Genomic DNA, 41,026 nt, shown 5'->3' with positions numbered 1-41,026 from the left:
GTCGTCGATGCCTGCTTGTGAAGAGAGATCAGCATCCTCGCCTCCCGTCCCGAAACTCGGCCAGGATCGATCTTGCCACGAAGAACGCGGTCCGGCGAGGGTCTATGTGATCATCCGGGATGGAACAGCTAACTTAACCTGCTGTCCACAAAACGGGCAGCAGTTCACCGTCACGATCTCCGCGACGCGCGGGCCGGATCTGACCCCGAGGCTATCCAGGTAGCCCGGTGGGCAATCCGCCGGCTGGAAGGGTAGGGGGGCTGACAAAAGGTCCGTCGTGTCTGGGTCTGCACCGACGAATTGTGGCGGGTGAGACGTTCGACATGCGGGTTGCGCGAGGCCGCGGCGCAGGCGCTATCCGGCGAGGACCTCGTCGCCCGTGACGGCGGGGAAGCCCGTCGCAGATGGCTGTCATCCGGTTGGCAATTGGGATGTGTTCAAGGGCCGGATGGTGCGTCCTTCTGCGCCGGAACCGGGGATGAAAGCGCGCGTTCAAGCTGATCTTTTCGAGGCAGACATGAGCAAGCGCATCGCGATCATCGGCACGGGGCCGACCGGTATCTATACCCTGCAACATCTGACAGGACTGGGTCAGCCTCTGGCGGTCACCCTGTTCGAGCGGTCGGACAAGGCAGGGATCGGCATGCCCTATTCGCCCGAGACCGCCAACCGCTGGATGCTGGCCAATATCGCCAGCATCGAGATCCCGCCCGTCGTCACCCCCTATCTGGACTGGCTGGAGACACAGCCGGATGATCGGCTGGCGTTCTATGGGCTGGACCCCGACAATCTCGACGACCGGTTGTTCACCCCGCGGCTGCTTCTGGGCGAATATTTCCGCGATCAGCTGCTGTCGCTGGTAGATCGCGCGCAGGGGGCCGGGCACCGCATCGAGATCCGCGAAGCCACCGAAGTGCTGGATGTCATACCGCGGGACGACGGGATGCTGCTGATGACCCGGGGCGGTGCGGAGGGACCGTTCGACCGGGTCATTCTGGCCACGGGCCATGAGTTTCCCGATGACGATGCCGCCAGCCGCAGTTATTTTCCCAGCCCGTGGTCGGGCCTGATCGAGGCCCAGCTCCCCGCCGTGGCCGTGGGCGTCATGGGAACCTCGCTCAGCTCCATCGACGCGGCCATGGCGGTGGCCAATCAGCATGGCCGGTTTCGCCGGAAGAATGGGCTGTTGCGGTTCGAGTCTGACGCGCCGGGATTGCAGATCACCCTGATGTCGCGGTCGGGCATCCTGCCCGAGGCCGACTTCTATTGCCCGATCCCTTACGAGCCGCTGTCGGTCATGACCCTGCCTGCCGCGACCGCATGCCTGTCCGAAACGAAGCCCCTCGACGCGCTGTTCGATCTGATCCGGGCCGAGATCATGCAGGCCGATCCGGCCTTCGCGTTGCGCATCGGTCTGGGCGGGCTGGATGCCGACAGCTTTGCCGATGCCTATTTCGCCGCGCGCGAGGGGGCTGACCCGTTCCAATGGTCCCGCGACAATCTTGCCGAAGTCGAACATAACAAGGCCAACCGGATCACGGTGGCGTGGCGCTATGCCCTGCTGCGCATGCACGAGGTGGTCGAGGAAATCGTCGCAGACCTGCCCGACGCCGATCGGACACGGTTGGATGGAGGCCTCAAGAAGGTCTTCGTCGACAATTACGCCGCCGTGCCCTCTGAGTCGATCCGCCGCGTCCTGGCGCTGCACGACGCGGGTGTGCTGTCGATCCTGCCTCTGGGGCAGGATTACGACCTGACCCGAGAGGCGTCCCGCAGCGTGGTGACGGCCAATGGCCAGACCCATGTCTTCGAGGTGTTTATCGACGCGCGGGGACAGGTTCCACTGAGCAGTGAGGATCTGCCCTTTCCCACCCTGCGCGCCGCCCTGCTGAAGGCCGGTTTCGAGTTCCCCGAGGTGGCCGGCGACTATAGCCTGATCGGGGCCGGGGATTTCGCCGGTCGGCTGACATTGGCCTCGATACCCTATCTGATGCACGACCGGCCCTTCGTCCAGGGCATCACCGCCTGCGCCGAAATCGCCGCCGCGATTGCCAAGGGCGTTGCAACAGGGCAGCGTAGGCGGCTGGTGTCATAGGATCGCGCCAAGACGCAGGGCCGCCGCTGGATCGGAGCCGCGCATCCGTACGCGGTCACCCCTTGCCGTTGAGCCGTTCCTGAAGTCGCTTCGAGGCTTTGAACCGCGCGATCCGTTTTGCCACGACCGGCACCGATGCTCCGTTTCTGGGGTTCCGGCCCATGCGCGCATCCCGGTCTTTGCTCGCAAAACTGCCGAACCCCCTCAGCTCCACCCGGCTGCCGCGCGCAAGCACGTCCATGATCTCGCTCAGGATCGCGTCGATGGCAGCCTCCACGGCCAACGGCGAAAGATGCGGATTGGCCGCAGTGACTTTCCGGACAAGCTCCGAGCGAACCATGGAAGACCCCTTCGTCTCAAACCCAACTGAACGGGTTGTTGATTTTCACCCAGAACTGAGGTTTGCGACATCCGCGCAGTGGATGCTAGGCGGATCGTGGTGTCGGACCGTCTCCACGGCCCGTTCGGCCGCGTGGTCCTCGCCGTCGGACGCGATTTTGTCTTGGAATTACCGCGTCGAGAACGGAACTTGCACCTCAGCTTCACTGTTTCACGCATGATGCGTCAATGCGCGGCGTTCGTGAAATGCAGTGACCGCGCTAATATGAAGGAAAGTGCCATGAACTCTATTATCTATATCGTTGGTCTTGTCGTCGTCGTTCTGCTTGTCCTGTCCTTCCTCGGCATGCGTTAACGAGAATTGGTCATGAATGAAAACCTTGAGCCCGGCATCGTACAAAGCCATGCTCTGATCTCGTGGCCGGCATCGTCGAAGGGCCGTGCCAGGGTCTGCCCGTAATGATCAGAGGGATCGACCCCGATGAACGGATACCGGACCAGATCATGGATCGAGACGGCCAGCTTTTCCGCAAGCTCATGTCCCTCGGGCATGATCGCCACGATCCGGCCCTCCCCGATCGGAGTGCACTGGGGAGCGGCTGAAGCCTTATTTCCCGAAGAGCCATGGCGTGCCCCGCGTCGATGACCGGCGGGTTCTGAGTGGCATTATCTTCATTAATCGCAACGGGTTGCGCTGGCGTGGCGCGCCGCGTGAAGATGGGCCGCACAAGACGCTCCACAACCGCTGGAAGCGGCGGAGTGATATGGGCGTGTTCGCCAGGATCATGACGGGCCTGGCGGCTGAGGCGCCCGACAACAAGACGATCTCCATCGACGCGACTTACCTCAAAGCACACCGCACGGCTTCGAGCCTGGGGTCAAAAAAAGGGGGCGTGGTCGTCTGATCGGGCGCACGAAGGGCGGTATGAACACCAAGCTGCACGCCGTGACTGACGCACTTGGGCGGCCCATCCGGCTCTTCATGACGGCCGGTCAGGTCAGCGACTACACCGGGGCAAGGGCATTGCTGAACAGTCTTCCGTCCGCGGACTGGCTCTTGGGGGACAGGGGATATGACGCGGATTGGTTCCGCGAAGCCCTTGTCGACAAGAAGATTACGCCATGCATCCCGGGTCGAAGGTCACGCGGCAAGCCTGTCAAATACGACAAGCGCCGCTATCGGAAGCGCAACCGGATCGAGATCATGTTCGGACGATTGAAAGACTGGCGGCGTGTCGCCACACGCTACGACCGAAACCCCAAGGTCTTCCTTTCAACCATCGCTCTCGCCGCAACCGTGATCTTTTGGTTATGAGTCCAGAGCCTAGATGTCGGGGCGTTACGCTAGTCGCCGCGGCGCAGGCTGGCAGCGAGGAGGGCGGCGTCAAGCCGACGTGCCAACTCGCGCAGCCGGGGCGGCACTGCCTCCTTCTCGATCTCGATTAACAGCTCTTTCATGGTCTCCTCCATCGCGTCCTGCGGTGGTGGTGGATCAACTTTACTCATTATGCCCCCAAAAGGCGGGCCGGGAGATTGGCTGGGCCCGCAGTAAGTGCGCATGTGCTACCATGAACCGGCCTCTAGCGCATTTCACATTTTCGCCGCACAACCATTAAGTGTGGAGGTGGAAGTAGGCATTGCGACAAGATCGCAGGCTCAAAAATATAGTGTCATTGGATAAGCAACCACGGCAGTCGCCCGATGTTCCCGACCAAGGAACATGAGCCCGGCGGAGATCCGCCACGTTCGAGCATTTTAGGGAACCCGCAGCAATTTTTGTGTCTTGTGCCGGGAGACGCCATGAACAGAGGGCACGATCATCAATGTCCGACAATGTGCTCGATCATATCCCCGCGCTGCGGGCCTATGCCCGGTCCTTGTGCAAGCATGGGCAAGACGCTGACGATCTAGTGCAGGAAACCCTGCTTCGCGCTATCGAGCACGCAGACAAGTACCAGTCCGGAACCTATATGCGGGCCTGGCTTTTCACGATCATGCGCAACCGCTTTTACACGAATGTTCGCAAGGCTGCTCGCGAACGAACAGGCTCCGAAGATTGCGTGTCGGGCCAACTGGTATCACAGCCGACGCAGGAATGGCATCTGCGCCACCAGGAACTGTGGGATCAGCTTGCCCGGATGCCCCGTCATTACCGGGAAGCCATCATTTTGGTGTCAGTTCTAGGCGAGAGCTATCTTCGCGCAGCGGAGATCCTGGAATGTGACATCGGCACCATCAAAAGCCGCGTAAACCGTGCCCGCGGTCTGCTAAAACACGCGCTCGAGCCCGAATTCTGATCTTTGCACGGTCACCCCCGCGCCATCGGTCGGGAACAATTCCGCCCTCTGCCGGTTCGAAGGCCTTGACAGGCAAACGGAGGCGGATGTGGAAAGCGGTCTGAGGTTCGGGTCCTTGGGCGAAGGGGCGGCTCATATTTATGTTGACATGCAGAACCTGTTCGCCCCCGGCACGCCATGGTTGACACCCACCCTTCCCGCGGTCCTCACGTTAGCCGGAGTGCGTCCTGACCGCAGTTTCTTCACCCGTTTCATCCCGCCCCGGTCGCAGTAAGATGCCCAGGGAAGTTGGGCGCGATATTATGCGGCTTGGCCCGAAGTTCTTCGCGAGGAACTGTCTTCTATCTGGCTGGCCTTGCTGCCAGAGTTGGAGCGACTTGCCTTGCCGGAGCATATTTTTGAGAAGTGCGTTTATTCGCCTTGGGGGCACGGCGATCTGGAGCGGACGCTGCGGGCGCGTGGCGTCAACGCCCTGGTCATTTCGGATGCTGAAACCGACATTTGCGTGATGGCGACGGCCTCGGGCGCAGTGGATCGCGGCTTTCGGATCATTGTGGCCACGGATGGCCTCTGTTCGTCTTCGGACCTTACCCATGATGCCATTCTGACACTGTTGCGCACCCGGCTAGGGCAGCAGATAGAGACCGACAGCGCTGCCTAGATCTTGTGTCGCTGACGCTCAACAACTTAGAAAACTCTACCTTGTATGTGAGATGTGGAAGCGCCCGGCTGCCGAGCTGGCGGCCGGGCGTCGGGATATGGTGATCAGCTGTCGCGGTCGTCCACAATGACAGTCAGACCGTCATCCTCGCGATGCAGGGCAATAACATCTTGGGGAGTGTAACCAGCGTCGTCCAGTGCCTGGATGACGGGTGGGTGATCCGCCAGACTGTTTCGCAGCGTCGTCATGGCATTGCCTGCCTGTTCCAGGGCCGCATCAACGTCATCGGGCATGCCCAATGACACGCCAGAGGTTTGGGTGCCCGGGCCCGTGGTCCCCCCATCCGCCATGGCTGCGGGTGCGTCCGGAGTCATTCCTGCAGAGGTGCCCGAGGGCGTCGGTTCGGGCTGAGCGCTGCCCGCTATCTCGTTGGTCGTCTGCCCGCCGGTCAGGGGCGGATTGCCCGTCTCTGCGGTCGACAGCGCACCGCCGCCCGACTGGTCCAGTTCGCTCAGCCCCTTGATGGATACACGAGCCGTGTCGTCCATCCCTTCCAGTTGATCGCTGAAATCCCGACCTGACAGCAGATCGCCGACAACGCGTTCGTGGGTCAGTTCATCCATATCTACCGAACTGTCGGACTCGGCGGCCGATCCGTCACTTTCGCCGCTGCCCGTGGTCGCACCTGCATCGGACATATTTCCCTCCGCGGGGTCGGCTTCATCAGGGGCCACCCCGGTGGTCTCTCCGTCATCCGAAGCGTCGGCCTCCGGGCCGGTGTCCGCGCTGGCGTCGGCGTCGATCCCGCCGCCGCCCACGACGGCGCCATCTGCCGCAGCCGATCCGCCCGTCGGCGCGTCCTGATCGGTGCCGTCGGTAACGGGGGGCATTGTCTGCGCCGATATCGGCATCGCCAGCGTAAGCGCCGGCAGGGACAGGGCTGCGGCCACAAGGGCGGCACGGCTTGTTTGCGTCAGATTGCCTGTCATGATGTCTCCTCCATCAAAGATTTTGGTTGCGCCTTGCCGAAGGCGGCGCGGCGCTGCAACCGGCAGGGTGGCGGTATGTTCCCGGCAATAGCCGCAGCCGCTGCTGCAGGAGCGGCTCGGTTGGCCTGCTTCCGACGACGAATAAGGACCGGCGCCCGGTGGGCCGGGCGCCGGTCCTGAAAGACGTGACGGGGAGTGTCGTCCTTCACAGCGTCTCGGCGGTCCGGGTCATCCACTCGCGGTGCCGAAGTTCGTCGTCCATTGCTTTCTGAAAGAACAGAAGTGATTTCAGATGCGCATCCGGATGTTCCGTGGCGCGCTGATAGGCAGTGACGGTATCCTCTTCATTGGTGCGCATGGCTTTGAGGATGGCGCTGTCGCCCAGCAACGAGGCCATGGCTACCTTGCCGGTGGTCAACATCTGTTTCATGTCGCCCTCGAGCGGAGCATCAGCGCCCGTCTCTGCGGCGATTTCATTGAGGACATCCAGATGATGCAGATGGTCTTGGCGAAACGCCTCAACCTGTTCGGCAAGGACGGTACCTGACAGGCGCGAAATAGTGGATTCGTAGGCCGCGATGGCATCACGCTCCAGGAAGATCAGGTTTGTGACCAGGTCGCGGATGTTGGTCTCGGTGCCGACTGTGGTGGCCATGGGTCATCCTTTCGGTTGGCAGCGCAGATGCGCGGGGTCGTGCAACTGGCAGGCAGGATGTTTGTTCCCATCCCGCCGAATGCGCTATGTGACTGCGTGCCATCGGTCCCCTTTATAGGATGGGAACATTGAGTGCCTGCCCCGGTTGCCCCTTCGGGATCACGACAGAAAATGCCGCAAACGTCTAAAGGAGATGGCCATGAGCCGCAGAAGCCCCTCTGAACAACGCGATCCCTCCGGATCAAAGCCCTTGCCTGGATCAGTCGATGAAGCATCCGTGGCTGACGACAATCGGATCGACCAATCTGCAGGCGAGGGCGGTCGCCCCGCAGATATGAGCTACTATCGCGTCCAGCCGAAGGCGGGGGCGTTGATGTTGCTCGGTACGATTGGCCTGCCCGTGGCAATCATCCTTCTCGTCGTGATCGTGGCGGTCGTCGTGTTCTGACTCTTCCTTTTTTCTTCCCTCTGGAACATATCCCCGATCGCCCGGTTCAGCCGCTTCAATTGACAAGGAGCGACACCATGGCTGACCAAACACTCGACACGCTGTTCCATGAGACGCTGAAGGACATCTACTACGCCGAACGCAAGATCGCCTCGGCCTTGCGCAAGATGGCCCGGGCCGCGCAAAGCCCCGAGTTGAAGGCGGCGTTCGAAACCCACGAACAGGAAACCCAGGCTCAGTACGACCGGCTGTCCGATGTGTTCGATGCGATCGGTAAGAAGCCCCGGGGCAAGACCTGCGATGCCATTGAGGGCATCATCTCAGAAGCCCAGGAGATCATGGACGAGTTCAAGGGCAGCCCGGCTTTGGACGCGGGTCTGTTGGCTGCCGCGCAGGCTGTCGAGCATTATGAGATCGCTCGCTATGGCACGCTGAAGGCATGGGCAAAGCAACTGGGCCTGACCGATGCGGAACGTCTTCTGGACCAGACCCTGCAAGAGGAAACCGCCACCGACGTGATCCTGACCGGACTTGCAGAAACGATCGTAAACGCGGCTGCCGAGCCTCAGGCTGTCTGAGATCCCGCACGGCATGGCCCGGCGACGGGCCTGCCGATTTTTTGCAAGCAGCCTTGGGAGACATGATGACCGACAGGCAATTGGCCCTGATCACCGGGGCGTCCACAGGCATCGGCCGCAGTCTGGGGGAAATGGCGGCACGAGACGGGTACGACGTGCTGCTGGTGTCGGACGAGCCAGTAATCGAACACCCTATGGACCTTACGGCGACGCGCGTTGACGTGACGACCCTCTGCGCCGATCTATCCACCAGTGGCGGTCGTGACATGGTGATGCAAGCGCTTGGCGGTCGCGTACCAGCGATTTGCGCCGCCAATGCGGGCCGGGGATTGGGCAACGCTTTTGTGGACCAGAGTCCTAAAGACATTCTCGGACTTCTGGATATCAATGTCATCGGCACGACCATGCTGGTGCATCGCATCGCGGGCGACATGGCGCGGCGGGGATCGGGGCGCATCCTGCTCACCGGATCGATCGTGGGAGAGGCGCCCGGCCCCTATCAGGCGGTCTATAACGCCAGCAAGGCCTACGTGAACCAGCTTGCACCCGGCCTGCGGGACGAACTGGGTAGGCGGGGTGTCAGCGTAACCTGCTTGCTTCCTGGCGCCACCAGAACCCGGCTTTTCAAACGCGCCAGGCTTGAAACCAGCTGGCTGGGCCGGGGACCAAAATCCGATCCTGACAAAGTCGCGCGGCTGGCGTGGCGCGCCTTGCTTCGAGGACGCGCCAAAATCGTTCCAAGCCTGCACAACAAAGCTGCGATGACCATTTTTAGCCTTTTGCCGGACACCCTGCTGGCGCGACTTCACCGGGCACTGGCCCGGCCCCGGCCATGACACCGTTCCATACACGGCATGCCACAGGGCCCGCGTCCTCGCATCCCGGCGCCGGGGCGTCGTCGATGCTGGACTGCATCGTCGTCGGCGGCGGCCCGGCGGGCCTGACGGCCGCGATCTATCTGGCGCGGTTCCGCCGCCGCGTGGTGGTGGTCGATGCCGGTGAAAGCCGGACCGGGCTGATCCCTCGTTCCTACAACCATCCGGGCTTTCCCTCGGGGATCGAGGGGCGTGTCCTGCTGCAGCGGATGCACCGCCAGCTTACCGAACTTGATGTCCCGGTTCTTCGTGAGAAAGCCATCCGCATCGACCGCCTGCCAAAGGGTGGCTTTGAGGTTCTGGCGGAAAAATTGTTGCTGGCGCGGCAGGTGATTCTGGCCACCGGGGTCCGAGACCGCATCCCCGCCATCGCGGGGGCATCCGCCGCCGTCACCTCGGGTCGCATTCGGTTGTGCCCCGTCTGCGACGCATTTGAACTGACCGGCGAACCTGTCGGCGTTGTCGGCGCCGACCGCCATGCGGCTGCAGAGGCGCTGTTTGTCAGCCACTATTCCAGACGCACGACGCTGCTGACGCTTGGCCAGCCTCTGGATCTGCAGGATGTTGATCGCGCCACGCTGATCAACGCCGGGATCGAGATCGAGCTCGCTGCCGACTGGACTTGGGACTTTGGCGGCGCGGGCGTCACCCTGCACCGGTTAAATCATCCGTCCCGTAGCTACGCGGCAATCTGTTCAGGGCTGGGCTGTGATCCGCAGACAGGTCTGGCCCGCGATCTGGGCGTCAGTTTGGACGACGACGGCTGCGTTCAGACCGATGCGCACCAGCAAACCGACGTTCCGGGCGGTCTGGCGGCTGGCGATGTGGTGACCGGACTGAACCAGATCGGTGTGGCGATGGGGCAGGCCGAAATAGCGGCCGCGCGCGTCCATAACTTGCTGCGCGAGGCCGAGAACCGTACCCTGGGCCCTGCACCATGCGGAGCGGATGCCGGTCATGCGCCCCCGTCCGTTCCAGTGACTAAAAACCACTCCGAGCCCCCCGCGGGCCCGGCGAGGGCCCCTCAATGAAGATCGCCGCAGCTGGCGCTGTGCTGGGTTTTGGGCTTGGCGGGTTCTTCGATGGCATTCTGCTTCACCAGATTCTGCAATGGCACCATCTTCTCAGCCTTGTGCCGGGGATGCAGGATCTGCGGCTGCAGGTTTTATGGGACGGGTATTTCCACGCGGCTATGTACGTTGTGGCGCTGGCCGGTCTGGCGATGGTCTGGCGCAACCATGACCGGATCGGGCGGGACCCTCGCAGGCTATTATGGGCGCCCGTCCTGATCGGCTTCGGGCTGTGGCATGTGATCGACGCGATCCTGTCGCATTGGGTCCTGGGCATTCACCGCATCAGGATGGACAGCGCTGTTCCGCTGCTGTGGGACATTGGCTGGTTGATCGGGTTCGGAATTCTGCCCGCTGTGGCGGGTCTGTATCTGCGCGGCGGGCGCGGTCCGGGCCACCCGATGGGGGCCACGCTGGCGGGGCTGGTCCTGCTGACCTCCGGCATGGGCGCATGGGCGCAGCGCCCACCCCCCGGCATGGCACTGACCGCTGTGGTCTTTCGCGAAGGCATGAGCGAGGCTCAGGTTCGCGCGCGCCTGTCCGAGGCCGGGGCGGCGATTGTCTGGCAAGACGCGCAACAGGGCATCGCCATCGTGGATCTTGGCGGGGCAGGGGGCTGGGGCCTTTATGCCAAGGGTGCGGTACTGGTGGCAGGTTCTGCACTTCCGGCGGGGTGCTTTTCCTGGAGCCGGGCCTGACACTCGCAGACTCCGAGAAGAACCGCCTTACAAAGGGGTTCAGCGCTCTCACGCGGTCACGGGGGCCCGCCCACTGCTCGAATGACGCCAAATCGAAGAGCATGACTACGGTCTGATCGCAGGATTCAACCACCGGGTAAGAAGCGTGAGGGCTGTCGTGGACAGGATTGTGAGCCACACCAGCGCGCGCTCCCACGCACGAGGCTCTCTCCGAACGCCTGATCGGGCGGTTGCATGTCATGGTCTGCAGCTACGACTTGTCGTTCCGGTCCAGCCGGAAAGGGCCCAGATCGCTGACCTGTTGAAGTGCGAGGTCCGATCCTTCAGCGCCAGAAGCATCTCCGCGATTAAGGGTCTGATGTGCCTCTGAGGCCGCAGCCCGGCACGCAATAGGCAGTGTCCTGCACTCACCTGGCGACCTACGGAGCAAAATTCGGCGCGCTCGGCTACGGCGAGCCACAACACTAAGTCATCTTAGCTGTAGGGGGGCCGTGTTTTGCCTTACTTGGCAGAAGCGGGACGGCGCCAATGTCCAGATGCCGGCCGCAGAAGGCTCTGGAATTTCGCTAATCTGGGGAGACATCGGCTGCAGGCCAGGCGGCGCGGTGGACGTGATTTTTGTATCCAAGAGGTTGCGGGTCGTCTTGTCTTTTCGAGCCGCCGCGGGTCCGGCCCGGACAGGCCATCGACTGCTCTTTGTTCAATAGCCCCCTGGTTCGACATAGGTATGATAGACTGAATGTGCGCTGCTTTTGGAGGAGCCATGCGAATCCTAGTTGTAGAAGACGAATACCTGATCGCCCAACAGATAGCGCAGGATATAAGCAATCTCGGCGATACGGTGATCGGCCCGTTCGCTTGCGCGGCGGATGCGATAGGGCATGTACCCGATGCAGATGCGGCCATTCTGGATGTGCGCTTAGGTGACTACACCTCGTTTTCTATCGCCGACGCGCTTCACACACAGGAACGACCCTTCGTGTTCCTGACCGGCTATACCTCAGCCGAAATCCCGTTGCGGTTTCAGATGCAGCCGATACACAGCAAACCTGGCCTGACCCGATCAATTCTGGTTGATTTGCACGACCGCCATCTGCGATCCGATCATGCTGGCGGAGCACGCGACATTCTGGTGGACATGCTGGCTTATGCGCGGCTGAGGATTAAGGACCGTTCTGCCGCCGAACGCCTGGTCGAAGCTGTCATGCTGGATGCTATCATTGCCGTCGAGAATGACGTGGTGGTGTCCGACCTGCGCGGCCTGCTGATCGACCTGCTGGATCGGGAAATAAGGTCGAATTTGCTCCGCTACCTGAACTGACCGGCCCCGTCTGCCGCATGACAGGCCGTCGCGCCCCCTGATTTTCTGGAACAACGTGGCCCGTGGCCGCTTGCGAGGACCGGGCATGCGCGCTGCGTGCTCGCGTTCAGACAGGAGACTAACCATGGTCGATTACCCGCACCCCCCCTTTCCGAAACAGCAGCAGGACCTGCCCGGCAGCTTTCGCAAGATGGACCCGGTCCCCGACCACGGTGAGGATAGCTGGGAGGGCTCGGGCCGCCTGACGGGGCGGGTTGCGCTGATCACCGGCGGCGACAGCGGCATCGGCCGAGCGGTCGCCATCGCCTATGCCCGCGAGGGTGCCGACCTGGCGCTGATCTGTCTGGATGAGTCCGAGGACATGGACGATACCGCCCGGCTAGTCGAGGCCGAGGGCAGGCATTGCCTTGTCATGGCGCTCGATCTGTCGCATGCGCAAAACTGCCGCGAGGTCGTTGACAGGACCGTCGAGCGGTTCGGGCGCATCGACATACTGGTCAACAATGCCGCTCATCAGCGCAGCTTTGCTCGGATCGAGGATATCAGCGACGAGGAATGGCGCTATACCTTTGCCACGAATATCGACGCGATGTTCTATCTGACCAAGGCCGCCGTGCCGCATATGCCGTATGGCAGCGCGATCATCAACACCGCTTCGGTCAATTCCGACCAGCCGAACCCGCAGCTTCTGGCCTATGCCACCACCAAGGGGGCCATCCAGAATTTTACCGCCGGGCTGGCGCAGATGTTGGCTGAGCGGGGCATCCGCGCCAATGTCGTGGCACCCGGCCCGGTTTGGACCCCACTGATCCCCGCCAGCTTTCCCGCTGACGAAGTCAGTTCATTCGGTGAGAACTATCCGATGGGCCGCCCGGCTCAACCGGCCGAATTGGCCTCGGCCTATGTGATGCTGGCCGAAGCTGCCTCCAGTTATATTTCGGGGGCCACCATCGCCGTAACGGGCGGCAAACCGATCATCTAGCCGTCAGTACTTTGACAGACTGCGTCGTCAGCATTTTCCGCTCAGATCAACCGCCTAGGGGTGGATCGTGCGGAACGCGAAATCTCCAACCTCGGCGTTGTCTGCGTACTCGGTTGGTTTGTCAGGTCGAAGCTGTCGAAGCGGTGTTTCACATGTGCAAATGAAGTCATCCTCGCCGAAACCGCCGCGCCTCGTTCGGGCCGGTGCAGCGCTCTGCCTGGCGGCGGGGCCGGGCGAAAGGACCGTATCGCGGGTTCCGTCCGCGTTAACGTAAGAACACACGCCGCTCGAAAAAACAGGCGGCGCGGTAGTAGCGTCCTCGACAAAGGTGCAGCAGGATCTCCAGTCGTCCTGGCGCAACCGACCGGCCTAAATCCTGTGCCCCGTGATCAGGCAGGCTCGACAGCACTCCCGCCTGCACCGGCGACAGATTGATCAAAACGCTCGCCCTGCGCGGTTTCGACGACGACGACGACGGCAGCGGGATCGAACGATCGCGAGGGTGCCGCAAAGCTCATTGACAGGATCAAAATGGTAAGCCGACACGAGCCGGCCCGAGGCTCGCGCAGCCTCTGTCACCACCACTGCGAGGTCGCGACAGGAACCAAGCGAACGACTTAAAGTTTCAAGCCAAAACTGGGCACGTTAGGTGTTCAGTCCCGGCATCTGGTGGATCGGATTTAGGATGAATCTGTCTGGCTCAGATGTCCAGATCTTGCAGATGTATTCATAGGGTGAGAGCCCGCCGAGGGTCTTGAGCCGGCGCGCGAAATTGTAGGCAGCCATGAAGTCGGCGAGATGAATGCGAAGCTGAATGTGGTCGTCGTAATGGAAGCGTTTGACGGTCGCGTCCTTAATCGTGCGGTTCATCCGCTCGACTTGGCCATTCGTCCAGGGGTGCTTCACTTTCGTCAGCCTGTGCTCGATTTCATGCTCCCTGCACACGCGGTCGAAGATGTGCTCGAAGGCACTTGTGTCGCAGCTTCGATTCGCAAATTGGACGCCGTTGTCGGTCAGTACCGTATGCAGCCGGTAGGGAACGGCAGCGATCAGGTCGCGCAAGAACTGAGCGGCGGCCATCTTCCCCGCCTTTTCGACGAGTTGGGTAAAGGCAAACTTGCTCGTGCGGTCAATGCCGACGAACAGGTAGAGCTTGCCTTCAGCGGTCTGCACCTCTGCGATGTCGATATGGAAGTAGCCGATGGGATACCGTTTGAAGCGCTGCCGCTTCGGCTTGTCGCCCTCCACATCAGGCAGCCGAGAGATACCATGACGCTGCAGGCACCGATGCAGTGCAGAGCGCGTCAGATGAGGGATCGTCGGTTGCAGAGCGTAAAGGCAGTCGTCCAGCGGCAGCAATGTGTGCCGCCTAAAGGCGACGACCATCGCCTCCTCAGCCTCGGCCAAGACCGTTGATCGCGGCTCCTTCGGCCCGGTCTTGAGATCCTCGACAGTCTGGCGCTTGCGCCACTTCGCCACCGTTTTGGGGTTGATCCCAAGCTCCCGGCTCAGCGTTGCGAGCGAAGCTTGCGATCATTGTATTGCAGCTCTGACGGCGTGCGTGGTCGTGGCGCTTCCATGGCGAACTTGGCCCATAATGCTTCCCTCCATTCCTGAGAAAGAATCGCACCATCAAAACCTGGGATCAAACACCTAGGTTACATAAACCCGATCTGGGCTGGTAGCCGACTTACGCATGAAGTTTACGACGGTTGAGGGAGGCGGGCGGAGTGACCGACCGCCTGATATGGGCATGGGCCGCACGGCGGTCCAGCATCTGTTGGGTAATCAAAACGGTGCCCAAGGGGGTGCGGGTGAACCAGCGGGCATCGTCCGCCGGATCCTCGCCCGTGACCAGACCTTGGGGGATCTGCGCGCCGGGGGCAACCAGCGTCTGTTGCAGGCGGGCTGTTGACGGCACCATTGCGCCGGTCAGGGCGACGCTGCCGCGCCCCAGATACCAGTCGGTGACGGGCGTCGCAAAGGGCAAGGGCACGGGTGCGTCATGGAGGAAATCCAGATGCGCGCGACGCAGCGCGTCCAGCGTGCCGACATCGCGCCAATAGGCCCGCCCCGAGGCGCCGGGCGGCAGGCGCCAGACCGTCGCCTGCCCTTGGGCGACGGCAGACGGGATCACGTCATGGCCGAAATCCATCGCCGGAACCTCGCGGTCGAACAGCGCCGCGCGCAGCCAGTCGCGATCAAAGATATAGATGCCCATCGACACCAGCGACCGATCGGGCTGGCCGATCATCGCGGCCGGGTCGGCGGGCTTTTCGCAAAAGGACAGGATCCGCCCCTGCGCATCCGTCTGCATCACGCCGAACTCTGATGCCTCGGCCCGCGACACTGTATCGACCGCCACCGTGACCGCCGCGCCCGAGGCGCGATGGGCGGCCAGCAGGGCGGCATAATCCATGTCATAAAGATGATCAGCGGCCAGAACCAGCACCTGATCGCCGCCCATGGCCTGCAGATCCGGCCAGCAGCGGCGGGCGGCGTCGGCGGTTCCCAGATACAGATCGCGCCCGTCGCGAAGTTGCAGACCTTTCGGTTCGAACCGCTGGCCCCACCGGGTCGGCAGGTAATGGTGCAGGCTGCGGGGCGCGTATTGCGTGGCCACCAGCAGGCGCTGCAACCCCGACCGCACACAGTTCTGCATCGCGAAATCCACGATCCGGTTGGCACCGGCGAATGGCACGGCGGGCTTGCTCTCTTCCTCGGTCAGGTCACACAAGCGTGTTCCCTTTCCCCCAGCCAACAGGATGGTTGCCAGATCCAACGCTGCAGCATGGGCTTTCCCGCCGTGCGGCGCCGACTCGCGCTTGGACGGCGGCGCCAGGGAACGAATATGCATTTCAGGTCCCCTCCCCAAAGGCTGCGTTATGAATGTTGCAGCAAGGTGCAGGAAACCTTGATTACGTCACGATGTTCCCAGCTATTGATTTTTACTTGGAGCTGATGGGATGAGGCTAGATCTTGCTGGCCGCGTGGGGGGTTGGGCATACCGTCGACGATCAGAAATCAACTAAATGGCTTTTGCCTTTTTCGTCGAACACACCATTGCGACGGTAACTGCTGCTGAACCTGACTGCTTACGGCGCGTTTTGGCTGTTTGCGCATTCTATCGGGAAAAGAGCCCGCGGAGCCAGCTGACCGGCCATCCCGATCACGTCATTGTAGCCAGGCTTCGCTCATGCCGCATCCGCGCTACAGACGATGGCAAACCACACCTTGACCCGTGTATGACAACTTAACCATAGTCAGGTCGCAAGGGCGCCTAGGAGGAAACTTGGCTCACATTTGAGGTGGACAGCTCCACAGGATATTTCTCATTCAGGTTCCTGCACCGCCAAACGACCTGCCGTTTGTGTCAACGGAGAGAAGGCAAGTTATGGACAATAATCGGATATCGGATGCGGACCGCGCTGCAGGGCAGGGTGGTGGCTCGAACGAGGAACTGGCATATCGTCTTCAGCAGCAACGGCTGATCGCTGAATACGGGCGCTATGCCTTACGGACCCACGATATTCCCATGCTGCTGCAGGAAGCGACCCGTGTCTGTGCTGTAGGACTGCGCAGCAACCTGTGCAAGATCATGGAATATCTGCCCGAAGAGGGACAATTCATCGTGCGTGCGGGCGTCGGTTGGAAGCCCGGCGTGATCGGCCATGCCCGCACTGGCGCCGATACGGCAAGCCCGGTGGGATACGCCTTCGAGACCGGCGAGCCGGTGATTTCGAACCACCTCGCCAGCGAGACCCGGTTTCGCACCCCGGCGCTTCTTGCGGACCATGGTGTGAGGCGGGCGATCAACGTTCTTATCCAAGGGGATGAGGGGCGCTTTGGTGTCCTCGAAGTCGACAGCACGACCGAGGGCGGGTTCAATGATGCGGATCTGGCCTTTCTGCAAGGTTTCGCAAATCTACTTGGCGTCACGATCGAACGGCAGCAGGGCGAGGAAGCTTTGCTGTCCGCCGAAAACCGGCTCAAAGAGGCCATGGCGCATCAAAAAGTCCTGACCCGAGAGATCAGTCACCGCGTCAAAAACAGCCTTGCCATGGTCGCCGGCCTTCTCAGTATGCAGATGCATGCAACGTCCGAACCGTCCCTCAGGCGGGCCCTGAACGACGCCCGCGCCCGGGTCATGACAATCGCACGCGTGCATGACCGGCTGTGGCGGGCGGAAGAGGTCCAGGTCATCAGCCTGGCAAGCTTCATGGAGGAGCTGTGCGAACAGTTACGTGCATCGGCGGCGCCGGGGCAGACGATCAGTCATGAGTTTGCCCCGGTACGGATCGCGACGGATCAGGCTGTGCCGCTGGCCCTTCTTGCCAATGAGCTGATCACGAACGCACTGAAATATGCTTATCCGGAAGGGGTCGGTGACGTGCGGATCGCGATCCAGCCGACCGGACCGGAACAGCTTCGGCTGACGGTCAGCGACAATGGCCGGGGGCTCCCGCCTAATTTCGATGCGGGGGATTCAGACAGCCTTGGTATGAAATTGATCACCGGGCTTGGTCAGCAGATTGGCGGGCGATCGCAATGGCATGATTCCCAACCCGGAACGCGCTTTGTGCTGGATTTTACTGCCCAGTTGCACCCGACCGAGAATTAAGGTGCCGGAAACAGATATCTGGCGATCATCACCATATCGATCGGTTTCGCGACAAGCGGAATATTTTCGTATTCATTGGGGATCGAGGCCTTGTTCTCGCTGCTGGCAAAAATGATCGGCACGTTCGCGGCGATCAGTTCGTCGGCCAGCGGATAGACAAGCTGGCAACCGATCCGGATGTTGAGAATGCCGCCGTCGGGCTTGGGGCCCGCGTGCAGCAGGGCGCGGCCCTTGGCCAAGGTCGGTGCAGGACCGACGACGACCCCGCCGCAGTATTCGATCTGCGCACAGATATCGAGGCTGAGAAGGATTTCATCCTCCACCACGAGAATACGCCGTCCGGCGAGGTCCGGTTTGTTCATGAATCACCAAGGCTTAATTAATTCCAAACGAACAGCAATGAAGACGGTTTGTTCCCGGATCGCCGTATACCAACCATGCGGTTCCGCCCGGCCAGGATCGCTACATTAACCGACCATTCCAGAGTATCTGATGGCAGGCAGCTAATGTACGGCGCCCGCCCGCAGTAGTTGCGCGGCAATACAACTTCATCACAGGATACGAGCTGCGGCTGCCGGCGGGCAAAGTGGCAGAGATAAGACCACTTCAGATTATACTCTGGCGGGAAACGTGGCGGTAGTTGACGGATCAGCCGGCCTCAGTCAGTCGACCTGCCGGTCCCGTCCGGGGTCGGCAAACTGCGCGGTCTCCTGACCCGGATCGGTCAGATCAAGGGTTCCATCTTCTGACAGCGCAGCTTGTCCATCCGCGTCTTGGGGCAAGTCAAAGGCGTCAAGTCTTTCCTCTTCGCGCAGTTGATCCTCGGCCTGTTGCCAATGGGCTGCCTCCTGACCTGCGGGACACCCGCTGGCCTCCCAGATCTGGTGTGCGCGCTGGCGGATCTGTTCGTTGCGGTCCATGTCACTTTCCTTTTGAAGTTGGTTTTCGAACGGTTTCCCAGACCAGCATGGATCGGGAGAAGGAGCAGCATACCGGAGCGGCCCGGATGTCTTCGGCCGCGCATTTGTGTCGGCTAGTCGAGGTAGGCCGTGCCGTCATGTCTTGATGTCATTCCGTTTGACCGGCGCAGAACCTTGCGGCCCTTCAGTTGTTCCCGGCTCGCACGCTTTTTTTGATCATTTTTTGCACGGGGAGATCGTAGGCGACTACGCTTTCACGCCGGTCGGTGAAGTATCCTGTCGGATGTGGGCCGAGGCGCAGATTGAACCGTCGACGGTGGGCTGGAACAACGGGTCATGTCGCCGGTTGGTGGAGCAGACCCAGATGCGGACATTCCAAGCGTTTTCGGGTCTGAACACAGGAAAGAAGCAATCATGACCACCGATCAAAAGCCCGACACCGGACAGTCCGCCCCCGAACGCGAAAATGGGCAGGGAAACCACGAGGGCGTTCCTCATGCCCCTGAGGAATTCGATGTCCTGAACCCGGCCAAGCTGAAACGTGAACCGGCAAGCGACAAAACTGCGGAATAACTCTGCGCTTTTGTTCAGCCGCTCAGCTTTTCCGAGGGTCCGAAAGCGTGGCGCGGGCCAGCGCCGCGATCATATCAGTCTGCGTCACGATCCCTACGAGGCGCTCACCGGACAGGACTGGCATCGCATCGCATCGACCACTGGCCATATTGATCAACAGGGCGCTAAGCCGCGTGGAAGGCGCTGCAGTGGGTATCGTTCGGGCCATGATATCGCTTGCCCGGGCGGCATGGCCGGGGCTGGCGGGATCATGAGATCCCGTTTTGCCCAGCACATGTCGTTGGTAAACCAGCCCCAGATAACGATCCTCATCGGTGACGACCGGCAGGGATGTGAAACCATGCCGTAAGAACAGATCCGTCAATTGGTTCACCGACGTGGTCGCGCGCACCGTCACCAGATCACGAGACATGATGTCGGCCGCCGTCGCCCCATGTGCGCGGCGGCCAGCCGCCATTATTTCGGCGGCGGCGATCAGGCGCGACAGATCCTCGACGCCAAGGTTCAGCGACTGGCGATAACGGGACAGGATCGCCGTCAGGTCATTTTCCGACAGGCCAAGGCGTTCAAAGGGTGCGCGATCCGCCGTCTGATGCGGACCCTCGGCGGCGAACTGACGGAAGGGATAGTGTCGTCCGGTGGCGCGACCGTAAAGTACGCCTGCAACAACCAGAATGGCGGTGCCCAATGCAACAGGGCTCAGCGCAAACCATAGCCCGGATTGCTGGGCCAGATCGGGGCTCATCGCTACGGTCATGGCGACGGCCCCGCCGGGCGGATGCAGCGCGCGCAGCATGATCATTACGGCAATCGCCATGCCGACCGCGACCGGAATGCGAAGCGAGGGGTCGGACAACACCGCGCAGGTCGCAATGGCCACCAGCGCTGAGACAGTGTTGCCGATGACTGCCGACCATGGCTGGGCCAGCGGGCTGGCGGGGACGGCAAAAATCAGCACGGCGCTGGCGCCGAAAGGTGCGATCAAAAACAGTCCCAGATGCACTTCACCCGATGATGCCAACACGATGACACCGGCGACGATCAGCCCCAGCAGCGCTCCCACCCCGGCACGCAGGCCCTCTTTCAGCGACCCCGATGGGATAGCGGGGCCAAGAGCCTGAATGATCCGGGTGAGAAGGGTCAATGTGCTGCAAATCGCGTCAGTTGTCGCCATGAATGACTAATCGTTACGCAATCGACTGGCAAGGTGATCGCCCTGCCGCCAAACGATGGGCGCGACAGGGCGGTCGGCCGAGGGGGGCTAGTCCCTTGCCCGAGACATCTCGGACAACGCGCGATCCAGCGCCTCGATCACCGGCGCCGTCAGGTGTTGCGGTGGGGGCGGGACGACATCGGCCCAACCCCGGTCCAGAGCCTGTCTGGTCGAGAAGGCCGAGGCCTTGCGGATGCGCGCCAACTCGTCCCAACTGATCGGACAGGCCACCGGGGCGCCGGGGCGGGCGCGGACCGAAAAGGGCGCGATGGCCGTGGCGCCGCGCTCGTTGCGCAGCCAGTCGATGAAGATGCGGCCCTTGCGTTTCACCTTGGACATCTCGGCGGTGAAACGTTCGGGCTGGGAGCCGGCGGCCAGCATCGCCACGCCGCGGCTGAACAGCTTGACCGTATCCCAACTGGCCTGTCTGCGCAGAGGCACAATGATGTGGATGCCCTTGCCCCCCGACAGCATCGCCCACGAGGCCAATCCCAGTCCGGTCAGCCGGTCGCGCAGGTCCAGCGCGGCCCGGCGGGTGGCGGCAAAGCCAAGTCCTTCATCGGGATCCAGATCGAAGACCAGACGGTCGGGTCGGTCCAGCCGGTCGCGGCGCGCGCCCCAGATGTGGAACTCGACGGTGCCCATCTGGACGGCGCCGACGATGCCCGCTGCGTCGGTGACATAGGCATAGGGGGTAGCACTGCCTTCAGCATCCTCGATGTCCTGAACCTTCAGGGCGTCGGGAAAGCCCTTGCCGGGGTGTTTCTGAAAGAACCGCTCGCCCGCCATGCCGTCGGGAAGGCGCAGCAGGGACAGAGGACGGTTCGCGAGTTCGGGCAGCATCAGCGGGGCTGCGGCCAGATAATACTCCGCCAGCCCGGCTTTTGTCAGGCGGGGCGTCTGGAAGATAACCCGGTCGCCGCTGCTGAGAGCGATCCCGGCAAGGGTCGGGCGATCCAGCGGCACGGGCGGTGAGGTGGCCTGCTTCGGGGTGGGTTTGTCAGTTTGCAGCCCCAGAAAGACCGCATGGCGCAAACGACCCTGCGCGGTTGTTTCGGCATAGTCGATCCGGGCCACCAGCTTTGGCGCGATCCATGTCACGCCCGAAACCTCGCGCCTCGGTGCCTCGACAGGTGCGGTCTTGCGTGCCAGAGGCGCCATGCGACGGGCAAGATCCGCCATCATCTCGTCATCAAATCCGCTGCCGACCTTACCCAGATAGACCAGCCCCCCGGCCCGTTGTTCCGCCAGCACCAGCGATGCGAAGGGCCGCCCCCGGCTGTCGCTCTTTTGCCAGCCGACGATCAGGAATTCGCCCTGCCGACGGCATTTGATTTTCAGCCAGTCGCGGCTGCGCCCACCGCGATAGGCGGCGTCGGTGCGCTTGGCGATCAACCCCTCGCCGCCCGCACCGCAGATCATCGAAAACGCCTCATCCGCCGGGCCATGAATGACCGGCGACAGAGTCAGCGCGCCCATCGGGGGCAGGGGGCGGAACAGCTTTTCCAGCGCCGTGCGGCGTTTGGTCAGGGGCAGGGCCATGAGGTCGCGCCCGTCCAGCTGCAACAGATCGAAGGCGACATAGCGAAACGGCCCGCCCGCCTTGATCGCGTCCTGCAGGGTGCCAAAACCCTGCAAGCCGGCCCCGGCGACGATTTCGCCGTCCAGTAGCGCTGACTTGCAGGGCACCCCGCGCAAGGCGGGCAGCAGGTCGGCAAAACGGTCGGTCCAGTCATGACCGGCGCGGGTGAAGATGCGTGGCCCGCCTGCGCCTAGCGCAACCTGCGCGCGGTATCCGTCCAGCTTCAGTTCATGCCAATGGGTCGCGGCATCGGCCAGATCTTCGGTCAGCGTCGCCAGTTGCACCGGCTGATGGCGGGGCAGAGTGCCCCGATGGTCTGGCAAAGCGGCAGGCTTGTCCGCCTTGATCGCCGCAAAGCTGCGCCCCGAGGATGCGCTGGTCTTGTAGCGTGCCACGGGGTCGCGTTGCTGTGCAGCCTCGTCGTCGATCTTGACCAGCAGCCAGTTCTCGCGCTTGGCATCCGCGGTTTTGCCCTTCATACGGATCAGGTTCCAGTCACCGGTCATCCGCTGGCCATGCAAGCGGAACTTCAGGTGCCCCTTGGACAGGCCGCGCGCGGCAGGCTCCAACGGTTGCCACCAGCCCAGATCCCACAGCATGACCGTGCCTGCGCCGTAGTGACCCTTGGGTATCTGGCCTTCGAAGGTCAGGTAGGACAGGGGATGATCTTCGGTTCGCACCGCCAGCCGCTTTTCTGCGGGATCAAGGGACGGCCCGCGCGTCACCGCCCAGGACAACAGCACGCCGCCCCACTCCAGCCGCAAGTCCCAATGCAGCCGGGTCGCATCGTGATTCTGCATCGAATAGCGCAACCCGAGGCGCGACGGCGTGCCATCAGCCGACGGCTCGGGGGTCGCCCCGAAATCGCGCTTGTCCAGATAGGGGCCCAGTCCCGCCATCTCAGGCCGATTTGGGTTTGGCCCGACTGCGGGCGGGTTTCTTGGCGGGCGCTTTCGGCTTGCCGCCATCCTTTTTCAAGCTGTCCTTCAGCGCCGCCATCAGATCGACGACGTTCGTGCCCGAGGGACGGCTGTCGCCGTCATCGTCGGCCTTGGCGCGCGGGGTCTTGCGGTTCTTGCGCTTGGCCTCGATCAGGTCCCGCAGCGCCTTGTCATAATGATCCTTGAAGGCCTCGGCGTTGAAGGGAGACGATTTGCGCTGGATCAGCTGCGTCGCCACCTCCAGCAGGTCCTTGTCGCTGGCCCCATCCTCGATTGAGGCGAACAGCGGCTCGGCCTCGCGAATCTCATCCTCATAGCGCAGGGTTTCCAACAGCAGCCCATCGCCGCAGGGCCGGATCGCGCAGAGATATTCGCGGCCCCGCATCGTCAGCTGGCCAAGCGCGGTCTTCTTCTCGGCCCGCAAGGCGTCGCGCACGACGCGATAGGCATCCTCGGCCAGATCATCGGTCGGAACGACATAGTAGGGCTTGTTGTAATACAGCGGCGGGATCTCGGACTGATCAACAAACTGGACCAGTTCTAATGTCTTCTTGGTGTCCAGCTTGATCGCGTCGATCTCCTCAGGATCAAGCAGCAGATAATCGCCGCCTTCCACCTCATAGCCCTTCAGGATGTCATCGGCATTGACCGGCCCCACCCCCGCCACGGTCTTTTCGTATCTCACCGGTTTCCCCGAAGGTCCGTGGATCTGCCGAAACGAGACCCGCGCACCTGATTTGGTCGCAGGATGCAGTTCGACGGGGATGGCGACAAGGGACAGGCGCAGCTGACCCTTCCAGACGGCACGTGACGCCATGACAGCCTCCTTTTGCTCATGTGAACGGCATCGTCGTCGCGCGATCCGCCCAAATACTTCGGCACGTCTTTAGCCGCCAGTTAACCCGATCATTGTTGCCCAGAACAAGCACGAGTTGCTTCCAGACGCACTTGGGGTGGTCAATTGCACCGTGGATCGCGCCGTAATGCAGGCTGCCTCGTGCGACTACGATGGACTTGTCAGGGTGCGATTTGACGAATTTCCGTCTTTGCCGAGCCAAAGAACGAACCGCAGTATAGCAAAGCCAAGTTTTCTGGATAGCGCTGATGGCCTAACAAGAATCAAGTGTCTCCCCACAGGCGCCCTGCCGCATTCCGATAACACTCGCAGTTATATGACCTTAGCTTAAATTCCGAATTTCCCGGACGGCTTTTGACGGCCCTTTTTTGCCACTGCTTACGACCGCGGTTGATAGGCCCAGGAACAAACGCGGTCTCCTCTGGTTGGACGCCTGCCCGACTAGGGTTCAGCATAAAAGGATATCCGGACATGTTTTACCACTCAGGTAAGCTGCAATATCACGTGCGCGTCGACCGCCCCGATCCGCAATTCGCCAAATACCTTCAGCAGGCCATCGGCGGCGTCGAGGGCGAGATCCGGGTCGCCATGCAATACTTCTTTCAGGCGATGGGCGCGCGGGGCGATAGCAAGTATCGCGACATGCTGATGATGACCGCGACCGAGGAACTGAGCCATATCGAGTTCCTGGGCCATGCCGTGGCGCTGAACCTGGATGGTGCCCCTCTGACGGTTCAGGAGGAGGCCGCCCGCGACCCGATCGTGAACGCGATCATGGGCGGCGCCGATCCGCGTCATATCCTGTCCTCGGGTCTGTCGGCGATGCCGGTGGACTCGAACGGCATCCCCTTTGACATGAGCCACGTCTATGCCTCGGGCAATCTGGCCGCGGACATGATGGCCAATGCTATGGCAGAGGGTAGCGGACGTGTGCTGGCCTCGCGTCTGTACAACATAACCGACGATGCCGGGATGAAGGACATGCTGTCATTCCTGATCGCCCGCGACACCATGCACCAGCAGCAGTGGATGGCGGTGATTGAGGAGTTGGGGGGCATGGAGGCGGTGCTGCCGATCCCGAACTCCACGCCCATGGAACATGAGGCGACCGAGCATTCCTATTACTTCCTGAACACCTCGCTGGACGAGCCGACACCGGAAGGGCGCTGGACCTCGGGTCCGTCGCTGGACGGAAGAGCGGAATTCACCGTCCGGGAGACGGTCGAGCCCTTGGGACAAAAGCCGGATCTGGGCCGCGCGCGTCCCAATTCGGGCACCCAGATCGAACAGCAGTAAGACCTGTCGCGGCACTGGCCTCCGGGTGCCGCGCATTTTCGGAAAGGACCGCCCATGCCCCATAATCATTATTCCGACCGCGACCATCCCCCCGCATCCGGCCCCGGCTTAGGGGCGATTCTGGGCGTGTTTCTGGGGGCCGCGGGTGCCGGCTATCTGCTGGCCCACCGCCCGGCTCGCCGCCCTCACGACAGCGCCCCGGCCCGGACGGCCAAGCATGCGTCCCAAGGCCGCTTCGCGATTGCTGGTCGTACCGTGACCATCGCCCGCCCCCGGGACGAGGTCTATGCCTTCTGGCGCCAGTTCGGGAACCTTGCCGGTGTAATGGAGAACGTCCACGCCGTCACCACCGAAGGCGAGGTCAGCCAATGGACCCTGCGCAGCCTTGGCCATGACATCACCCTGCGCACCCGCATCACCGAGGATCGCCCCGGCGAGGTCATCGCATGGGCCTCGACCGACGAATCCGAGATCGAGACCACGGGCCGGATCGCCTTCCGCGACGCGCCGGGAAACCGGGGGACCGAGGTGACGGCCATCATCGCCTACGTCCCACCCTTCGGCGCGCTCGGGCGGGTCGTGGCCAAGCTGTTTCAGGCCGACCCCTCGATTCAGGGCCGCCGCGAGCTGAAGCGGCTGAAGATGTTTCTGGAAACCGGCGAAATCGCCACCCCCCTCAATCGCAGACAGGAGGCCTGATCCATGCGCGCACTGACATGGCACGGCAAGCACGACGTCCGCGTCGAGACGATGCCCGATCCCCAGCTGGTGAACCCGCGCGACGCGATCATCGAGGTAACCTCAACCGCGATCTGCGGGTCCGACCTGCATCTGTTCGACGGGGTCATCCCCGGCATGCAGGCGGGCGACATTCTGGGCCACGAATTCATGGGCCGGGTGGTCGAGACCGGCCCCGGCAGCACGCTGAAGGTCGGCCAGCGGGTGGTGGTGCCCTTTACCATCTCCTGCGGGGCGTGTTTTTTCTGCCAGCGGGCGCAGTTCTCGGCCTGCGACAATTCGAACCCCGCCGACAAGCAGGATCTGACGGAAACGATGTTCGGTCACGGGGCGGCGGGTCTCTTCGGCTATAGCCACCTGACGGGCGGCTATCCGGGCGGGCAGGCGGAATATGTGCGCGTGCCGTTCTCTGATGTCGGTCCCATCGTGATCCCCGAGGGAATGGATGACGACGAGGTGCTGTTTCTGTCCGACATCCTGCCAACCGGATGGATGGCCGCCGAGAACGCCGATATCGAACCCGACGATACCGTGGTGGTCTGGGGCTGCGGCCCTGTCGGACTGTTCGCCATTCAGGCCGCGCGGCTGATGGGCGCCGCCCGCGTCATCGCCATCGACCACTATCCCAACCGTCTGGCTCTGGCCCGCCGGATGGGCGCCGAGGTGATCGACTTCAAACAGACGTCGGTGCTGGAGGCGATCATGGAGATGACCGGCGGTATCGGCGCCGATGCGGTGATCGACGCGGTCGGGATGGAGGCGCATGGCTTTGCGCTGGACACGGTGATGGACAATATCAAGCAGGCCGTCGGCATCGGTGTGGACAGCGGCCATGCCCTGCGCGAGGCGCTGCTGGCGGTGCGCAAGGGCGGGCGCGTGTCGATCCCCGGGGTCTATGGCGGGTTCATGGACAAGTTTCCGCTTGGCGCCCTGATGCAGAAGGGCCTGCAGCTGCGCACCGGCCAGACCCATGTTCAGGCCTATACCCATGATCTGCTGCACCGCATCCAGGAGGGGCAGTTGGACACAACCTTCATGATCTCGCATCGGCTGCCGCTGGAAGATGCCGCCAGGGGCTATGATGGCTTTCGCTGGAACCAGAATGACTGGACTAAAGTCGTCCTCAAGGCGTGAAACGGATTTTCTTCTGGCGTCGACCACGGGGGACGCCGAGGGGTTTCTGCCACCGGACGGCATGGACTGGTGGTGTATGACAGGTTGGACGGCCCGTCGCTGTTCGACCATCTGCTGATCGGCTGTCGCCTCTTGAACAATGACCCGCTGGCATTGCGGTTCACGATCTCGCCATAAGGCGCACTTTGCAGCGCCCGCCGCTATTGCCCCCACAGCAATGTCCAGGAGACGCAGTGTATCACCGGTGACGGCACGGCGATCTTGAATGAAAGCCTTAACAGTTCGACGCCGGGCAGCTGCAGTGGGATGAGTTGGCCGGCGGGAAGACATTGGTCGACCGTTAGATGGAATTTAGCATCGTGCTGCAGCCGCACCATCTGGCGGGCAGGCCCAGACCCTGTACGGACATCCCGGAGCTTGTGATAAGTTTGATGTCGGCTCGCCTCCTGGGGCTTGCGATCCTGCCTGCGGACTGGGCATCTCAAACAGCTACTCGTCGTCGACCTGTGTCGTGATGGTCGGCCAGAAGCATCCGGTGGGGATCGGAGGTAACACCGACCTACTGCGATGCTGTTAGATAAGGTTCAACGAATGACCAGCCGCAGGCCGGGCGGGGTGATATGATCGGCGCTAGGTCGTAGGCCGGCTAAGGATGTTTACTCTGCTTTGAAAGCCAGAAGGCCAATCAACCGATCATGTCTGAATGTCCTGCCCCTACTGAGCATACATTCCGGATCATTCTTACCACAGTGCAAAAGGCTCATCAGAAACTTTCAGCTTACAAAATCTGATGCCCCGCAGCCCGCGTGGATTGACCACTCCGGCGAAGCACCCTCGGTCGGGATGCTGAAGGAGAGCGTTCTCTGATCGTGGGAGCAAGTTCCTGGCCTAGTCCGGGGCGGAATGAAGGCGATCTGCCGTGATGCGGCAGTGTTGGCCGTTAAAAAACGTCGTGATGACATTCTTGAAAACGTCCGGTTCGTCGCGTGCAGCGGTCGCGAACAGCGTGGCCGAGGAGCGAAACTTGCCGGCATCAACAGTGCCAAAGATCGCCTCAGCCGAAATTTCGCCGTGAGAGAGGGCGGCATTGGTGCAAGCGACGAGGCGTGGTCCCAAGACCGGATGCATAAGATAGCGTCGCGCCTCGTCCAGATTTTCGATGCCATAGAATAAAGACATAGTTGACTGCCCCAAACCTCGCAGCTGGGGGAAGATGAACCACATCCAGTGGCTCTGCTTGCTGCCCCGCTTCAGTTCTGACAGAGCATCGAGATAAGTGCCGTCTTGAGCAGCAACGAAACGGTGTAGCGTGGCATGGCTCTCTGCGTGAGAAATGCGGATCATTTCAGTTCTCGACCTTCATGGTTTGCGGCTTAGTTAATGGAACAACGCCGGGATAAAGATGGCGGGTCATCCGATGTTAGTTTCGCATTACCATCGGCATGCCGGTCGATGACGTTTGCCGCCGTATAATGGCTGCCTGCCGACTCTACCGTCCTGAGAAACCTCCAACGCCGGCCTTCATTTACACCTAAAAGTGGATGCCGGGAACAAGTGGTATTGGATCTGGTTTAAGACAGGATGCTTGGGACGCGGACAGATTTGGGAGGATCACATGAAATTGCATACTATGCTGATGACCAGCAGCGCGTTGGTTATAATCGGAACAACAGCTATGGCGGACTGCGCAGCAGAATTGGCCCTGCTTCACGCAGGTGACGCAAGTGCTGCCCATGGTGGGGGAATATCAAAAGATGGCTCCCTGGCGCCGCTGGAGATGCCGGATGCTGCGGTTGGAGCTGACAGTGCCGCGTCCTCCATGAACGATGACCCCGCCTCGGCCGACGACAGCCCTGCTGCGGGCGACATGGATGCCGCTGGCAGCACGGCTGCGACGAGCGACCCGGCGTCTGCCGACCGCCCTGCTGCCACGGGTGTACCATCTTCGCTCGTCGCTCCCGCAGCCTCGAGTGAGGCAGGCGGCGAAGGGATCGCCAAAGACGGATCGCTGGCGCCGCTTGAAGGAACCAAGGCGGAAGCGAGCACCCCAGTTGCGATGTCGGGTCAAGATATCGAGGCCCAACAGGAAGGAGATCCAACAGCCGCTGAAAGTGCTGCCAGCAGCCCCCCATCCGCAAGCGCGGCAGACGCGACACCGACGGAAACCGGAGGTACGGCCTCGGGGGATTACGGCCCTACGGCCGCAGCAGATACCGCGAGCAATGATGCATCAGCCGAAGATGCAGTTTCTGTAACCTCGGACCGCAGCGCGCTGCTTTCCGAGGCGCAAGCTGCGCTTGATAACGGCGACGAAGATGCTTGTCGCGCCGCTGTGGAGAAACTCGAGGCGCTCTGAGCGTCCTGATACGGCCTTCCGCGCATCGTCACCGAAGGCCGTCACGCTGGCGCGGATGGGCTGGGCTGCACTTTATCTCTGTTCCGGTGCGATGGTTCATTCGCGTGAGTTTCTAAGACATTACGAGGACGAGGCCGTGCATCTCGATCCGGACCGGTTCGACAGTTTCGTGTGTGGCGGGTTTAGACCGCACTGCGGAAAGATGATTTGCAAGCAGTCACCAGAGCATGCGTGGGCTATCCCCCGTGGCAGGCTAACAGATAGACAGGAGAAGACGCCAGTGAAGACGGTTCTTGACCAATTGCGCGACATGACGGTCGTGGTTGCCGATAGCGGCGACGTAACGGCGGTCAAACGCTATCAGCCGATTGATTGCACGACCAACCCCTCGCTCGTGCTGGTCGCCCTGTCAGATCCGGCATCCGAGGAGATGATCGTCGCCGAGATCGAGGCGGGTCGCAAGGCGGGCCTATCCGCTCCCGCTTTGACTGATACGCTGACCGTGGCGGTGGGAGCGCGGCTCAGCGGGCTGGTACCCGGCCGCGTCTCGACCGAGGTTGATGCGAGACTGTCCTTTGACACCGATGCCTCGGTCGCCCGTGCCCGCGCCATCTTGGCCGATTACGCCGAACGCGGCGTGGTTCGAGAGCGGATCCTCATCAAGCTGGCATCAACATGGGAAGGGATTCGCGCGGCCGAAATTCTGCAAGACGAAGGCACCGACTGCAATCTGACGCTGCTGTTTTCCATGGCGCAGGCGGTAGCCTGCGCTGATGCAGGGGCTTATCTGATCTCGCCCTTTGTGGGACGCATCACGGATTGGTACAAGAAGGCTGAGGGGGTCGATGGCTATGATTCACTTCAGGATCCGGGCGTCAACTCGGTCCGCAAGATCTATGACTATTACAAGGCCAACGGCATCGCGACCGTCGTCATGGGCGCATCCTTCCGTAATACGGGCCAGATAAAGGCGCTGGCGGGTTGCGACAACCTAACGATATCGCCCAAGCTGCTGGATGAATTGTCTTCTGAAGTTGCAGACCTGCCCCGCGCCCTGAGGCCCGGACAGGCCCATGCCGAACCGCACAAACCAATAACCGAAGCGCAGTTTCGGTGGGACATGAACGTCGACGCCATGGCCACCGAGAAACTAGCTGAAGGGATCCGTGACTTCGATGCCGACCATCACAAGCTAACCCAAATTATTGCTGAACGGTTCTAGGGTGCAGAGCAGGCTGAGCGCGCCATGCGTCCGGATGCGTGGTGCGCTCAACACGACGTCGATGGAGTTCTGTCACAAGACTTAGTGACAAAACCCCTTGGTTCTTAATCCTCGAGCAGTTCAGAACTGGCTGCTTGGCACAAATCGCTTTCGTGGCTACGTTTGCGAAGCGACCGTTCCGGTCAACAAAGGGGCTGCCGTGGGAGACGAAATATGGCTGACTATTCGGAGCGAATTTTCCGACGTCCCGGATGTCGCCACACTGACGCGCATCACGGTGCGGTTGGTACTTGCAGCAACCCTTGGCGGTATTTTGGGGTATGAACGAGAGCGGAAGGGTAGAAGCGCGGGCGTTCGCACACATATGCTAGTTGCCGTTGGTGCGGCCCTCTTTGTCTTGGGTCCGCTACGGAGCGGGATGGAAATTGGCGACATGTCACGCGTGCTGCAAGGCATTGTGCAGGGAATTGGCTTTCTCGGCGCCGGTGCGATCATGGTGCGGTCTGCACGGCAACAAATCGAAGGGCTGACGACAGCTGCGAATATTTGGGCCACAGCGGGCATCGGCGTGATGGCCGGTCTCGGGTTAGAAGCGACAGCAGTTTTGTCGGCGGCGGTTGTACTGATCATCCTTGCCGCAGTACCTGTCGTCCTGCCGAAAGCTTCTGTGGCTGACCCACAAGATGATCATCGATAACGGCGTTATTTGGGCCGCTTGCGATTGTCGATGCCCTAGTGACGGAGCTGATCAGGGTACCGAACTGCGTTTCTTTCCTGGTTCGGCCTGATGCTGTGCTGGGGACATATCAAGCGTGGTGCAACGCAGCTTTCTGAGATTTTGATCTTGAGCTACGAAGGTCGCAAATTCCACCAAACACTTCCTTCGTCCGCGAAATGAACAGCTTGCTGCCAGGTGAACGAAGCAGAAACCTGAGGAGGGAGAGGGAAGTCATGAGGATCGACTTTAAGAATGGGCAGCCTCTCGTTGAGGCAGTGCAAATTGCACCCCTGTTGGGGCTCGATGTGATCGGCTTTCAAGTGTTAATGCAGTCCGGAAACATCAGAACCGGCGTCGAGCGCGGCACCGGTAATGACGCGGGCAAGCTCCGCCTGACGTTTCAGTCGCCTCAGTGGCAAGCCCGGTTGACCTGCGCAGAAGACGGGACGGTGTTGACGACGTCACGGCTGAGAGTCGTCCCAACGGATCCCCCGCACTGACTTCGTAAGGCAGTAGGATCGTCATCTTCGCGAACCCGGGGTCGTTCTGGCAGAACGGTTCGGACAATCGAATGGCGCTTATGCTACGCGCTTTAGTCCAGCATATATTGCAAGGGCGAAAGCCTCTCGCATAAGAATTCGAAGTGAGCTGCTGCCGGTTTCGTGGGCAGCAGGTTTGGGTGACGTCGTTGGGGTAAGCACACAGCCCGAGGTCGCTCGAGATGAACTCGCTGATGCGCCGAAGAGGGTTACCCGATCTGTGCGCGCCAATTCTCTAGGACGGTGTTGTTACCCATACTGAACGCAGGGCTCATCTGCGGCCACGTGAGGCCTGTGCGACCCTCGGCAATGGCCCGGCTCGCGGCTTCGGCTTCAAATGCAAAGAGATGCTCCGGATGACGGAGGTCTTCGACGCGCCGCTGTCCCGCTGTCGTCACCTGGATGCGCGCGTCCGACGGCCCCCTGTCGCGCCCGGGGGTCCAGGGGGTCGGAAGCACTAGGCTGCCCCGGTCGCCCTCGACATGAATGACGTTTTCCATCGTCTGACGGATCGCACAGCCGATTTCGGCAGTGATGCCATTGGCGAACACCAGCGCGCCGTGGGCGACTTCGACGACGCCGCTCTGGCCAATCGACCCAGTCCCGCTGATTGTTTCTGGCTCAGCGTACCGACCCTGCGCCACTCCTGCAAAAAGGCGTGCGGCGGAAACGGGATAACCGCCGACATCCAAAATAGCGCCGCCGCCCAGCTCTTGTGAGAACAAGCGAGAGCTGGGGCTGAAGGGCGCTTCGAAGCCGAACGACGCACGCATGTGTCGAAGCGTGCCAATCTCGCCCGATCGTATGATCTCCACCGCCCGCGCGATTTGCGGATGGCACAGGTACATATAGGCTTCCATGAAGAAAACCCGGCACTGCTCCGCTGCCTCGACAAGCGTCCTGACCTCGGCGGCGGTGATCCCGGCCGGTTTCTCGACCGATACGTGTTTGCCAGCGCGGATTGCCATCAATGCCTGCTCGGCGTGGAAGGGATGCGGGGTCGCGATGTGAATGGCGTCCACCTGCGGATCTGCGCACAAATCGCGATAGTCGGTGTATCGCTTCGTCTCGTCCAGACCGTAGCGATCTGCGAACGCGCGCCCGCTTGCCTCGGTGCGGCTCGCCACCGCGATGAGAACGCCCGAGGCAGCCTGTGCCATGCCGTCTGCAAAGTTCCGGGCGATATTCCCGGGGCCTACCAGACCCCACCGTACCATAGTCATGTGGTGTTCTCCTCATTAGACGGTGCGCGTATTTGCTGGCAAGGCGGGTCCGCGCGCCCAGTCACCACGGTGGCCGCGCCGTGACAGGACGGTACGCCGCCCTGTGCCGGTGATGGGGCTATGCCCGCTCGGGGAGCCTCACCCGGACCTGATAGGTCCTGCCACGTTCGACACGCCTCAGGACGTCTCCATCGAGCAGCTCTCGGTCCACGTCGATTTCCCGGTCTGTCAGGCCACAGACGCGTTCAACGTCAACCTCGAAGATCGCGCCCCGGAATGTCCTGCGGAAGCGGCAGCGATCCCAGTCCGAAGGGATCTGCGGCGCGATCACGACCCCGTCGCGGGTGCCCCGAAGGCCGCAAAGCTGCTCAATCACGAGACGGTAGAACCAGGAGGCCGTGCCGGTATTGAACAGATTGCTCGACCGTCCCGCGGTTCGGGGATACTGGCGCCACGCCCCGCGATAATAATTCGGGATGTAGAGCGGCAGTTGTCCGCGGACGGCAATGTCTTCCGCCTTGGGTTCGGTCAGCATTGCGCGTAACACGCGGTACGCCCGATCACTTTCCTTGATATGGTAGAGGCCTGCTGCGTAGAAGGCGGCTGCGTGGTTGTAGACCGCGCCATTCTCGGCACTGCCGGGCCATTTCTGGGTCAGCCGACCCACATCTTCGCGCATCCGGGTGTAGGCAGGGGCGAACATGGCGACGCCGTAAGGTGTTTCGAGGTGCTCATCAATGGCGCGCAGCATTCGGGCCTGGCGATCCTCGTCCGCTGCGCCGCAGAGCATCGCCCAGCTTTGAGCGTTGAGGTAAATCCGCCCCTCTTCGTCCGCAGAGACGCCGAAATGCTTTCCGTCGTCCGTGATGCCCCGGGCATACCAGTCGCCATCCCACAGATGCGCGTTGATCCGCTCGACCAAGGCACCAGCCTCGCCTCGCAGCCATCCAGCCGTTTCCCGGTCCGCCTCTGCCTCACAAACCTCGGCCCAGAGAGACATGGCATAGCTCGACGCCTCAGCCAGCCACCCCGAGACGCCCTTCCCCTTGTATCCCACCATGTTCATGGGGTCGTTCCAGTCGCCCTGCGCAATCAGAGGCAGGCCGCGCTCGTCCACCTCGCCTGCCAGGAAGCTTAGCGCGCGCGTGACGTGGTCGTAGAGGCTATCTTTCACATCGCTGTCAGACCAGCCGGCCGACGCGGCCAAGATGGAGCGGTCGTTTGTTTCGTCCAGATAGGCGCAGGTCGCAATCACCAGCCAGACCGCGTGGTCGGTATGGGGGATCTGGTTGATATATTTCAGCGTCGCATCGGGGCGCAGCAGGATGCCATCCGGCACCTTGCCGGAGACGGACTGCTGGCTCGCGGTGCGCAGGATGACCTCGCGGGTCGTGTCTGGCCGGATAAACACCATGCCAAGCGCGTCCTGCAAATAATTCCGCGTCTGTGGGTCGGTCGTGAGGCGGTTGGTGTCGCCATGATAAAATACCTGTCGCGGCAGCCAGTGGTTGACGAATGCGTCGAAGGCCGCGTCGGGCGTCTCGATTTCAAAGCTGCCCAGCCCTTCAGCCATGTAGGCGCGGGTCGCCTTTTGCACCGCGTCTGCGTCGCCGCGCAGGTATTTGCCGATCAGCATGGCGACTTCGGATTTGTCATGCGCAGGCCCGAATATCAGACGGAAGCGCTCGCATCCGCCTGCGGGGAGCAGCAGATTGTATTGCAGGATGCCAGCCGGGATCTCATAGGCCGCATCGCCGCCTGCCAGATTCTTGCCTGCTTGTAGCGCCGATGGGTCTGCAAGCCCGCCCTCACCCTCGAAGGCCTGCTGCGAGACTTCGAAATGGTCCGGCAGGCGGTCGGCGGCAAGAAATGTGATATCCTTGAGGTGGCGGTTCCGAAAGTAATCCTCGACCGCCTGATACGGGGTCACGCTGGTACAGATGACGGCGCCCAGTTCGGCGTCAAAATGTCCGCCCATATTCATCCATGACATGTAACCGACTGGAAAATAAGGGACGAATGATACGTCCCGAGTGCTTTCACCGATATTGCTTACCGTTGCTGTCCAGATCTCGGCCACGTCATCTTCGGGCAGTTCGAGACAGAGTTCCACGCGCAGCCCGTCCTTCTCTACCGTCCAACGCATGTCGGAGAGGCCCGGCTCAAAGACAAAGCTGTCCGGCCGCGCACGCACTGGCTCGTGGGGGACCGAAAACAGCGACCCGCTTCGGTTGTCGCGGACATAGAAGAAGCGGCCCGGGTGATGGGCAAAATAGCGATGCTCGGGCTGCATGAAGCTCTGCCCGGCAATCGTCGGAACGTGGGCGTATTTCCTCGGTTCGGGGTCCATGTACTGGCTGACGGCGTAGCCCCGGCAGGTCATCTGGATCATCATCCGCCGATTCCACAAATATCCGGCCGCGGCCGGCGCCAGCATGGGGTCGGTCAGGCGAAAACGGGTTCCGTTATCGATGAATTCGGGCATGTTCGTCTTTCGATGCTGCGGAATCAGAGGGCGAATAGGGGCGGCGCGGTAGATTTGCGCACGCAAAGGGTGGGCTCAAATCGCTCCTGGAAGGGCATGTCGAGACCATAGGTAAGGTTGAGGAGCTGGCGGCACGCCGATTGCGTCATCTCGACAATGGGTGCGTGAATCGTACTCAGCGCAGGAACCATGTAGGCGGCGAAATCGACATCGTCATAGCCCAGCACGGACACTTGTTCCGGCACCTTGATGCCACGGGCCTGGAGGCGGGCCGCGACCACCATCGCCACCTTGTCGTTGCCGCAGAACACCGCAGTAAAATCGCCCGCCGACTGCATCAGGCTGTCAGCGGCTCCCTCTCCACCAGCATAGCTGTACGCGCCCTCAATGACGCGTTCAGGCGCAACCGGATTGTTCAGTCGCTCCAACTCATCGACGAAACCGTTATGGCGCTGTTTGGCGTCCTGAGCCGAGAGCCGGCCAGTAATGACGGCGATCTTTCGATGGCCGAGGCCGTGGAGGTGCTGGGCGGCAAGGCGCCCGCCACGGTCGTGATTGATGGAAAAGGCCCGGCCGGGCAGCGCCTCAACCTGGCGGTTGATGCAGACGAGGTTCGGATAGCGATCCGACAGGCTGGCGAGCTTGAAATCGCCGAGCCGCGACCCCGCCATAAGGATGCCATCGCAGTCCCGATTGATCAGATAGTCGATATGCGCAAGCCGGTCCTCATCAGTCTTTGCATCCTCGGCATTTGCAAGGATCATGTGTTTTCCCTGCTGCCGCAGCTCCAGCTCGATGGCCCGGATCATCATCTGGTAATAGGGCCCCTCAAGCGACGGCACCCATACCCCCACAAGCTCTGAGCGACGCGATGACAGCGAGCGGGCTATGCTGTTTGGCCTATAGTTGAGTTGACTGATCGCAAGGGCGATTTTCTCGGCAGACTTTTGCGAAATAGAACCGTTTCCAGAAACGAATCTGGATACGGTCCCCGACCCGACGCCAGCAAGCTTCGCCACGTCTTTCAATGTCGCAGTCTTATGTTCTACCATGATACTGCCTGAATTATTCCTATTTTATTACATATACTTGATACGGAGCTGCATCACTTGTCGCCCGCCCTGACGCGTTGCCTTAAAGCAGTTGTCGCAGGAACGATTGACAAGATCAAGTCACCGTGTTTGAAATGGAACCGGTTCCATTGGAGGTTCTGGAGCACGTCGCCGTCCTTACTTTTCTGGTCAGCGAAGATCTATTTTGTGCATTGGGGAGGACACATGTTTCACAAGACAAAACTGATGGCGCACACCGCCGTCGCGCTGGCCATCGGCGCAGCCGCAGGGCATGCTCAGGAGGCAGAGGTCATTCACTTCTGGACCTCCGGTGGCGAGTCGGCGGCGATCTCGGTTCTGGCTGACGCGTTCGAAAAGCGCGGCGGCGAGTGGATCGACAATGCCATTGCCGGCGGTTCGGCAGCCCGCAGCGCCGCCATAAACCGGATCATTGGCGGCGACCCGTCTACCGCCGCCCTGTTCAACACCTCGCAGCAATATCACGAGATCATTGCCGAGGGCTTGCTGAACGACATCGACGATGTCGCCACCCGGAACGATTGGGACAACCTTTTGCCGGCCCCGATCGTGGATGCGATAAAGGTCGACGGCAAATACTACGCGGCCCCCGTCAATATCCACATGCCGCTCTGGATCTGGTATTCCTCCGGAGCGCTAGAGCAGGCAGGTATTGAGTCGCCTCCTGAGACGATGGAGGAATTCTTCGCCGCGCTCGACGCCTTGCAGGCCGCCGATATTACACCGCTCGCCCTTGGTGGTCAGCGTTGGCAGGAAAACCTGCTCTTCTCCGCGATGATGACCAATGTCGGTGGGCGGGATCTTTGGACCGGCGTCTATGCCGACAAGGACGAGGAGGCGATAAGCTCGCCCGAATTCCGGGAAGTCATCGAAACCTTCATTAAGCTCAAACCCTATGTGGACAGTGCCTCGCCCGGGCGAAACTGGAATGACGCCACGGCGATGCTGATCGGTGACACCGCAGGATTTCAGGTCATGGGCGATTGGGCCAAGGGCGAATTTACGCAGGCCAATCAGAAAATTGGCGTCGATTACAACTGCCTGCCGGGTCTGCGGGAGGATGCCCCTTATGTGCTCGGCGGCGACGTATTTGTCTTTCCGCGAACCGAGGATCCGGCTCAGATCGAGGCTCAGACCATGCTGGCCGAGACCATAACCGCTCCGGACGTTCAGGTGGCGTTCAATAACCTCAAGGGTTCGATCCCGGTCCGCTCCGACGTCGACTTATCCGCGTTGGATCAGTGCGCCGCACTTGGCATGGAGATCATGGCCGACCCGTCGCGCCTGGTGCCGGATGCATCTCAGATGATGAACGAGTACGTCTATGGTTCGGTCCAGGACGTTGTCACCGAACTCTGGAACACGGACATGAGTGTCGACGAGGCGGTCGACCGCTTCGGCAACGCGCTGCGGAACTGATCCGGAAAAACAGAAAGTCTGGTGGCGGAGGGAGGACCTTGTCTTCCCTCCATTGGCAGAGGGAGGATACCTTGCAGACCGCTCAACTCATCCGGCATATGCGACGCAATACTGCAGCGTATCTGGCCCTGTTTCCGATGGCCGCTATCGTCATTTTCGCCTATCTGGGCACCATGGCGTGGTCGGTCCGCCTTTCTTTCACAAGCTCGCGCATGCTCCCCAGGAACGACTTCGTGGGCTTCGACCAGTATGTCCAGCTTTTTGGCACGTCGCGATGGCTGACCTCGCTGGAGAACTTCGTCTTCATCGCGATCTTCTTTCTTGCGATCTGCTTTGTCTTGGGAACGCTACTGGCAATCTTCATCGACCAGAACGTGCGCGCGGAGGGCCTGTTCCGGACGGCCTTTCTCTATCCCTACGCCATGTCCTTCGTGGTGACCGGCCTGATGTGGCAATGGATCCTCAACCCTGATCTGGGGATCGAGCGGACCATGCGTAATCTGGGCTTTTCGGAGTTCGTCCTGGACTGGGTGGTCAACAGCGATACCGTCCTTTACGCCGTCGTCCTGGCGACTGTCTGGCACGGGGCCGGTCTGGTGATGGCATTGCTCCTTGCCGGCTTGCGGGGCATCGACACGGATCTTTGGAAGGCAACGCGGATCGACGGCATACCGCTCTGGCGCGCCTATGCCTTCATCATTCTGCCGATCCTTCGACCGATGATCATCACCTCGCTGGTGCTGCTGTCGATCAGCATCGTCAAGATGTACGATCTGATCATCGCAATGACCAATGGCGGTCCCGGAACGGCCAGCGAGGTTCCGGCGAAGTTCATCATGGACAACTTGTTCGAGCGCGCCAATATCGGCCTAGCCACGGCGGCATCGACGACCATGCTGGTCACCGTCCTGCTCATCATCGCGCCGGTTCTCTATTCGCAATACCTTGGCAAGAAGGGGACCACGGCATGAGTGTGGCCGAAACAACCGCGCCGTCACTCCGGCGCCCGGTGACCTCTCAACAGCGATGGGGCCGTATCGGCATCTATGCCTTTCTGGGTGTGATGACCCTCTTCTTTCTGCTGCCGCTCTACGTGATGGTCGTCACTTCGCTGAAGACCATGGACGAGATCCGGCTTGGCCAGATCTTCGCACTGCCCGTGCGGCCCACGTTGGAGGCCTGGGCGACGGCATGGTCCAGCGCCTGCACCGGGCTCGACTGCACCGGGCTTCGCATCGGCTTCTGGAACTCTGTCCAGATCCTGATCCCAAGCGTCATCCTGTCGATCCTTCTGGGCGCCCTCAACGGCTATGCGCTGTCATTCTGGAAGGTCAGGGGGGCGAACCTGCTCTTTGCCTGCCTGCTGCTGGGCGCCTTCATGCCCTATCAGGTGTTCATCTATCCGCTTGTGCGCTTCTATTCCCAGGCAGGCATCTACGGATCGCTGTCGGGGATCGTCCTCACCCATGTCATTTTCGGGATGCCGGTCATGACACTCCTGTTCCGGAACTACTATTCGGGACTGCCCTCAGAGCTGTTCAAGGCGGCACGGGTCGATGGCGCCGGATTCTGGGCGATCTTCTTTACCATCATCCTGCCGATGTCGGTCCCGATCACCATCGTCGCGGTCATCATGCAGGTGACGGCAATCTGGAACGACTTTCTGCTGGGGCTGGTCTTCGCCGGGCGGGAAAACCTGCCGATGACCGTGCAGCTGAACAACATCGTCAATACCACCACGGGCGAGCGGGCCTACAACGTCAACATGGCAGCGACCATCCTGACGTCCCTGGTTCCGCTGGCCGTTTATCTTGGGTCCGGTCGCTGGTTTGTCCGTGGCATCGCATCCGGCGCCGTAAAGGGGTAAGTCATGACTTCCGTTTCCATCCGCAATCTTGAGATCCGCTACGGCCAGCAGGTCGTCATGGACAATCTTAACCTGGACATCCGCGACGGTGAATTCCTTGTTCTGCTCGGGCCGTCCGGCTGCGGAAAGTCCACCCTGATGAACGCCGTCGGCGGGCTCACCGACGTAAGCGGGGGCAGCATCCATTTCGACGGAAAAGACGTGACCTGGCTTGACCCGAAAGACCGTGGCATCGGCATGGTGTTCCAGTCGTACGCGCTCTATCCGACGATGAGCGTGCGAAAGAACATGTCCTATGGCCTGCGCATGGCCCGGGTCGACCGTGCAACGATCGAAAAAAAGGTGTCCTGGGCCGCCGATATCCTGCAGATCACGCATCTGCTCGACCGCAAGCCCGCCGCTCTTTCGGGCGGACAGCGCCAGCGGGTGGCCATCGGCCGCGCCCTGGTGCGCGACGCGGACATCTTTCTCTTTGACGAGCCCTTGTCGAATCTCGACGCCAAGTTGCGCGCAGAGCTGAGGCTGGAAATCAAGAAGCTGCACAAGTCGATCGGCTCGACCATGATCTACGTGACCCACGACCAGATCGAGGCTCTGACGCTCGCGGACAGGATCGCCGTCATGAAGGACGGCATCATCCAGCAGCTCGACACCCCACTGAACGTCTATAACAAACCAGCCAATGCGTTCGTTGGCAGTTTCCTCGGCTCGCCTGCCATGAACAAGGTCGAAGGACAGCTTGCGATGCGCGACGGCGCTCTCACCTTCGAAGCCGGCCGCTTCGCGCTCGATATCGATGCATATCCCTTTGCCGATCGCGTCGAGAGCGGACAAAAGGTAACGCTCGGCCTTCGGCCCGAGCATATCGTCCCGGCCGACGGCGTATCGCCGCAGTTCGAAGTCAATCTGTTGCTGATCGAACCGATGGGCAATGAAATTCTGGCTTGGTCCGATTTCGAGGGGATCAGTCTGGTGCACCGATTGAGCCAAGACGATAATTTTATGGTGGGAAATCCCTTTTCCGTGAACATCGATACCAGGAAGGCGTCCTTCTTTGATCAAGCTACCGGAAAACGACTTTAGTCAGGTAGCATCCTTAGGGTCAGGATGCATTGATTTCCGTTTCGCGGCGTGATTCACGGCCCAGAAACGGAGCGGTGACATGAGCGACCTTTTCTGGCTGACTGCCGCGCAGATGGCACGCATGGCCCCCTTTTTTCCAAA

General features: G+C 61.3%; 39 protein-coding genes and 2 pseudogenes. 24 read left to right on the top strand and 17 right to left on the bottom strand.

Going from position 1 to position 41,026, the window contains the following annotated elements; genetic code table 11:
• Positions 1-517 precede the first annotated feature (517 nt).
• Entirely contained in the window at positions 518-2,095 is a 1,578-nt protein-coding gene (locus tag EG885_RS13915) for an FAD/NAD(P)-binding protein (protein WP_131575593.1), read from the top strand.
• A gap of 55 nt (positions 2,096-2,150) precedes the next feature.
• Here EG885_RS13915 and EG885_RS13910 read toward each other — a convergent pair whose 3' ends face one another.
• From EG885_RS13910 to EG885_RS13900, 3 genes are all read right to left on the bottom strand, one after another.
• The gene (locus tag EG885_RS13910) at positions 2,151-2,435 is read right to left on the bottom strand and encodes an HU family DNA-binding protein (protein ID WP_131575591.1); all 285 of its coding nucleotides are present in this window, start codon (positions 2,433-2,435) and stop codon (positions 2,151-2,153) included.
• 210 nt (positions 2,436-2,645) lie between these two features.
• Entirely contained in the window at positions 2,646-2,840 is a 195-nt protein-coding gene (locus tag EG885_RS22755) for a hypothetical protein (RefSeq protein ID WP_165571140.1), read from the bottom strand.
• Complete coding sequence (locus tag EG885_RS13900) at positions 2,786-2,986, bottom strand: type 2 periplasmic-binding domain-containing protein (protein WP_131575601.1); 201 nt, start codon at positions 2,984-2,986, stop codon at positions 2,786-2,788. The genes EG885_RS22755 and EG885_RS13900 overlap by 55 nt, the downstream gene beginning before the upstream one ends.
• A 47-nt stretch (positions 2,987-3,033) precedes the next feature.
• On the opposite strand from EG885_RS13900, the gene EG885_RS13895 reads away from it, so the two are divergent.
• A protein-coding gene (locus tag EG885_RS13895; RefSeq protein ID WP_131575587.1) for an IS5 family transposase occupies positions 3,034-3,749 on the top strand; the annotation gives its coding sequence in 2 pieces (ribosomal slippage) (positions 3,034-3,328 and positions 3,328-3,749; 717 coding nt in all).
• A gap of 29 nt (positions 3,750-3,778) precedes the next feature.
• Here EG885_RS13895 and EG885_RS23460 read toward each other — a convergent pair.
• Positions 3,779-3,904: a hypothetical protein gene (locus EG885_RS23460; protein ID WP_278248485.1), complete on the bottom strand. Its 126-nt coding sequence runs from the start codon at positions 3,902-3,904 to the stop codon at positions 3,779-3,781.
• Between the two features lie 353 nt (positions 3,905-4,257).
• Between EG885_RS23460 and EG885_RS13890 the strand changes: the two genes are divergently transcribed.
• Both EG885_RS13890 and EG885_RS23320 read left to right on the top strand, forming a co-directional pair.
• Complete coding sequence (locus EG885_RS13890) at positions 4,258-4,731, top strand: sigma-70 family RNA polymerase sigma factor (protein ID WP_131575585.1); 474 nt, start codon at positions 4,258-4,260, stop codon at positions 4,729-4,731.
• A 304-nt stretch (positions 4,732-5,035) separates the two neighbouring features.
• Positions 5,036-5,392, top strand: a pseudogene (locus EG885_RS23320) (cysteine hydrolase family protein); the annotation flags it as partial.
• A 104-nt stretch (positions 5,393-5,496) separates the two neighbouring features.
• Here EG885_RS23320 and EG885_RS13880 read toward each other — a convergent pair.
• Complete coding sequence (locus EG885_RS13880) at positions 5,497-6,342, bottom strand: hypothetical protein (protein ID WP_131575583.1); 846 nt, start codon at positions 6,340-6,342, stop codon at positions 5,497-5,499.
• A gap of 244 nt (positions 6,343-6,586) precedes the next feature.
• Positions 6,587-7,036 carry a ferritin-like domain-containing protein gene (locus tag EG885_RS13875; protein WP_131575581.1) on the bottom strand — a complete coding sequence of 150 codons (450 nt, stop codon included), beginning with the start codon at positions 7,034-7,036 and terminating at the stop codon, positions 6,587-6,589.
• Between the two features lie 199 nt (positions 7,037-7,235).
• Here EG885_RS13875 and EG885_RS13870 point away from each other — a divergent pair, with 199 nt between their 5' ends.
• From EG885_RS13870 to EG885_RS13840, 7 genes are all read left to right on the top strand, one after another.
• Positions 7,236-7,484 (top strand): hypothetical protein, encoded by a 249-nt coding sequence (locus EG885_RS13870; RefSeq protein ID WP_131575579.1) that lies wholly within the window; start codon positions 7,236-7,238, stop codon positions 7,482-7,484.
• Between the two features lie 77 nt (positions 7,485-7,561).
• Positions 7,562-8,062, top strand: a complete 501-nt coding sequence (locus EG885_RS13865; RefSeq protein ID WP_131575577.1) for a YciE/YciF ferroxidase family protein — start codon at positions 7,562-7,564, stop codon at positions 8,060-8,062.
• Between the two features lie 65 nt (positions 8,063-8,127).
• Positions 8,128-8,898, top strand: a complete 771-nt coding sequence (locus EG885_RS13860) for an SDR family NAD(P)-dependent oxidoreductase (RefSeq protein ID WP_165571143.1) — start codon at positions 8,128-8,130, stop codon at positions 8,896-8,898.
• A 65-nt stretch (positions 8,899-8,963) separates the two neighbouring features.
• Positions 8,964-9,968, top strand: coding sequence for an NAD(P)/FAD-dependent oxidoreductase (locus tag EG885_RS13855; protein ID WP_165571142.1), 1,005 nt, complete (start codon positions 8,964-8,966; stop codon positions 9,966-9,968).
• Positions 9,965-10,705 (top strand): DUF2243 domain-containing protein, encoded by a 741-nt coding sequence (locus EG885_RS13850; protein WP_131575571.1) that lies wholly within the window; start codon positions 9,965-9,967, stop codon positions 10,703-10,705. Before EG885_RS13855 ends, EG885_RS13850 begins: the two co-directional genes overlap by 4 nt.
• A 763-nt stretch (positions 10,706-11,468) precedes the next feature.
• A complete protein-coding gene (locus tag EG885_RS13845) occupies positions 11,469-12,026 on the top strand; it encodes a response regulator (protein WP_131575569.1) in 558 nt (185 codons plus the stop codon).
• Positions 12,027-12,150: 124 nt separating this feature from the next.
• Positions 12,151-13,008 carry an SDR family oxidoreductase gene (locus EG885_RS13840; RefSeq protein ID WP_131575567.1) on the top strand — a complete coding sequence of 286 codons (858 nt, stop codon included), beginning with the start codon at positions 12,151-12,153 and terminating at the stop codon, positions 13,006-13,008.
• 645 nt (positions 13,009-13,653) lie between these two features.
• Here the strand turns inward: EG885_RS13840 and EG885_RS13835 are convergent.
• Together EG885_RS13835 and EG885_RS13830 are read right to left on the bottom strand one after the other, a co-directional pair.
• Positions 13,654-14,604, bottom strand: a pseudogene (locus tag EG885_RS13835) (IS481 family transposase).
• 94 nt (positions 14,605-14,698) lie between these two features.
• Positions 14,699-15,769, bottom strand: a complete 1,071-nt coding sequence (locus EG885_RS13830; protein ID WP_278248487.1) for a sugar phosphate nucleotidyltransferase — start codon at positions 15,767-15,769, stop codon at positions 14,699-14,701.
• 633 nt (positions 15,770-16,402) lie between these two features.
• On the opposite strand from EG885_RS13830, the gene EG885_RS13825 reads away from it, so the two are divergent.
• Positions 16,403-17,629: a sensor histidine kinase gene (locus EG885_RS13825; protein WP_131575561.1), complete on the top strand. Its 1,227-nt coding sequence runs from the start codon at positions 16,403-16,405 to the stop codon at positions 17,627-17,629.
• Here the strand turns inward: EG885_RS13825 and EG885_RS13820 are convergent.
• The gene (locus EG885_RS13820; protein WP_131575559.1) at positions 17,626-17,991 is read right to left on the bottom strand and encodes a response regulator; all 366 of its coding nucleotides are present in this window, start codon (positions 17,989-17,991) and stop codon (positions 17,626-17,628) included. The two genes, EG885_RS13825 and EG885_RS13820, sit on opposite strands and share 4 nt — an antisense overlap.
• A 300-nt stretch (positions 17,992-18,291) precedes the next feature.
• On the bottom strand, positions 18,292-18,549 hold the full coding sequence (locus tag EG885_RS13815) for a DUF2934 domain-containing protein (protein ID WP_131575557.1): 258 nt from the start codon (positions 18,547-18,549) through the stop codon (positions 18,292-18,294).
• Between the two features lie 414 nt (positions 18,550-18,963).
• Here EG885_RS13815 and EG885_RS22750 point away from each other — a divergent pair, with 414 nt between their 5' ends.
• Positions 18,964-19,122: a hypothetical protein gene (locus EG885_RS22750; protein ID WP_165571141.1), complete on the top strand. Its 159-nt coding sequence runs from the start codon at positions 18,964-18,966 to the stop codon at positions 19,120-19,122.
• Between the two features lie 22 nt (positions 19,123-19,144).
• Here EG885_RS22750 and EG885_RS13810 read toward each other — a convergent pair whose 3' ends face one another.
• The 3 genes from EG885_RS13810 to ku form a co-directional block, all read right to left on the bottom strand.
• Positions 19,145-20,266 carry an HPP family protein gene (locus EG885_RS13810; protein WP_242679660.1) on the bottom strand — a complete coding sequence of 374 codons (1,122 nt, stop codon included), beginning with the start codon at positions 20,264-20,266 and terminating at the stop codon, positions 19,145-19,147.
• A 117-nt stretch (positions 20,267-20,383) separates the two neighbouring features.
• Entirely contained in the window at positions 20,384-22,816 is a 2,433-nt protein-coding gene (gene ligD / locus EG885_RS13805; RefSeq protein ID WP_131575553.1) for a DNA ligase D, read from the bottom strand.
• 1 nt (position 22,817) lies between these two features.
• Positions 22,818-23,675: a non-homologous end joining protein Ku gene (gene ku / locus EG885_RS13800; RefSeq protein WP_131575551.1), complete on the bottom strand. Its 858-nt coding sequence runs from the start codon at positions 23,673-23,675 to the stop codon at positions 22,818-22,820.
• Between the two features lie 510 nt (positions 23,676-24,185).
• Here ku and EG885_RS13795 point away from each other — a divergent pair.
• From EG885_RS13795 to EG885_RS13785, 3 genes are read left to right on the top strand one after another with little or no spacing between them, the layout of a single operon-like run.
• Positions 24,186-25,010 (top strand): manganese catalase family protein, encoded by an 825-nt coding sequence (locus EG885_RS13795; protein WP_131575549.1) that lies wholly within the window; start codon positions 24,186-24,188, stop codon positions 25,008-25,010.
• Between the two features lie 54 nt (positions 25,011-25,064).
• Positions 25,065-25,709 (top strand): SRPBCC family protein, encoded by a 645-nt coding sequence (locus EG885_RS13790; protein ID WP_131575548.1) that lies wholly within the window; start codon positions 25,065-25,067, stop codon positions 25,707-25,709.
• 3 nt (positions 25,710-25,712) lie between these two features.
• Entirely contained in the window at positions 25,713-26,882 is a 1,170-nt protein-coding gene (locus EG885_RS13785) for a zinc-dependent alcohol dehydrogenase (RefSeq protein ID WP_131575546.1), read from the top strand.
• A gap of 888 nt (positions 26,883-27,770) precedes the next feature.
• Here the strand turns inward: EG885_RS13785 and EG885_RS13780 are convergent.
• Entirely contained in the window at positions 27,771-28,226 is a 456-nt protein-coding gene (locus tag EG885_RS13780) for a DUF1810 domain-containing protein (RefSeq protein WP_131575544.1), read from the bottom strand.
• Between the two features lie 271 nt (positions 28,227-28,497).
• Here EG885_RS13780 and EG885_RS13775 point away from each other — a divergent pair, with 271 nt between their 5' ends.
• The 4 genes from EG885_RS13775 (at position 28,498) to EG885_RS23575 (ending at position 31,678) form a co-directional block, all read left to right on the top strand.
• The gene (locus EG885_RS13775; protein ID WP_131575542.1) at positions 28,498-29,238 is read left to right on the top strand and encodes a hypothetical protein; all 741 of its coding nucleotides are present in this window, start codon (positions 28,498-28,500) and stop codon (positions 29,236-29,238) included.
• A complete protein-coding gene (tal, locus tag EG885_RS13770; RefSeq protein ID WP_242679659.1) occupies positions 29,198-30,460 on the top strand; it encodes a transaldolase in 1,263 nt (420 codons plus the stop codon). The genes EG885_RS13775 and tal overlap by 41 nt, the downstream gene beginning before the upstream one ends.
• 199 nt (positions 30,461-30,659) lie before the next feature.
• Positions 30,660-31,157, top strand: coding sequence for an MgtC/SapB family protein (locus EG885_RS13765; RefSeq protein ID WP_207392280.1), 498 nt, complete (start codon positions 30,660-30,662; stop codon positions 31,155-31,157).
• A 197-nt stretch (positions 31,158-31,354) separates the two neighbouring features.
• The gene (locus EG885_RS23575; RefSeq protein WP_415639300.1) at positions 31,355-31,678 is read left to right on the top strand and encodes a DUF6522 family protein; all 324 of its coding nucleotides are present in this window, start codon (positions 31,355-31,357) and stop codon (positions 31,676-31,678) included.
• A 248-nt stretch (positions 31,679-31,926) separates the two neighbouring features.
• Here the strand turns inward: EG885_RS23575 and EG885_RS13760 are convergent, their stop codons facing one another.
• From EG885_RS13760 to EG885_RS13750, 3 genes are all read right to left on the bottom strand, one after another.
• The gene (locus EG885_RS13760) at positions 31,927-32,934 is read right to left on the bottom strand and encodes a Gfo/Idh/MocA family protein (RefSeq protein WP_278248486.1); all 1,008 of its coding nucleotides are present in this window, start codon (positions 32,932-32,934) and stop codon (positions 31,927-31,929) included.
• A gap of 124 nt (positions 32,935-33,058) precedes the next feature.
• Positions 33,059-35,425, bottom strand: a complete 2,367-nt coding sequence (locus EG885_RS13755) for a GH36-type glycosyl hydrolase domain-containing protein (protein ID WP_131575538.1) — start codon at positions 35,423-35,425, stop codon at positions 33,059-33,061.
• A 23-nt stretch (positions 35,426-35,448) separates the two neighbouring features.
• The gene (locus EG885_RS13750) at positions 35,449-36,477 is read right to left on the bottom strand and encodes a LacI family DNA-binding transcriptional regulator (RefSeq protein WP_131575536.1); all 1,029 of its coding nucleotides are present in this window, start codon (positions 36,475-36,477) and stop codon (positions 35,449-35,451) included.
• A gap of 225 nt (positions 36,478-36,702) precedes the next feature.
• Here EG885_RS13750 and EG885_RS13745 point away from each other — a divergent pair, with 225 nt between their 5' ends.
• From EG885_RS13745 to EG885_RS13730, 4 genes are all read left to right on the top strand, one after another.
• Positions 36,703-37,935, top strand: a complete 1,233-nt coding sequence (locus EG885_RS13745) for an ABC transporter substrate-binding protein (RefSeq protein ID WP_131575534.1) — start codon at positions 36,703-36,705, stop codon at positions 37,933-37,935.
• 71 nt (positions 37,936-38,006) lie between these two features.
• Complete coding sequence (locus EG885_RS13740; protein WP_242679657.1) at positions 38,007-38,906, top strand: carbohydrate ABC transporter permease; 900 nt, start codon at positions 38,007-38,009, stop codon at positions 38,904-38,906.
• A complete protein-coding gene (locus EG885_RS13735; RefSeq protein WP_131575532.1) occupies positions 38,903-39,802 on the top strand; it encodes a carbohydrate ABC transporter permease in 900 nt (299 codons plus the stop codon). Before EG885_RS13740 ends, EG885_RS13735 begins: the two co-directional genes overlap by 4 nt.
• A gap of 3 nt (positions 39,803-39,805) precedes the next feature.
• Positions 39,806-40,885, top strand: a complete 1,080-nt coding sequence (locus tag EG885_RS13730; protein ID WP_131575530.1) for an ABC transporter ATP-binding protein — start codon at positions 39,806-39,808, stop codon at positions 40,883-40,885.
• Positions 40,886-41,026 lie beyond the last annotated feature (141 nt).

Source organism: Paracoccus nototheniae, assembly GCF_004335005.1.
Taxonomy (GTDB): Bacteria; Pseudomonadota; Alphaproteobacteria; order Rhodobacterales; family Rhodobacteraceae; genus Paracoccus; species Paracoccus nototheniae.
The sequence above is the reverse complement of the archived record's forward strand: the minus strand, read 5'-3'. Positions and strand labels throughout refer to the sequence as shown.

What these genes read in the sequence shown, in the direction of transcription:
- EG885_RS13760 (WP_278248486.1), bottom strand. Translation starts at nt 32,934, where the DNA reads ATGGTACGGTGGGGTCTGGTAGGCCCCGGGAATATCGCCCGGAACTTT.
- ku (WP_131575551.1), bottom strand. Translation starts at nt 23,675, where the DNA reads ATGGCGTCACGTGCCGTCTGGAAGGGTCAGCTGCGCCTGTCCCTTGTC.
- ligD (WP_131575553.1), bottom strand. Translation starts at nt 22,816, where the DNA reads ATGGCGGGACTGGGCCCCTATCTGGACAAGCGCGATTTCGGGGCGACC.
- EG885_RS13815 (WP_131575557.1), bottom strand. Translation starts at nt 18,549, where the DNA reads ATGGACCGCAACGAACAGATCCGCCAGCGCGCACACCAGATCTGGGAG.
- EG885_RS13875 (WP_131575581.1), bottom strand. Translation starts at nt 7,036, where the DNA reads ATGGCCACCACAGTCGGCACCGAGACCAACATCCGCGACCTGGTCACA.
- EG885_RS13840 (WP_131575567.1), top strand. Translation starts at nt 12,151, where the DNA reads ATGGTCGATTACCCGCACCCCCCCTTTCCGAAACAGCAGCAGGACCTG.
- EG885_RS13750 (WP_131575536.1), bottom strand. Translation starts at nt 36,477, where the DNA reads ATGGTAGAACATAAGACTGCGACATTGAAAGACGTGGCGAAGCTTGCT.
- EG885_RS13795 (WP_131575549.1), top strand. Translation starts at nt 24,186, where the DNA reads ATGTTTTACCACTCAGGTAAGCTGCAATATCACGTGCGCGTCGACCGC.
- EG885_RS13735 (WP_131575532.1), top strand. Translation starts at nt 38,903, where the DNA reads ATGAGTGTGGCCGAAACAACCGCGCCGTCACTCCGGCGCCCGGTGACC.
- tal (WP_242679659.1), top strand. Translation starts at nt 29,198, where the DNA reads ATGCTTGTCGCGCCGCTGTGGAGAAACTCGAGGCGCTCTGAGCGTCCT.
- EG885_RS13780 (WP_131575544.1), bottom strand. Translation starts at nt 28,226, where the DNA reads ATGATCCGCATTTCTCACGCAGAGAGCCATGCCACGCTACACCGTTTC.
- EG885_RS13785 (WP_131575546.1), top strand. Translation starts at nt 25,713, where the DNA reads ATGCGCGCACTGACATGGCACGGCAAGCACGACGTCCGCGTCGAGACG.
- EG885_RS22750 (WP_165571141.1), top strand. Translation starts at nt 18,964, where the DNA reads ATGACCACCGATCAAAAGCCCGACACCGGACAGTCCGCCCCCGAACGC.
- EG885_RS13755 (WP_131575538.1), bottom strand. Translation starts at nt 35,425, where the DNA reads ATGCCCGAATTCATCGATAACGGAACCCGTTTTCGCCTGACCGACCCC.
- EG885_RS13730 (WP_131575530.1), top strand. Translation starts at nt 39,806, where the DNA reads ATGACTTCCGTTTCCATCCGCAATCTTGAGATCCGCTACGGCCAGCAG.
- EG885_RS13890 (WP_131575585.1), top strand. Translation starts at nt 4,258, where the DNA reads ATGTCCGACAATGTGCTCGATCATATCCCCGCGCTGCGGGCCTATGCC.
- EG885_RS13865 (WP_131575577.1), top strand. Translation starts at nt 7,562, where the DNA reads ATGGCTGACCAAACACTCGACACGCTGTTCCATGAGACGCTGAAGGAC.
- EG885_RS23460 (WP_278248485.1), bottom strand. Translation starts at nt 3,904, where the DNA reads ATGGAGGAGACCATGAAAGAGCTGTTAATCGAGATCGAGAAGGAGGCA.
- EG885_RS13915 (WP_131575593.1), top strand. Translation starts at nt 518, where the DNA reads ATGAGCAAGCGCATCGCGATCATCGGCACGGGGCCGACCGGTATCTAT.
- EG885_RS13850 (WP_131575571.1), top strand. Translation starts at nt 9,965, where the DNA reads ATGAAGATCGCCGCAGCTGGCGCTGTGCTGGGTTTTGGGCTTGGCGGG.
- EG885_RS22755 (WP_165571140.1), bottom strand. Translation starts at nt 2,840, where the DNA reads ATGGCTTTGTACGATGCCGGGCTCAAGGTTTTCATTCATGACCAATTC.
- EG885_RS13825 (WP_131575561.1), top strand. Translation starts at nt 16,403, where the DNA reads ATGGACAATAATCGGATATCGGATGCGGACCGCGCTGCAGGGCAGGGT.
- EG885_RS13910 (WP_131575591.1), bottom strand. Translation starts at nt 2,435, where the DNA reads ATGGTTCGCTCGGAGCTTGTCCGGAAAGTCACTGCGGCCAATCCGCAT.
- EG885_RS13820 (WP_131575559.1), bottom strand. Translation starts at nt 17,991, where the DNA reads ATGAACAAACCGGACCTCGCCGGACGGCGTATTCTCGTGGTGGAGGAT.
- EG885_RS13870 (WP_131575579.1), top strand. Translation starts at nt 7,236, where the DNA reads ATGAGCCGCAGAAGCCCCTCTGAACAACGCGATCCCTCCGGATCAAAG.
- EG885_RS23575 (WP_415639300.1), top strand. Translation starts at nt 31,355, where the DNA reads ATGAACAGCTTGCTGCCAGGTGAACGAAGCAGAAACCTGAGGAGGGAG.
- EG885_RS13900 (WP_131575601.1), bottom strand. Translation starts at nt 2,986, where the DNA reads ATGCCCGAGGGACATGAGCTTGCGGAAAAGCTGGCCGTCTCGATCCAT.
- EG885_RS13855 (WP_165571142.1), top strand. Translation starts at nt 8,964, where the DNA reads ATGCTGGACTGCATCGTCGTCGGCGGCGGCCCGGCGGGCCTGACGGCC.
- EG885_RS13845 (WP_131575569.1), top strand. Translation starts at nt 11,469, where the DNA reads ATGCGAATCCTAGTTGTAGAAGACGAATACCTGATCGCCCAACAGATA.
- EG885_RS13745 (WP_131575534.1), top strand. Translation starts at nt 36,703, where the DNA reads ATGTTTCACAAGACAAAACTGATGGCGCACACCGCCGTCGCGCTGGCC.
- EG885_RS13860 (WP_165571143.1), top strand. Translation starts at nt 8,128, where the DNA reads ATGACCGACAGGCAATTGGCCCTGATCACCGGGGCGTCCACAGGCATC.
- EG885_RS13790 (WP_131575548.1), top strand. Translation starts at nt 25,065, where the DNA reads ATGCCCCATAATCATTATTCCGACCGCGACCATCCCCCCGCATCCGGC.
- EG885_RS13775 (WP_131575542.1), top strand. Translation starts at nt 28,498, where the DNA reads ATGAAATTGCATACTATGCTGATGACCAGCAGCGCGTTGGTTATAATC.